Here is a 57,671-nt window from a genome sequence, read left to right as displayed (position 1 = left end):
GCGTAAGCCATACTTTTTCCCGTGAAAAACAATTGAGTGGCCAGCGTTGTTGCCACCTTGTGACCGAACGACCATCGTGGCGGTCTGGCAAAGGTAGTCAGTAATCTTACCCTTTCCTTCGTCACCCCATTGGCTACCAACAACTACTACAGATGCCATGTTTTTCCACCTCATTAATGACTAAGCGAAATTCTCACTCAGTTTTCTTTCAAATACGATCTAAAATTAAAGAGTGAGAAATCTGAATTTATCCCTACCCTTACACCGCAGCATGTTACTTAGGAACGATGGTCACAATCCGGCCGTTAAGCAAGCGGTGACCGCTCATAAGCACATACTTACTTAATTATCCTACCGAATCGCCTTGGATTTTTCAACTACTTTCTCGAACGTTTTTAAAGATAGCTTTTTCAAACGTTCAATTTTAATTGGGGAAATTGACTTCAAAAGGTTTTGAAAGCCCGCTTGGATCGCGATAAAAACGAACTTTTTTAAATCGTAAGGCCTTCCAATAAAATTTCCCCTAACCCTTCACTAATTTACAATTCCCGTTTCTTCAGTGAACATTCCCCACTGATTATCGCTACCTTCACGGTTGAATTCTCGGTTTAATGGAATTTGTTGAATTTAATTTGAGGAGGAATTAACTTGGTTGCGTCACGCCGAAAATTACTTTATCAGGGATTAATTGCCTTACCAGTCCTCTTAGCGACTGCCATGGTAACCAAAAGTGGTCTTAGTACCACCCACGGCCTTACCTTTGCCCTCCTTTGGCTAATTAAAAATGCTGGGAGCCTCTGGGTAATACTTTTTCCGATCCTGATTGGACATAATCAATCCACAACGCTAAGTTATGGACAAAAAGCAACTCTAACCGGCCTAAGTTTAGGTCTACTTCTGATTAACCAGGTCCTCCCTAGCTCACCAAGTGCCGAACACTTTGTGGTTGCCAATATTTTCCTAGCTTGGCTGTCAAATACCCTCCTAATCTGGTTTAAAACCCCGCTTCAAACTTGGCTTCATCAATTTTCATTTAAGCAACGGCGATGTTCCCTTTGGGGGATTAGTGGACTCTTAATTGGCTTAATGTTAGTTGGTCACACCACCTGGCTAGGATTTAGTCAGGGTACCAGTTGGCTGTGGTTTAGTTTCTTATTTGCCTGGGGAGACTATCTCGCCCAGGCCAAACTCAACTGGTGGCACAACCATCGTTTTATCCTTGGCTGCTTAGTAATCCTGAGCTTTTTGGGAATGAGCTTAGTCACCTGGATGAGTCAAAATCCGGTCGCTTATAGCCCACATCAAGGTCTAGTACTGACCTTTCATTATACCAACGCCCTCCCGATTTTTACCCCCCTTGCTTTAACCACCGCTTTTTTAATCAGCGTTAATCTCCCAACTCGATTTGAGCCATCCCCAACGTTTTTAATTAGTGGGAACCTCTTATTAACCTGGCTGGCCATCCCCAACCTCCTCTTCCTCTTTCATCGCTTACCGTTTATCTTACTAGTCGTTACTTACTATCTACTCTGGGTAAGCTTAAGTTGGTTAATCCTTCATTTTGGCAATCAGCTCAGGCGCCCAAAGTTCACTTTTAACTGGCTCAAGCACCTGCAACCGTGGATCATCCCAGCCCTTATTTTTGGCATTACCATTTGGGGGCTTACCATTATCTCCTTTGGTTTTCTTTGGGACTGGCGGTTACCAATGCTGCAATGGGTCGTCATTCATCAAGCCAAGTTAGTAACGATTAATTGTTTAATCGTCGGGGCCTTTGCTGGTCTCTTAATGGCCTTAACTAACCGATGGTGGTTATCAAGTGGCTTAACCATCCTCGTCTACGCGGGCTGGTTAGTAGCATCCGGACTAAAGATTACTGCCCGGCAAGAACCAATTTTGCCCACCGACTTGAGTACTTTATCCGCCCCCCAAGAAATGTTAAGCATGGTTAACCCCTTAATCCTCATCAGCGCCGGGATCATCATTATCGTGGTCCTAATTGGTCTGATTTGGCTCGAACGATACTGGGGTCCCACGCGACGGTTCAACTGGTTTACCCGTGTTCTTAGTCTCATCCTTGCTGGAGGCTATCTCCTGAGCTTTACCCACATCAATCATCCCAATTCCTTGAGCCATCATTATGTGGACCAAGCCGGCGACATCCCCTACTTTTACGCCCAACTCCGGGGGCTAAAGTTAACGGAACGCTCCTACAATTTATGAACAACGTTGACATTACGGTCATGGACAAACCGGCTGGTTATTCCAAGCACCAGATGGAAGTAATTGAAAATCGCTATTTAATTGCGGCCCAACAACTTAACCTACATCGTTCCCATCGACACCTTGGTAAGCAACGACTCGTCTTTATCCTCAGTGAAAGTTTCGCTAATCCCCGTCGGGTCCCAGGGCTAGAAGTCCATCCCAATCCCACCCCTTATCTTGATAAGTTAAAGGCTACTACCCCAAGTGGCCTTATGCTTAGTACCGGTTACGGTGGCGGGACGGCTAACATGGAATACCAAGCCTTAACCGGCCTTTCGGTGGTTAACTTTTCCCCGACCTTACCAACACCCTACTCACAACTAGTTCCTTTCCAACACCATCCGGTCACTATTAACCAACTCTTTACTTATAGCGCCGGGATTCATCCTTTCACGGCGAACCTTTACAACCGGAAAGAAGATTACCAAAAGTTTGGTTTTAACTCCTTTTACTACTTAGGAAGTCGTTATCACTTACGTTACCACCATCATTTAGGTACTAGCCCGCGGATTGATGATTGGTCAGCCTACCAACAAATTCTTTGGCAACTTCAAAAAAAGCATGGCAACCAGTTTATCCAGGTCGCAACCATGCAAAATCACATGCCATACAATAACTATTACCATCCCAATCATTTCCAAGTGTCTGGCTCGACTGCGCAAGGGGATGATCACACCGCAATTCAAACCTACACCCAAGGAGTTAACTATACGGACCAAGCTTTGCAAAAATTCATCGGGCGACTTCAAAAGAGTTCCCAACCGACAACTGTGGTCTGGTACGGGGACCACCTTCCGGGGATTTACCACCAGGTTTCAATGCAAAACCACGGCCTCGTAATGCACGAAACCGACTATTTCATTTACAGTAATCCAGCCGCGCAACACCTAAACCACTCTCGGGTAACGAAGACTAAGGTTGTTAGTCCAAATGAATTTCCAGCCATGGCCCTCGCTCAGATGGATATGCAAGTTACGCCTTACTACGCGCTTTTAACTAAAGTTCATGAGCAACTCCCCGCAATTACCTTGACCTTAAACCAAGTCAGTCATAGTAATCGGATCCACGAGAATACTGCTGAGTTAATTGACCAACATGGCCATCAAGTTCAGCACCTCTCAAAAGCCCAACGCCAACTTTATCACGACTATCAACTTGTCCAATACGACTTAACTGCCGGCCATCACTACCTTTTACACGACCGCTTTATTAAGACGATTCCACCGCGAGTGGGAAGGTGAAAAAGCTCCTTGACGGCCTGGTTAGGATAAGAAGGACGAAGATTGATTCATTAGAATCGACCTTTCGTTCGCACTTATCCGCTAAGGCCGTGATTTGGAGCGAACTAGCCAACTGGTTTGGCATTTGTGAGCCCATGCAAGGCAGAATCGGTTGGTGCGACCGTCAGGGAAGCAACGGCCATTCAGCTACTGCTTTGACCTTAGTTACTGAGTAACATTCGGGGATGAAAGAGGGGCTGGGAAGAAACGCACGTTTCTTCCCAGCCCCTCTTTGTTTTTTTCACCAAAATAAAAAAGCTCCTAATTAGGCTGCCCCCCTATAGCAGGAAAGGCCTAATTAGCAAGCTTTAAAATGAATCAATCTTAATCTACGGGAGCGTCCGTTCCGGTATCGTTAACTGGCGCACCCGTGGTACCAGTGGTATCCGTTGGTGCTTGAGTTGTACCACCCATACCAGCGCCACCTCCATTGCTATAACCATTGTAATTGTAGCCACCACCGTTACCTCTCGTACGGCTACTACTTCTAGTTGTGGCACTCGTATTATTACCACTTCGTGAACTGGTGCTCCCCTGGTTACTAGAGCTAGTATTCGAAGAACTAGCCGAACTTGAAGCTTGGGAACTGCTTGTATCGCTACTTGCTTCAGAAGATGAAGATGAGGATGAAGATGAAGAAGACGATTCATCCTTCTTACCTTGTAACTTGGCGATCACCCGGTCAATTGCTTCCAAATCATTTTGGTAGCTCTTCGCTAAAGCCTTCTTGGTGTAGCTAACTGTACTTAGCTTTTTACCGTCAGCGTCTTGTAAGGTCACCTTAACTTTGTTACCGCTAACTTCGCAAACAAAGGATTGAACATCATTGGTAATGGTGTACTTGTTTCCCTTGTGCTTTAAGGTTAACTTGTCCGCATCCTTCTTCAAATCCTTAGCCGAAATATCCCCAGTCTTCATGTAAGCCATTACCGCATATTCCGCTTTGGTGTATTGTTCCGTCATTTCACTACTAGTCGCTGAATCGGTACTTGATGAGCTACTAGTTTTCCCACAACCTACTAAGGCAATCCCGGCTAGGACGGTTGCTGATAGTAGTACTACTTTTTTCACAATTATTTCCTCCAGTTTTCAAACGAATTAATTATTTTTCGCTAAAAGAATTCACACTTATAAGGATACTACACTTCGACTAATTCACCAATTCTTACTAGGTAAAGATATTGTTTTAAAATTGGCCGGCCCGTCATTTGATGGAGTGCATCGGCATATAAATGCACCTGTCCTTGATAACGATCCTTGATTCCCTGAATTCCTTTTGACTTTAATTCATCCGTTTTGTAATCAAAAATAATAATTCCATCCGGGGTGGTTAAATAACCATCGATAATCCCGTGAATTAAAAGTTCCCCATCTTCGGGATGTAAATTAGTAAAAAGATTATGCCCATTTAACAACATCGAAAATGGCTTTTCCCGTTCAACGGCTGTTGGGTTTGCTAAGATCTGTTGTCCTAACTCGGTTTGATAAAAATTAACAATGCCATCTACATTAACATTTTCAGCAATTTGGGCACTTTCGATTAACCCACTTGTTACCAAATGTTTGATTAAGGTGGTGACCATGCCTTTAGTCACCTCACCCTTTGTCAGATCTAGTTGTTGGAAAACTAAGTGGGTTGCCGTCCCCACTAAGGTTGGACTCGGAGTGGTTGGTCCGGCACTGATAAAGTCTGGCTGACCAAACTCGCCCCGCAAATAACGACCTTCTTCTTTAGCAACCTGCTGGTTAAAGGTTACATGGCCCATCTTGGCCTCGTCCGGATCTTGGTTAGCAAAGACTTCCTTTACTGCCGAAACCGATTGATAGGCCGTCGTCCGGGTTGCCGTCTCATACGGATATACCATCGTCATCGTCTGATTAATAAAGTTCCGTTCTTCCCGGCTTAACGACGTCTTTTTCGTTGTTAAAGCTTGATCACTTCGCACAGCTTTAAGCGCATTTAATTCGGCTTCAACTTGATTAGCGGTATAGATTTTAAATTGTAATTTAGCTTTGGTTTTCAACCCTGGTAAAGTTGGCCATGCTTCATCACTATTAAATTGAGCTGGTGAAAGTAGTCCTGTCCGACAAAGGGTCATGCCTAACCAATCGAGCATCGAATGCGCTTTTAGCCGCACATTAGTCCCTAAAACAAGCTTTGGATCATTAGCTGCCGCTTTCCAATTTGTAATCAACTTTTCCGGATCCTGCTTAATTCCGGCCGTAATAATCAATCGTTGTTCCGCCCGGGTTAAAGCAACATACAGTAGCCGCATTTCTTCGGCTCGTTCCTGTTTAGTCAAGGATTGGAGAACCACCTCCCGTTGGGGAAGATCAAAGCGGTACCGGATCACCGGATCGCCTTGATAGGGCTCGCTAAATCGTAAACCGATCATCTCATCATGGGGATTAACAATGATGGGGGCGCTTTGGTTTTGGTGGTTAAACTGGTGGCTACTATTAACCAAGAAGACCACCGGGAACTGGAGCCCTTTACTCCCATGAATCGTCATAACGTTAACCGCATCCCCAACCACTTCAACCGGCGCTTGAGCAAGATCATCATTGCGTCGTTGCAAGCGTTCGATAAAATTAATGAATTGGTATAATCCCCGAAAGTTCCCTTGCTCATACTCATTTGCTCGTTGGTAAAAGGCGTGGAGGTTAGCTTGACGCTGACTACCACCAGGCATCGCCGCAACATAGTCTAAGTAGTCGGTCGTTTGGTAAATTTGCCATATTAAGTCAGCCAAAGCTTGTTGTTCCGCAACTTGCTGAAAATGGCCTAATTGCTTTAAAAAAGTAATTACTTTCCCAGCAAAGGTAGTAAAGTCAGTTGGCTTAGGACCAACTTCGGTTGGAGCTTCCATTTCCCAAGCTTTCCATTCCGCCTGTAACTTTGTTTTTTGCTCTGTTTCTACCAACATTCCCTTTACCTTGATCAAAGCTGCATAGAAATCATCATGCCGGTGATGGATCCGGATAAAGGCTAATTCTCGTTCCGTAAATCCATACATTGGCGAGCGTAAAACCGTTACTAATGGAATATCTTGGGCGGGATTATCAATGATCTTTAGTAAAGCCAGGACGGTTTGAACTTCAATAGCCTTGAAATAATTTTTAACATCATGGACAACGACCGGGATTTCCAACCGGGCAAATTGTTCCACAATTTGGTTATTCAAAGTTTTTGTCCGGGCTAAGATCGCAATATCTTGCGGTTGAATTGGCCGCATTTGATCCGTCTTTTGGTCATAAATTAATTCCTGACGGTCAAGCATCTGCCGAATTCGCATGCCAATTAACCAAACTTCCCCAGCATCGGCATCGTTAACTTGACGTTCCACGTAGTGTTCAACCGCCGGATCGGGGACTTCGTCTTTTTCCGTAGCATTGTACAATAACATTTCTGTCGCTGGTCGCGGTTCATCAGCAGCCTCGTAACGTTTAGCAGCGTACTTTAATTGGGCATCGTCATCATAGGCCATTTCGCCTAAGTTTTCGTCCATTAATTGTGTAAAGACCAAATTGACAAAGCTGGTCACACTTTCCATGGAACGGAAGTTTTCAGCCAATACAATTGCCTCGTTATCAGTAGCTGGTCCCGAATACTCCCGATAACGGTCTAAAAATAGGGTTGGGTCCGCCTGCCGGAAACGGTAAATTGATTGCTTAACATCCCCTACCATAAAGAGATGATTGAACTTTGGATCATGAAGTTGCTTAACCAACTCATCTTGAATGCCATTCGTATCTTGGTATTCATCAACCATAATTTCCCGATAGTGATGCCGAAGTTGGCCTTGAGCTTGCCGTCCTTCGGTTGAATCAGTTGTTAAAATCTGGTAAGTATAGTGTTCCAAGTCATTGAAATCAAGGAGGTGCTGCGCTTGCTTAACCCCTTGATACCGTTGCCGGAATTCTTGGGTAACAGCAACTAGTTGCTCTAAGTAAGTGGCGGCGATTTGGATTCTCTTTTCCATCACTGCCTCACTAGCAAGCAAGTACTTTGGCAAGCTAGCCTTAAATTGGTCCTTGAGAGCATCCCGTTGGGCTTTCAAATCATCAGCTAAGGCTTTATCAGCTTCGTCTAAGCCCTTAGTTCCCCAGGTTTTAAATTTTGGATTTTGCACTAGTTCGACCGCCGCATCCCAATTCCCCTGTTCTAATTGGTCAGCAATTGCTTCTACTTGATCACTATCTGCTTGAACCGCAATCAAAGCCCTTTCAAAGCCCGGATCATTTGGAATCGTATCAATTAAATCAGCTAAGGCGTGACGAAGTTGGTCTAGCTCCTGGAAGATCGCCTTTAAAACGTAAGCTTGAAAGAATGGACTTTCCATTAATGCGCCCGGCCGAACTTGATAAGCTACCATTAGTTGTTTGAGCCAGTCATTGGGATGGGCTTGGGCATTTGCAATCTCGTCTAAGCGAATTACAACATCAGCCAGACCTTCTCCCACATTACTCTTGGGATCCTGAAAAGCTTCTTTGAGCCGTTTAAATTCACCGTTCTTGGCCAGATATTCTTCTTGTAAATCATTCCAAACTTGATCCCGGAGAAGGTTTTCTTCAGTATCATCAGTAAGGAGACGATACTTGGGATCCAGACCGATAACATAATAATATTGCTTAATTACTTGCTCACAAAAAGCATGAATCGTACTAATATTTGCTAAAGGAAGACGACTTAACTGCTTTCTTAAAGTCGCATTATTTTCTGCCAATAAGCTACTACGAATCCGATCGCGCATGTTTTTAGCCGCTTCCTTAGTAAAGGTAACCAATAAAAATTGGTCGATATTAAGGTCCGGATGCGTTTTTAGGAGCTGGATGACCCGCCTAACAAGCACTGCAGTTTTCCCAGACCCAGCTGAAGCTGAAACTAAAATGTCTTTTCCTTGGTCGGTAATCACCTGTTTTTGTTTGGGAGTCGGATTAAAACCTGCCATAATCTATCCTTTCTTGTTATTTTTCATCGCTGATTTTTGATCTGCGTGCATTTGATTTAAGACATCCTTTTCCGTTAACGTGATATCTTTAAATTTATCCTGGTCCAGCACGTTATCAAAGGCAAAAATTGGTAAGAAGTCACTATTCTTTAAACCATTTTGCTCACCAAGCCGAAAAGGTGCCAAGGTTGTTATCCCAGCAAAAATATCGGTGGCAGCTTGCGTAATTAACTCTGTGTTCTTAGTTAACAACCAATCCAGTTCGGCCGGCGTTAAAATGGCGGAACCTGCATTAGCCTTGTAACTGGTGGTCTTCTTGATATACCGGGCATGTAAAAGTTTTCCTGCCTTTTCTTGGTCTAACCCCTGGTCAAGTTGCTTTAGTAAGTTAATATCAGCGAGCACTAACCCATTGTACAAGTGGTTATCTAACTGAATTTCAGTTAATGACTTCTTAAAGTCTTCGGGTTTTAAGATTTGGTTAGCTAAATGGAGGTAAAAAGCACCACCAATTTGACCACGTTTAAGATCTTGTTTTACGGCTGCTAAGTAGGTTAATAATTGTAAATCCAAACCAGTCGTTGCCCGTACTAAATCAAATTTCCGGTCACTTGATTTATAATCAATCACCATTTGATAAAGTTGATCTGCCGTTTGAACTTGATCTAGCCGGTCAATCCGCCCCCGAATTTCAACTTGGTGGCGTTGATCAGCCAGGCGCTGAGTGATTGGTCGGAAGGTTGCGTTGGCGCCACTCCCAAAGCTCTGTTCCGTATATTTTGGTCGCGCATGACTGACCTGAGCTTGCAGATAGACAACCCGGATCATCGCTTTAGCTAGCTGCTTTAGATGATCAAACTGGTAGGCAAACCGGAGTTGACCATCCTCCAATTCAGTTAATAAAGTTTGCGCTTGGGCAGCCTGAGTTAACGCCTGGTTAGTATAAGTCGTCAATTCAGTCGGCGTTAGCGTTGCTAGTTTCGTCCCCGTTGCGTGGACAAAAGCATCCATTACATTGTGATAGAAGGTTCCAGAGTCAGCGGGCGTAATTTCAAATTCTTCTCGCCGCTTCAAGTCTAAGCCATATTTCAAGAAATATTCATATGGATTTTGATAGTAAGTCTGTAATTGAGAAACCGATGCCTTTAACGTTGAGTGGCGTTTAAGGTCATCCAGGGGTGGTAATGGTTGCCCGGCCTTTTCCATTTCTGTCCGTTCAACAATCGTTTCCCGATCCAATTTTCCATATAATTGTTCCGCCAACGCCGGGGTTAGTGGCTGGGGATCATTTTGATACTGATACTTATTTAGGGTAACTTGACGACCATTCTTTTGAGCGTTGATAATCCGTGCAACTAATTTCCATGTATCGTTGGCGCTTAAATTTTGACCGTTATCTTGGGCAACTCGCCGCGCCCGGATAAAACTTGAACGGGTTGCTGGAATGGCTGAAATAAATGGCTTAATTTCCGCAAAGCTAGCTAGTGGTTGAGGGGTCCCCGGGAGATTATCGATCGGACGGTTAAAGTAAGCACTTAAACCCGTCAGATACGGAGAAAGTCCAGCTGGCTGGTCTTCACTACTTTGCAGTGGCGCAACCAAATATAACTGTTCCCGCCCCGTCATCATCGCTAAATAATTAACAAAAGGTTCGTTGGTTACTTTTGCCATCCCCGAAACCGGCAGATATTGATAGTCCTTGAGTCCACTAGCGAGCCGTCGCCGATCATCTTCCGTTAACAGTCCCGTTTCAACTTGCATAGCAGGCATGACATCATCAGTTGCCCCAATAATAAAAACAATTTTTCGGTGCTCAGTCTGGGTGATGCCACTTTCAGATACTAAAACTTGATCTAAGGTTGACGGAATTTGCGAATAAGTTGCCGTTTGAAAGCCGACTAACAAAAGATCTCGAAAAGCTGTTAAATTAAAGTTCGTTTGATCCCCCATCGTTAGAACATACTCATCTAAAAGCTGGCAGAATGAATTCCACACCTGTTCTGATTCTTGGGAAAGGGTTAAATTACCAGCGTCAGTCGCCGCCCTTTGCCACTTTGCTAATTGACCGGGTACATCTTGGTTGACTAAAAATTCAAACAGAAGTCTGGCTGCTTCCCGGCCACTCTTTGCTTGCCGTAAGGCTTCAATAAAAGGAACGATTTGCCGTTTTACATAGCGCCGTACTCGGTTTAACTGGGCGCTTTTCTTTTGTTCTTGTTGGTCACGGTAACTATCTTCTCTGGTAGCCTGATATCCTGGCGTGTATTGGAAATCCTTATTACCGAGCCAAGCATATCCCGTTTTGCCGTACTTTAGTGCCCAATTTTCTGTTAGGTATAAATCTTGCCGAAATTGAAAGGCGGTCAGCGGTTGCCCATCAACCTGCTCTTTCGGAATTAACAAGCCGGTTTTGAGGATCTGCATCAAGTCAGCCAACTGAAATTGTTTCCAAAGAAGTTGGAAAAGCCCCATTACTAAGGTCACCAAGGGATGATTCTTCATCGTCCGGTCATTATCATTAAAAAATGGTACTTGATGCGCCGTAAAAGTCGGTTCAAGCATCGTTTCATAAGCATCTAATCGCCGGGTAAGAATCAAGAAATCCCGGTAACGATAACCTTGATGGGTTACTAGCTGACGAATTTTGGCCGCCACAAAATTCAATTCAGCTAACCGCGTTGGCACCGTATTAAAATGGATGTTTTCTCCCTTAGTTTTGGCTTCTTGCGGCGTCACGAACTGGCTGTTAGCTGCTAGCCATTGTTCTACGTCCTTAAAGGCTGGTGCCACCCGCGGCACTTGTGCATAGGTTGTCGGTTGCAATTCAACCCCTGGGGTATTTAAAGCGAAATTAGCTAGCCGATGGTAGATTAATCCTGGCTGGTAAAACAAATCATGTTCATCTGGTAAGGTTGAACCTTGGTAAGGACGATCTAAAACCAGACTAACCGTGGTCGTTGCCCCATTTTTAATCATCGCTTCAACAATTTGTTCTTCCTTAGCTAAAAATTGGGCGTTGTAACGATCAAGGTAAAAATGGCAATCCTTAAAATCACCCTGATCTAGCTTTTCAATCAGTAAATCATAAATTGCTGGCGTTTCTAACTGTCCCCCCAAGGCTGCTGTGAATTTAGCATAAACCTTGAATAAAACGGCTAACTTATCATTGTAAGCTGCATCAACTTGGTGGTGACTTTTTGCCCAGGCGACACTTCTCGTTTTAATCTCTTCGTAGTCTTCTGGAGCAATATTGGCATTCCGGAGTTCGACTAACTGCTTCGTTAAATCTTGGATAAAGCCAGGTTGGTGAGCTTCCTTAGCGAATAATTTTAATTCTGCTGATGGCATTTCACGAATAACAGCGGCCGTTAACATCGTTAAACCCGTTGGTGAAATTCGTGGAGCATTAAATTCCGGCTGATTGCGCAATAAAAACCATGCTAACCGGCTAAAAGACAGGACCTGAACCTGACTTTGAGCATAAATTGGTCCCGTCTGCTTAGCTTTCAATTGACTTAAAACGTCAATTTCCGTTGAAAATTTAATATGATTTGGCACTAGATAGAAAAAACGATCTTGGGGGTGCTCGGCTAATTGAGTTGCTAATTGATCAACCATTGCTGCTTGATGATCAACCGTAGCAGTCCCCAAGATAAAGTTCAAACTCGATTTCACCATTGATCTTACCTTCCCATCCTCAGCAATTAAATAACCTTATTTTATCATATTAAAACTTTGTGAAAACAATTATCATTTTTGATATCTCCAAGGCCGGTTTATATTAATTCCTTGCAAAGATAGGCAATCTATGTTTTAATTAGTTTGTTACTTAGTGAACATACTCTGAGTACTCACGGAAGGAAGGTTTCCTCAAATCTCTCTATGTCTGGTTATTAATACCGTTTACTCACCTTCCTTTCGTTTCTGTCTGGTGAAAAAGAGGGGCTGGGAAGAAACGCACGTTTCTTCCCAGCCCCTCTTTCATCTCCGAATGTTACTCAGTAACTAAGGTCAAAAAGCACGGCCTTAGCGGATAAGTGCGAACGTAAGGTCGATTCTAATGAATCAACCTTCGTCCTTCTTATCCCAACCAGGCCGTCAAGGAGCTTTTTTCCCAACCTCTTTTTTTAGAAGCTACAAGATTGGCGACAACAATCTCGAGAAAGTTTGCTTAAAACGTATCCATGGCGGTTGGGCCGCAAACCGTTCTGGCGTCATTACTCGACTATTACGAATGTCTTCAACAAACAAGCGCTCTAACCGTTGAGCAATATCGGCATCATACATAAAACAGTTAATTTCAAAGTTTAATTTAAAACTCCGAAAATCCATATTGGCAGAACCAACCGAAGCCATTTCTCCATCAACCACCATTGTCTTAGCGTGTAAAAAACCTTTTTGATAGAAGTAAATCGTTACGCCATCTTCAGCTAAATTTCGCGCATAATATTGAGTTGCTCGGTAAACAAAGGCGTGGTCGGGCATCGATGGCACCATAATCCGGACGTCAACTCCAGAATGGGCTGCCACCTTCAAAGCATCAAGTACACTATCATCAGGAATTAGGTAAGGAGTTTGAATCCAAATATGATCTTGCGCCGCATTAATTAAGCGTAAGTAGCCAAGTTTAATTTCTTCCAAAGGTGAATCTGGACCACTGGAAACAATTTGGAGGGCGGTTGAGCCAAAAGTATTCTTAATCTTGGGAAAATATGACCGGTAGTGATCAATCCGGTGGGCTCGCTCTTTAGTTGAAGCGTTCCAGTCCCGAATAAAACGTTGTTGAAGGCTATATACACCCCCACCTTGGATTCGAAGGTGAGTATCGCGCCACGGTCCAAATTTTGGTGAACGCCCAAGATATTGGTCACCAACGTTAAAGCCCCCTACGTAACCAATTTCACCATCAATCACGACAATTTTTCGGTGATCCCGGTAGTTAAGTCGGAAATCAAAGAGGTTACTCCGGGTTAACAAGAACGGACCTGCATAGCCACCATTTTTCCGAAGACCATCATAAAAACTTGGCTTAACTCCCATTGAACCCCAGGAATCATACAGAACTCGAACTTCAACGCCTACGGCTGCCTTTTGTTCAAGGATCGTCCGTAATTGATTTCCAATTTGATCGTTGTAAATAGTATAGAACTCAATATGGATACTCTTTTTGGCCGCTTCAATATCAGCGAGTAGTTTTTCAAAAAGTTGATCTCCATTGTTAAACAATTCAACCATATTATGCTGACTCAAAAAGGCATTATCAATGCTTTGGAAAAGCATAATTGTCCGTAAATAAGTTCGTAAGGTTGGTTCTTCCGGTTGCGGGGTTAGCAAAAATTGCTCGCGTTGACGGTTAAAGGCTTCCGAAAGTTCTAATTGAGTTTCCGTTTGAATTCGCTCTAAACGCCGTTGAGGTAGTTTCCGTCCCAGAAACGAGTAAATAATAAAGCCAATCACCGGCAATAAGGTTAATACAAGCAGCCACGCCCATGTTGCCGCAATATCCCGTCTTTCTCGAAAAACCGTAATTAGGGCGGCAATCGCGTTGAAAAATACAATTAGCCATAAAATTAATTTCACAATATGCCACGTAATTAGCATGGTATCCCCCTCAACATCAAAACTATTCTTAGTGTAATCCAAATTACTCGCTTAACCAACTAAATTCAGTATAATTATTAACAAAACAAGAGGAAGAAGGTATCCATTGAATGTTTGCATCATTTTCCGGAGTTGGCCAAATTTGGCTTCTTCATCGCCTTTTTAACGCTAATCCCTTACTCGCAGTTTGTATTTTAGGATTAATTGTTGCCCTGGCTTGGCACTTTAATTCTCATCGTTAGGTTTCATGTGAAACAAACGATCCTGAATAATATTTATTGATATTAATTACCCCCAACTCATTGACAACGTTTTCAAAAACAACTAATCTTTAGTTAGTTGAATAATTAGTTCTTCGGGGCAGGGTGAAATTCCCGACCGGCGGTTTCAGTCCGCGACCCGCAATAATGCGGTTGAATCCCTTTGGGGTACCGATAGTGATAGTCTAGATGGAAGAAGAAACACGAGGTTAGCTAAGATTTTCCTTGCGGATTTTTTGGCTACCAAATTAACTCAAATTCTACAACCGTCCCGAAAAGGACGGTTTTTTATTTTCTGGAGGTGAAAAAATGAACCACGATCAAGCAATGATGCAACTAGCAATTAATGCTGCCAAAGAAGGCCGCTTTTTAACTTGGCAAAACCCGATGGTTGGGGCCGCTGTTGTTAAGGACGGCCACGTTTTAGCACTAGGCCACCATGTTAAGTACGGCGCCGTCCATGCTGAACGAAATGCGATCGAAAAACTCACCCCAGAACAATTATTCAATGCTACCCTTTACGTCACCCTCGAACCATGTAACCACCAAGGAAAACAGCCCCCTTGCTCCGAATTAATCATCCATAGCAAGATTAAACGGGTAGTAATTGGTCAAACTGATCCTCACGCCTTGGTTACTGGCAAAGGAATTGCCAGGCTAAAAACGGCTGGGATTGAGGTTATTACAGGCGTTTTAGCGGATCAAGCAACCGCTTTAAACCCCTTTTATACCTACTTTTTCCAGCATCACCAGCCTTGGATTACCTTAAAACAAGCAATTAGTCTTGATCATAAGTTGAGCTTACCCGGTCAGCGGATTACCTTAAGTTCATCAGCGGCCTTAAAGCAGGTCCACTTTGAAAGAGCTAATTACCAAGGCATTTTGATCGGTTCAGAAACGGCAATTATTGACGATCCATCGTTACTAACTACCGTTAAAAGTCCATTCCCCCCAATCCGCATGATAATTGATCGGCGGGGACGACTGCTCAACCATCCAAACTTAAAGTTGCTTACCGATGGGGCTGCTCCCACTTGGATTTTTACTCAGAATAATCAGCTCGGCAACCATCAATGGCCAGCGCATGTTAAAGTAATTTCCTTAGCTGACGGCCAATTAAGTAGTGTAATTGATTACTTAACTGACCAGGGCATTCAATCCCTGTACGTTGAAGGGGGGCGCCGACTTCACCAAGCTTTTTGCGACGCCGGATTAGGAAATGAGCTAATCACTTATTTAGCGCCCGTCACCCTCGGTAAAAATGGGGTCCCTGCTTACCAACCGAAGGCCGGCCAACTAATAAAGCCTAGTTATCAATTCTTTGGCAATACCATTCGTATTCAAGGAGGAATTCAAAATGTTTAGCGGACTTGTTTCTGGTGGTGCTCATATTAGCGAGCTTAAAATCAACCAACACACCATTAAAATGACAGTTACCACCTCAGCTAGCTTCTTAAAAGACGTTCAAACTGGGGACTCGATTGCCATTAATGGTTGTTGTTTAACGGTTGAAGCTTTTACCCCAACTACTTTTACGGTCACCATGATGCCACAAACCTTCAAGAAAACGAATTTTAAAAATGCCCAAGTTGGTGATGCCGTCAACGTTGAACGGGCAATGCTAGCAAGCGGTCGCTTTGAAGGACATATCGTAACTGGGCATATTGATGACACCATTTCTTTAGTTAGCCGCCAAGCAAACGAAAATGCCTTAGAACTCATCTTTGCGATTCCTAAACACTTAATTAATCAAATTGTGAGTCAAGGAAGTGTTGCTTTAAACGGGGTTAGTTTAACCGTAATGTGGGCTAAGGATAACCAATTTGCCGTTGGTTTAATTCCGCATACGCAAGCTGAAACTAACTTAGCTGGTCTTCAAGTTGGTGATGAAGTTAACCTTGAGACCGATATTCTCGCTAAATATGTTGCCTCAAATTTAAAGGGAGGGCCAAAATAATGGATGTTAAAAAAATTCAAGCTACTTTAGCTTGGCTAAAACAAGGTGGTCTTGCGATCATTGCCGACAATGAAGATCGGGAAGCCGAAGGTGACCTGGTCGGTTTTGGAGCTAGTGTTACCCCAGGAGCGATTAATTTTATGACAAAGCATGCACGGGGACTGCTTTGCACTTGTATTACTCCCACTATCGCCAAGCGTTTAGCCCTTCCTCAAATGACAGCTGATAATACCGATCCCTTTGGGACTGCCTTTGCCCTTAGCGTTGACCATAAAAGTACAACAACCGGAATTTCCGCTTATGATCGTTGCCGGACAATCAAAGCCTTAGCCAATCCAACCAGCCAACCAGATGATTTCTACAAACCCGGTCACTGTTTTCCATTGGTTGCTAAGGATGGCGGGGTTTTAGAACGCAACGGTCACACCGAAGCCGCAGTTACCTTAGCTAAGCTAGCCGGTGTAGAACCAGTCGCATATATTTGTGAAATTCTCCAGCAAGACGGTCATATGGCCCGGCGACCAGAACTCAAGTCCATTGCCGCTGAATACCATCTTCCTTTCTTAACGATTAAAGAAATTCAAGAATACGTGCAAAATCCGGTTAGCCAGCCAAGTCAATTTGTAAATTTCCCAACCGAATATGGTCACTTCCAGCTTTGCGACTTTGGTGATGGAAATTTAATTATCAAAAAGGGTGATCTTAGTGGTGATGAACCAGTTCTTCTCCGTTTACACTCAAAGTGTCAAACTGGTGATGCACTTGGCTCCCTTCGTTGTGACTGTGGGCCACAATTACACACCGCAATGCAAAAAATTGATGCCGCCGGACGCGGGGTTATCCTCTATCTTAATCAAGAAGGCCGCGGCATTGGTTTAACTAATAAAATTAAAGCCTACGCTCTTCAGGATCAAGGCCATGACACTTATGAAGCAAACACACTCCTAGGTTTCGAACCGGACGAGCGCCATTACGACGTTGCGGCTGAAATGCTAAAGAGTCTCGGAATTCATAAGGTTAAACTGTTAACCAATAATCCAGACAAATTAGAGCAACTGACCGAAGCCGGGATTGAGATTACCGATCGGGTTCCATTAGAAATTCCTGCCACTAAGTATAATCAAAAGTACCTACACACCAAGCGAGAAAAATTCCATCACTTACTTAAAAATGCTTAAAGGAGCGATTACAATGTCTACTTACCAAGGAAAATTTGAACACCTTACTGACAAAAAGATTGCTATCGTTGTTGGTAAATTCAACGAGATCGTTACCCAACACCTTGTTGACGGGGCCCTTAACACCCTACAACAATTTGGACTAAGGAAAGATAATATTGATGTTTTCTGGGTGCCAGGCGCCTTTGAAATTGGGTTTACTGGTCAACGCCTACTTAATAGCGATCGCTACGATGGCATTATGACCCTTGGAGCAGTAATTAAAGGCGAAACTGATCACTATGCTATGATCATTAACCAAGTAACAAGTGCGGTAATGCAACTTAATTTAGCTGCCAAGATCCCAGTTACCTTTGGCATCTTGACGACAGATAATATTGAACAAGCCTTACAGCGGGCTGGACTCAAAGCCGGTAATGAAGGTTCCATGACCGCGCAAAGCCTATTGGAAATGATTAACTTAAATAGCCATATTTAAAGTTGTTTCACATGAAACGAAAAAAGATCGGGTGGGAAGAAGTTCAAGTTTCTTCCCACCCGATCTTTTATCTTCGAATGTTACTCAGTAACTACGGTCGAGCAGTAACCAAGCGAACATTTTCTTTCAAGCGGCCCGATTCTATTTGGTCTTGCGGGGGTTCACGGACGACGCCAAACCAGTTGGCCAGTTCGCTCCCAACTTTTTTACTTAACTACCCTGATAGATTAAGCTGGAAGAATTACCAATTCACCATCTTTCATTTCCGCTTTCAAATGCTTAACATCGAGGTGGTCAAGGTAGAAGTCGGTAACCTTATCCCGAATTTGTTGTTCAACGACCCGCCGAAGTGGCCGCGCACCCATTGCCTTGTCATAACCTTGGTCAATCAAGTAATCCTTAGCTTCATCACTAACCGTGACGTCCATTTGCTTCTTAGCCAAGGTTTCGTTAACCCCAGCAATCATTAGGTCAACAATTTGCTTCAAATCATCCTTCGTTAAGGCCTTAAATTCAACAATTGCGTTGAACCGGTTTAAGAATTCTGGCCGGAAGTATGGGGTTAACTTCTTAACAAGCGTTTCATTCTTATCACTCTTAATGGCATCGTTAGAATAACCAGCGTTTGAAGTAGCGATGATAATAGTATTCTTAAAGTTAACCACATTTCCCTGACCATCTGTTAGGCGACCATCATCAAGGACTTGAAGTAACAAGGTAATTACTTGTGGATCAGCCTTTTCAATTTCATCAAGCAAAATAATGGAGTATGGATTCCGCCGCACCTTTTCCGTCAAAGTATTACCGTTGTCATCATAGCCAACGTAACCGGCAGTGGTACCAATCAACTTCGAAACGGCCGTCCGATCAGAGTATTCAGACATATCAAGCCGGATAATATCCTCCTTGGAGCCAAACATATCCAAGGCTAGTTGCTTAGCTAATTCTGTCTTACCAACCCCAGTTGGCCCAACGAAGAGGAAACTTCCAATTGGCCGGTTACCTTCGTCAAAGCCAGCCCGATTCCGCCGGATAGCCCGAGCCACGGCTTCAACGGCTTGGTCTTGGCCAATTACCTTTCCTTCGAGACGCTTACTTAAGCCCTTCAAGCGTTCAATATCGGAGGCGCCCATCTTAGCAACTGGAATCCCGGTTAGCCGTTCTACAGCTTGAGCAACATCATTTGGCGTTGCTGTTACTTGATCCGCTGAAGAATGGTCGGCTAATTGTTGCTTCAATTTAGCAACCTTTTCCTTATCTGCTTGAGCCGTCTTGAAGTCTTCCTTCTTAACGGCTTCAGCTTGGTCAGCCTCGGTAGCCTTAATTTCGGCTTCAATTGACTTAGCATCAGTTGCTGGATGTTGGGCAGCTAAGTGCGCGGCCGTTACATCGATTAGGTCAATCGCCTTGTCCGGCAAAGACCGTTGCGGAATGTATTGAACGGAGTAATCAACCGCAGCTTTCAAAACGTCATCTGGTAAGACGACATTGTGATGCTTTTCGTATAAATTCCGCAGACCTTGTAAGATCTTAAAAGTATCATCCTTGCTTGGAGCGTTAACCACCACTTCATTAAACCGCCGAGAAAGTGCGGCGTCCTTCATAATGGTGTTCCGGAATTCATCTTGGGTCGTTGCCCCAATTACCGTAATTTCACCCCGCGAAAGGGCTGGCTTTAAAATATCAGCCATGCCCTTAGAACCAGAAGCATCGCCAGCGTTCCCAGCTCCAATGATTTGGTGGATTTCATCAAAGAAGAGAACCACGTTTCCAGCCTTTTTTACTTCATCAACTAGTTTTTGAATATTCTCTTCAAAACTCCCCCGGTATTGGGTACCGGCTTCAAGGCTAGAAATATCAATGGAGATAATTTGCTTGTTCTTAATTGCATTTGGAACGTTACCATGCACAATTGCTTGGGCTAGACCTTCCACAACCGCCGTCTTCCCAACCCCAGCATCACCAACCAGGACTGGGTTATTCTTAGTCCGCCGACTTAAAATTTCAGCAGTTTCTTGAATTTCTTTATTCCGCCCAATTACCGGATCAAGCTTGCCAGCCTTGGCTTCCGCGGTTAGGTTCCGGCCTAACTTAGCTAACATGCCTTGCGGTTGCTTACCATTTGGTTGCCGGTTTTTAAGTTCATCATTAACTTCTGGTAAATGTCCTGTTTGCCGGTATTGAGCGTATTCTTCAGGGGTTACTTCCCGGCCATTGATTAAGTAGCGGCGATTTTCGGCGCTTAGGCCGTTCATGTTTCCCATTAATTGGTTAAAAAGATCATCCATGCTGTTAAATGGATCTACTGGAATTTGTGCCATCGTCAAAACCCCTTTCATTATTTACCTTCATAATTAATTTTGGGCGTACTCCACCCACTAAAGTTTTCCGTTAGACGAAGAAGAGGCCTATAGACAACGTCCTTTTGACCTCAACAACTACACGGATTCTACTCATCATCGTCCCTTAAATAATTTTCCTCCAGCTCCCGTAAGACTTCCCACATCGCTTCATGCTTGGCTTGCGACAAAGCATCCAAGTCACGTAAGTTTAGCGAGGTAGCCATACTCTGCTGCTTATTGAACGACTTGTGTAAAGTGGTGTAGCCGTAGCCGGAACGTTTTGCTACTTGGTAAATCGTCAAATGATTGGCGTCCAAGTAAGCTTTGATGTCGATCCGCATCTCGCTCACTTCCTTTACAATTCTTAGTATACCACTTTTGTGACATAAGACAAGTGTGAACTATATATTTTTTGACTTTTTTTGACCAAGCTGACAAATCAACGATTTAACCGGGATTATCAATTATGTTTTACGATTCTTTCTTGACTTTTCTTAAAATAAGATTAGAATTATTAGCAATTAATTAGCATGAGGTGTGCAAAATGATTTCTCAATGTTCTTTAAAAGTTAATCGCGCTTTTTATGCCTACTGGTTTAGCTTTATTAAGGCCTAGAAACCAGTGGTACTTTTGCAATGGCTTCTAGGATATAACAAACTTTTCCGGGAAGCCTTACCAAGATGGCTAATTTCAACCTAAGAAAAAATCCCGGTTTTACAAAAAAGTAAACCGGGATTTTTTCTTTACTAAATGGGTTATTACTTTTATTTCTCAGTTAATTGCTAAATAATGATCTTAGGCGAGACCGCTTTCAAATTTGAGGAGGAAATTACTATGCCAGAAATGAAACCAAATTTAACCGCTAATATGAACACTAACCTTGCCAAGGTCAAACCGGCTAATATCTTGGTTTTTGATAAAGAAATTAGCTCGGTTCCTGATATCGTCAAGTTAACAGTCGGGGAACCTGACTTTAACGTTCCTGATGTTGCCAAACAAGCAGCGATTAATGCCATTAACAACAACGACTCCCACTATGCTCCCGGTGCCGGTTCGGTTGCTTTGCGGCAAGCCATTAGTCACTTCATGCAGGACCGTTACGACTTAACTTACGACCCTGAAACCGAAATCGCCGTTACGATTGGGGCCACCGAAGCCATCTTTGCTTCCTTGTTCACCCTACTTAATCCCGGTGATGAAGTTTTAATCCCAACACCAACCTTCCCGCTTTACGCCACGATGGTTGAAATGCTTGGTGGCAAGGCAATTACGGTCCCAACAGCTGCCCCTAACTTTGCCCTTTCCCCAGCCCAATTAAAGGCTGCTATTAATGCCCACCCAGCAGCGAAGGCAATTGTCTTAAATTATCCATCAAACCCAACCGGGGTTACCTACTCAAGTGATGAATTAGCGGATCTGGCAGACATCTTAGCCCAAACCAACTTAGTTGTAATTTCAGATGAAATTTACTCCGAATTAGTCTATACCGGGCGCCATGTTTCAATTGCTAAGTTCTTACCTGGCCAAACTATCATCTTAAACGGGGCTTCTAAGGCTGGCGCAATGACTGGCTACCGGATTGGCTTCATTGCTGGACCAGCCGGCCTAATGCAACGGATTGGCGTTGCTCACTCAATCATGATTACCTCCCCATCTGACCCCGCAATGGCCGCTGCTGTGCCAATCTTTGGTAGTGAAGCTGGTCGGCAAGCAACTCTTGAAATGAAGGCCGCTTACCAAGAACGGCGCGACTACTTAACTAGTAAATTAACAAAGTTAGGCTTCTCGGTTGCCACCCCAACTGGTGCCTTCTACCTCTTTGTTAAACTTCCAGCTGATCAAGGCACCGACGACGTTGCTTTTGCAACCCGTTTGGCTAAGGAAGGCCAAGTTGCCACGATCCCGGGGAGCTTCTTCGGAGCTGGTGGTGAAGGCTACCTACGGCTCTCTTACGCAACGAGTATGGAAAACTTACAATTAGCAATTCAACGGATTACAAACTTCTTAAATCACTAGGAGGTCAATGATGACGAAAATTTTAATGACCAGTGTTCGAGACGACGAAAAACCAGCAATTAAGGCTTACGCCAGAGAACACCAAATTGAAATCGTAACCTCACCAAAGTTAATTCAAGATGCTCTCGATCAACTTGATGGCGTTGATGGCGTCGTGATCCAACAACGAGGAAAGGTTACTGATAATGTTTACCCTACCTTAAAGGAACACGGGATTAAACAACTCACTACCCGAACAGCAGGCTACGATACCATTAACCTTGAATTAGCCCATCAAAACGGTCTTGTAGTTACTAACGTCCCAGCTTACTCCCCACGGAGCGTGGCTGAATTTGCCTTAATGCAAATCTTCCGTTTACTCCGCCACACGCCTGTCGTTGACCACCGGGTGGCCAACGCTGATTTCCGCTGGAGCGGTTTGCAAGCAAAGGAAATCCATTCTGCCACCATCGGCATTATTGGAGTGGGGCGAATTGGGGGCACCTTAGCCAAGCTCCTTCACGCCTTGAACGCCACGGTGCTAGGTTACGATGTGAAGCCCCGGGAAGATTTGAAAGACATCGTTGAATACACCACCAAAGAAGACCTTCTACAACGGGCCGATGTTGTTTCCCTTCATGTTGATTTGAACCCAACTTCCGAAGGTTTATTGACCAAAAAAGACTTTGCTTTAATGCAACCGACGGCTGGTTTGGTAAACGCTAGCCGGGGGCCCGTTGTTAACACGGCCGATTTAATTGCGGCCTTGAAGAATGGCGAAATTGCCGCAGCCGCACTGGATACCGTTGAAGGGGAAGCTACCGTTTTTGCCCAAGACCATCAAGCCGACCAGCTTAAAGATGCTCCCCAAATCAAAGAACTGGTTGATTTACCAAATGTAATTTTAACCCCTCACATTGCCTTCTTTACCAACATCGCTGTCCAAAATATGGTCGACATTGCCTTAGATGACGTAATGGCCATCTTAAACGGTCAACCCGCAAAGCATGAAATTAAGTAACCATCTCAAGATGACCCAAGTAGAAAAATTCTGCTTAGGTCATGATTGACGAAGAGCAAAAAAAACAGACCGCGCTAACCGCTCTTGGTTAACTTGGCCTGTTTTTTGTTGTGGATAATTTAACTTTTAGTAGATACCATCATATGCCTTTTGGTAAAGAGCGATCACTTCTTCTTTCGTTCCCTTCCGTGGGTTAGAGAAAGCATTTCCGTCCTTCAAGGCATTTTCAGCCATCAATGCAAAGTCTTCTGGCTTTGCACCAATTTCCTTAATAGAAGCTGGAATTCCAACAGCCTTGCACATTTCCCGCATCCCTTCGATTGCCTTGTGAGCTGCTTCGAAGGTTGTCATGCCAGTCGTGTCATAACCCATGACTTCAGCTAATTCAGCAAACCGATCGGGACAAGCAATTAAGTTGTATTCTTCGACCGTTGTCAACAATAAAGCACAGCAAACCCCGTGAGGAGCGTCGTATTGACCACCCAATTGGTGTGCCATGGCGTGAACGTAACCCAAGTTAGCATTGTTAAAGGCCATTCCAGCAAGCATTTCAGCTTCAACCATCTTGGTCCGAGCTTCAACGTTTTGACCATTAGCAACCACCTTTGGTAAAGCATCTTGGATTAATTGGATGGCTTCCTTACATTGACTATCCGTAATTGGGTTGTGGTCAACAGAAACGTATGGTTCAATCGCTTGAACAAAGGCATCCATCCCCGTTGCAGCCGTGATGGATTGTGGAATTCCTAACATCAGCATTGGATCATTAAAGGATACCAACGGAATGTTCCGCCAAGAAACCACCACAAACTTCAAATGAGTTTCTTCATTACTAATTACGGCATGCCGAGTTAATTCAGAACCCGTCCCAGCCGTCGTATTAACGGCCATCAAAGGTGGTAATGGCTTATCAAGGGTTTCAATCCCAGCTAACTTCGTAATGTCATCACCGTTAGTTAGGATAATTCCAATTCCCTTCCCACAGTCATGTGAGGAACCCCCACCAACCGTAATAATGGAGTCACAATTTTCATCTAAATATTGCTTCTTCCCAGCCTTGATATTACGAATCTTGGGATTAGGTTCTACCCCATCAAAAATCGTGTAACCAACGCCTGCCTTTTCCAAAGAAGTTAATGTTTGTTCAACAGGACCATTTGGAATTTTCCGTAGACCCTTTTCAGTTACCACTAAAACCTTTTTCATGTTGAGCATCTTTGCCCGGTCACCAATTTTAGCAATGACCCCAGGACCAAAGAAGTTAACACTTGGCATTAAGAAATCAAATTGACGATCCATTTTTTAATCCTCCAAACTTTTAATCGCAAACGCTTACACATCTATTTTGTGACATTGTTCACTAAAATTCAAGAGACTTTTATTAATTTTACCCTACCAGATCATCAATTAGTTAATATTCTGTCATCTTAAACTATTTTAGCCTAATTGTTGAACGAGGCGCTTTTCCTATCCTCCTGTTGCTTGGCTTATTTGTGATATGGCAGGCCATTAATAATCGTAAAAGCCCGATAAATTTGCTCACTTAAGACCACGCGCATTAATTGGTGGGGTAAAGTAAACCGGCCAAAAGAGATTTGTTGGTCTGCCCGCTTTAGCACGGCTGGCGTTAAACCGAGTGAACCTCCGATTACAAAGGTAATGTCACTTTTGCCGTAAGTTGCCAGCTTATCAATTTCAGCCGCAAAATCTTCGGAAGTACGCTCCTTACCCTTAATCGCTAAAGCATAAACATATTCGCGATCCTTAATCTTAGCGAGGATCCGTTCCCCTTCTTTTGCCATCACTTCTGCCATTTGGGCTTCACTTAAGTTTTCAGGAGCTTTTTCATCTGGCACTTCAACAACTTCAAACTTGCAGTAACGTGAAAGGCGTTTCCCATATTCTGCAATTGCTGCCCGGTAGAACTTCTCCTTAATTTTTCCCACGCCAATAATCTTAATGTTCATAACTTTCTCCTTTTCAACAGGTTATCCACAAGTTTTCCACAGCTTTAGTGGAAAACTTACTTTTTCACCCTGCTTTTCTCCTTTAAATTCGTGAATCCGCTTCCGATTTATTTATAGTTATCCACACCAACAATTGTTCGCTCGTTCGAATTGTAAAACACTTTACATCAACGTTTTTGAATGATTCAATAATTTTATTTCCACTTTTCAACAGTTTCTCCACAGTCTTGTGGAAAACTTTGTACACAAGTAAATTCTTGAATTTACAGCTTTTTTTAGCCTGTGGATAAGTCTGGGGATAATTTTTCCACATTCACAAAAATACCATTTTTACCCTCCAAAATCAAAAAACGCATGGAAGATCGCCTCAATTCGCTTCCATGCGTAATATGTTCACCTTATTCAACTTTTGTTGTTACTGTTTTTAGCTGCCCATTTCGATAATAGGCAATCTTGATGGTGTCACCACTCTTTAACTTATATAGCTGGGTTTTTAATTCACCAATGTTATTCACTTTTTGGTCGTTAATCGCCGTAATAACATCATATTGTTTTAAGCCAACTTTAGCAGCTATGCCACCGCTCTCCGTTTCCATTACCACAACTCCTTTTGTAACGTTAGTTGGTAACTTTAAAACCGATTGTAATTGGCTTGGTTCAACCCGACTTAAACTAACGGCACTAATCCCTAACGATGGTCGCGAGATTTTGCCATTTTTAACCAGTTGATTAATCACATTTACGACTTCATTGCTTGGAATTGAGAAACCGATCCCTTCAACACTCGTTCCGGAACCATCTGACGAAAGTTTCATTGAATTGATCCCAATTACTTGCCCAGCCATATTAACTAATGGACCACCAGAGTTCCCTGAATTAATAGCGGCATCAGTTTGAATAACGGTGGTTGCTACCGCATCACTAGAGGCCTTAACGGTCCGTTTAGGAGCTGAAATAATCCCTTTAGTAACCGAATTAGCGTACTTTGTCCCCATTGGTGAACCAACTGCTAAGACATCTTGCCCGGCCTTAACTTGACTTGAATCCCCAAAGCTAGCCACTGTTGAAACATTGGCCGCATTGATCTTCAAGACGGCCAAATCCGTCGTCGCGTCTTTACCAACTAAGTTAGCACCAACTGACTTACCATTACTTAATAGCACCTTAATCTTCTTAGCACCAGAAACAACGTGATTGTTCGTTACAACGTAGGCAACATTCCCGCTCTTTTTGTAAATTACCCCAGAGCCTTCACTTGCCTTAGTGAGACTGTTGGTAGTGGTTGACTGACTACCTTGATTAAAAAGGTCAAAAGAATTACTATTATCCGTTGATTCATAAGTAATGATGGAAACAACCGCGTTTTGAACTTTGGCATACGCTTCAGTAGCTTGCGTACTTGCTGTCGCTGCATTCTTCTTTACCGTGGCACCACCACTCTTGTTGGAACCACTTGGAACTTTGGTACTCATACTTGTTTGCCAATTTTCCCAAGTATGGGCAACTCCAAGGGAGACACCACCCCCGATTAAACCGGCTACCAAACCGACTCCGGCAACCCTTAGCCAAAATTTATCAAATTTCAAATCCGAATCCTCCTCGTTTTTCTCCATTTTACCAACTTTATTAAGCTAGTGATTACGATGAAAAAATCTTATTAAAGGCTTAAAAGAGCGGTGGCTTCATCTTGTTCAGTATCTTTAAGGGCAAAATCATGATCCACTCCAAAATCTTGAGCAGTCAAGATTGATGCTACCGTCAAATGAGCTAATGACTTGGTATTATTTTCATGACTACGATGACCAAGATAAACCGTCTTTGTCCGGTTTCCAATCACACTCATTAAAGCATTGGCGCCATCTTCGTTGGAAAGGTGTCCTTCCGTCCCTAAAATCCGTTGTTTGAGTGGCCAAGAGTAACGTTGTCCAGCAAGCAGCATTTCAGGATCGTGGTTACACTCCATTACATAGCCATCCGCATTTTTAATTACGCCAGCAATTCGATCAGAGACATAACCAGTATCAGTCAAAATGCAAAAAGCCTGATTATCATGGTGCAGTTGATAAAATTGGGGTTCGGCCGCATCATGCGAAACAGCAAAACTTTCAACTTGCAAGTCACCAAAATCCTTTACTTTTCCCGGTTCCAACAAATGCTTTTGGGCTGGGTCAATTTTACCAATCTTATTTTGCATTGCTGCCCAAGTCCCTTGATTGGCATAAACTGCCATCCCGTAACGCCGTGCTAATACCCCAACGCCGCTTATATGATCACTATGTTCATGAGTTACAAAAATTGCCTCAACATCTTTAAGACTTCGATTAATTTTGGCCATCCGTAGTTCAAGTTGTTTACCACTTAATCCGGCATCAATTAAAATCCGGTGAGCAGGTGTCTCAATGTATGTTGAATTTCCCCGACTACCGCTTGCCAAAATACTGTACCGCAATCGATCGCTTTGTGCTGTCACCATTGTGCTTCCTTTCTATTCCTTGATTACTGCTTGCCGAAAAGCGTTTACTTTTACTAAGTGCTTCGTTCCAGTATTTTCATTTTTCAGTTCAGCCACCCAAGCTGGAACATATACATCTTGCTCCCCCTGACTAGCAAAACGGGTATAACCAAGCTTTACCCATTTAACCCTGGTATTATCCGGAATTAGATTATTTTTATAGAGCCAGATTATCGTAGCTTCCTGGCTAAATGTTGGTTGTCGGGACCGTAAGACCTTTGCCCTTACCAAATGTCCTTGGGTATATCCAGTAACCTTACCCGAATGATTTAAACGGATCCGTAACTCACCAGCTCCATTTAAAACCGGGCGTCCCTGAATTGTTTGGGTGTAGACAATCGTCCGCTTTGTCGACAATTCCGGTTGGTATAAATATTGGTTGCCATATAAAAGGAGCTTGTTTCGGGTCAAATATGGTGCAATCTGGGACGGCTTCAAGGCATGGTGACCAGTCGTTTTAACGGGTTGATCGTAAGTCATTGTTACTAAATCATTAGTATCTCGGACCGTCCCTCCCTTAAGATTCTGACTGGCGGTTAGTAAATTTTGGTCAACTTTTACCTGCATATAATAACCACTTTGTTGTTGATCACTAAGGGGTGGCAAACTAATTTGATTACCATGCATCTCCTTAATAACTGCTGCTTGATTATCTTGATTACTCCCAGTTGCAATAAATTGCGTTCCCCATAAATAGGAAACCAATAACAACAAATCCAAGATAAAGAAGGCTACAATGAAAATTAACTGAATTCGTTTAAAATTCATTGTTTTCCTCCTTCATGAACAAACGCTTGGTAATTTTCCCACTGGTTACCAATCTTAACATAGTAAGTTGGAACCAAGATGACTGAATTGGCGCGCCGATTTGTTTTCCATTGGTAACCGATCCGGATATTCTGAACATCCTTTAGCTCTCCATTTGCCCGTAAAGCATTGAAAACGACGGCCGTTGCCGGTAAAGTAACATCCCCAGTGGTTCTAGGCAATGGTGTCCCTAAACTAGCATCTGAAAACACCATTTCTTCAAGACCTTGTTGACTTTGTTGCATCTCAATTACCCCGTAATTATGCTCATTATAAACTGGGAAGCCTTCAACATAGGTCCGGTAAGTTATTTGCTTTTGATTCAACCGATAGCTGTCAAAGCGTAGTCCTTCTAAAACCAATCCTGTTCGCTGGAGACGGCGATAGAAGTGGCCATCAGCTTCTTGGTAAGTAAACTGTTTGGGTTTGTCCAAATAGTTTTCAAATTTTACTTCTCCATTTGCCCGATTATAAACAAGGCGTTTATTAGTTCCATTGTGATAAATCACCTGTTGACCATCTTTACGGCTCGCTAAATTACCACTCCGACTATTATTTAATAAGGCCTGAGTAAAGGTTTCAACGTTTTGATAATTAACCTTTGCCGCATAGATTGGCAAAGAAATTGCGTGCGGATAGGTAATTATCATTCGATTATTAATTTTTCGATATTCGACCGGACGTTGCTCCCCACCAGTTAAGGCTGCTCGTAATTTACTCAATTTTTCAGCCTTAACATTATAACGGTAAACCGTCCAATTTTGATCACTCATTAAATAAAGTTTTCCCGTCGCATTTAGCGGAATTAGAATGTGATTGACCGATTTTAGACCGGCTGTTGGTAATTTTTGATTAAACGTAGTGTTAAAAGCCTTTAGACTTACTGCACTTGGGTACGAAAGTAAAAGCGAATTACTTTGCCGAAGGTAATCACGATAAACATCAATTTTTCCCTTAGCAACCTGATGAGCTTGACTTAATTCCCATTTTTGCAGACTCTCTTGCGCAGTTAACACCACGTTTTGTGGTTGACCAAATAATAACTGCTGTTCACGATTGTTACCAGTCTTAATGACCGTTGTTGGAACGTATACCATCGCTTGTTGATTTGCAGTTGGGGTACTATGCGTTAAGTAAATTTCATTGATTCGATCATCGCGAAAGGGCATTACCCAAACTAATCCCGATAATCCAATACTAATGATAATTAGGATCGTTAGAGTTAAGATCCGCCACCTAGTCCGTAGCAGTTTGATCATCGCTCCAGTCATCTCCCTCATCGTAAGGTACGTATGGTAATGAGATATAGAAAGTTGAACCGCGGCCTTCAATACTATCGACCCAAATCTGTCCCCCTAATAGGTTAATGACTTCCTTTGAAATTGCCAATCCGAGGCCCGTCCCACCTTGCTTTCTAGAACGGGCTTTATCAACCCGGAAAAAGCGATCAAAGATATGACTAAGATCTTTGCGAGGAATTCCCAAACCTTGGTCAGAAATGCTTAAAATCACATGATTATGGGTTTCAAGTAATCGGGCGGTAATTACCCCACCATCCGGAGAGTACTTGATTGCATTATTTACAATATTATCGATCACTTGCGTAAATTTATCCGTATCAATTTCAACCCATAAATCTCGCTTGGTAAAGTGCCGCTCAATCGTATATTTTTTCTTGGTTGGATCATTGGCTTCTTTTTTAATGATCATGTCAAACCGATCGAGCAAGTAATTAAAGAGCTCGTTAATATTCACGTATTCGAGATTAAGCTTAACCGTTCCCGAATCCATTCGTGACAAACTAAGCAAATCATTAATCATTCGAATCATCCGCTCGGTTTCATCTTCAACTACTTTTAAAAATTCAGGAGCAACCTTTTCGTCTTTCCATGCCCCGTCAGCTAAAGCTTCGACATATGATTTGACACTTGTCAATGGTGTCCGGAGTTCATGGGAAACGTTTGAAACGAATTCTTTTTGTTCCCGCTCTTCTTTTTGCTGGCTAGTAACATCATGCAAGACACAAACTAGCCCGGAAACAAAGCCTGATTCACGCTGAATTGGTGAAAAGTAAACACTCAAAATTGGTGCATTCTGGTCATCTTGATTATCCAAAATCAAATGGTCGAGTTCACTATCAACCAATTGACGGACGGTATATTCCCGACGTAGTCCTAGTACATCAAGAATTGAAGCATTTAAGATATCTTCTTCCTTCTCAATCCCGAGTAGTTGAAGCGCCGTGTTATTTACAGTTACTAAATTTCCACGACGATCCGTTGCTAAAACTCCATCTGACATATGGGATAGAACACTATTTAATCGCCGTCGTTCAGCTTCCGAAGACTCCTGGCTCTCTTCAATTCGAACGGATAAATTATTAACCGCGCCAGCTAATTGACCTAGTTCATCATTGCCAACCACTTTTAAGCGGCCGGAATAATCTCCCCGAGCAATTTGTAAGGTTTTTTTCCGCATTTCTTCAATTGGTCGCGTAATTTCCCGGGAAATCAAAATTGCTAAGCCTAATCCAAAAATAATCGTCAATAACGCCGAAGCAAAGTAAATTAGCGAGATATTATTAATACTTGAGTAAACCCCTTCTAGGTTAGCCCGTAAGTAAACTACCCCGATTACTTCATTGCTATTATTTGCGCTAACTAACGGCACTACGTTAATAAAATAACGGTTATGATTGTCACTATCATAGATATTTTCAGTATGTGATCGATTAGATACTAAAGTATTCTTTACGATCTTATCGGTCATCCGTTGACCAACATCGCCTTGGGTATTTGCTAGACTTGTTCCCCGAACGACTCCTTTACTGTCAATCACTCGAATTTCAGTAATTGTACTGTTATTGATTGAGCCTAAAATCGACTTAATTTGTTTGTTAGCTTGCTTAGTGTTTGACTTTGTTAGTTGATTAGCTAAGGAATTATTGACATAAGTCGGTAAAACTACCTGCTGCTTAAAGGTCGTCATATTTTGGCGCTCTAACTGACGCACAAAAACCGCCCCAACAACTTCAAGCGTTAACATTAACATCAGCGCAAATACTAGGGCGATTTTAAATTGAATTGATTGATAAAACTTAATCTTGGAATTCACAAATGGGGGCCTCTATTCTTGGTTAGGGTTGGCCAAGTAGTAACCAACACCCCGCCGGGTTACTAACCATTCAGGGTGACTAGGGTTATCTTCAATTTTTTCCCGAAGACGGCGAACGGTAACATCAACCGTCCGCACATCACCAAAATAATCATATCCCCAAACAGTTTGGAGCAAATGTTCCCGGTTGATTACTTGACCAAGATGACGAGCAAGATAATGTAATAATTCGAATTCCCGACGGGTTAAATTAATATTTTCTCCTCGCTTGGTAACTGTGTAAGCATCTGGATGGATAATTAAATCACCAACTTTAATATCAGCGGTCCGGTTATCCGTTGCGGTCGTAACTGCTTCTTGACGCCGTAAGTTAGCCTTTACCCGCGCCACCAATTCTCGATTTGAAAACGGTTTAGTTACATAGTCATCGGCTCCTAATTCAAGCCCTAAGACCTTATCCAATTCTGAATCTTTTGCTGTAACCATGATAATTGGGGTACTATGCTTTGCCCGAACTCGCTTGGCAACTTCTAGACCATCAATCTTTGGTAACATCAAGTCCAAAATAATCAAGTCTGGTGAGTCATCTTCAACTTTTTCAAGTGCTTCTTCGCCGTCATAGGCGACAACTACTTCATATCCTTCTTTTTCAAGGTTGAATTTAATGATATCAGAGATCGGCTTTTCATCGTCGACCACTAAGACTTTTTTTGCCATCTAAGTTCACCTTCATATTTTAAAACTGTTATTCTTAATAGTTAGTTTGCAGCAACAATTTCTATTGGGACTACCAATTAACGATTTTGCTTTTGGTACTTTGCAAATTTATCTGCCGTCAATTATACCACATTCCAAAAACTGAAAATTAGGGAACTAATCCTTACTAGATCGAAAGGGCTTATCATTTTTGCTAACTCTTTTTCTTGAATTTTTCCAAAAAAACCTTGCTTTTAGTAAATTGTTTTGATAACATAATAAACGTCGTTAAGACATGGGCAGTTAGCTCAGCTGGCAGAGCAACGGACTCTTAATCCGTGGGTCCAGGGTTCGATCCCCTGACTGCCCATCAGAGGTTTACGAGGCTGGGAAGAAACGCGAGTTTCTTCCCAGCCTTTCTTTTATCTCCGAATGGCAGTTGCTTCTTGCTGGTGCTCTCCATCCATTACCAGGATAAGGTTTTCTCCCTATCTTTTTTGTTTTTTGGAGGATTTAAAATGAAAATTACCTGGATCTTACTTTTGACTATCGTCGTGATTAGCATCATTACTAGTAAACGAAAACATGAGCGATTTGCTTTTCTCAATGCCTTACTCTTACTCTTCTTGTTAGTAATTGTTAGCACCCTCTTTTTCATTATAATTGTAGCCATTGCCTACTTCTTCAGTAATTCGATCCCCCATTTAGCAATTGGTTCAATTTTCTTCCTGTATGGCTTAATTATTGTGATTGCCGGAATTTTGCTTTTCTTTAATTTGCAAATTCTCAATCATTTCCATCGGATCTCGGGGACAACCCTCACCTTGATCGAATACTATATTCAGTGGTCATTAATCTATGTCACCATTTATCAAATTCTCTTTGATAATCTCCTTAAAACCCTCAAAATTATCCGTGACGTATCCAGTTTTACCACTATTTCCTCCAATTTAATCTTAATCGCTGTCCTTTCATCCTTTATTGCCTCTTGGATCGGTGTTATTTTTTTCAAATTTACTTCTGAAGAAATTTGATTTTTTCAAAAAAGGCTTGCATTTATCGTTTAGACTTGTTATTATAATAGTCGTTGTTAAGACATGGGCAGTTAGCTCAGCTGGCAGAGCAACGGACTCTTAATCCGTGGGTCCAGGGTTCGATCCCCTGACTGCCCATACTAACCATCGCTATGGCGGTGGTTTTTTTATTACTATCGATGAAAGCGCTTAAATGTAGTACCATTAAGATAGTGATCTGATGATGAAAGTAGGGTGCAAAATGGTTAAACCAGCCAAACTTGATGATGTTGCTAAACTAGCCGGAGTTTCAAAAAATACGGCTTCCCGGGTGCTCAACCATCGGGGATACCTAAGCCAAAAAACCATTGATAAGGTCCACGCCGCCATGGCCGAACTCAATTATCGACCAAACGTCATTGCCCGCCAACTTTATCGACAACAAACCGGCCTGGTTGGGCTCGTTTTCCCAACTGTCAATAATCCTTTTTTTGCGGAACTCGAAGCAGCGTTAGAAAAGGCGCTCTATAATCACGGTTTCCGCGCCGTAATGGGCAATAGTGAAAATAATGCCAAAAAAGAGGAACAGTATCTGCAACTGTTACTTGATCATCAAATTGATGGATTAATTGTTGGTTCCCACAATACCAATATTCAGGGTTACCATTCGACGAATTTGCCTATTATTTCCATCGAACGGATTGTTAGTAATCAAATTCCCGTCGTGGCTTCAGATAATTATCAAGGGGGCCTCCTCGCAACTCAGCGTCTCTTAGATGCCGGATGTCAGCATATCATCCATACTAACTATCCCCAAACTTTCACTTCGCCAAATTACGATCGACAAGCCGCTTATGAAGACCAAATGCGCAAACATGGCCTTACCCCCATCACTTACTCAATCCCCTTTGATGAACCGGAATCTACAAAATTACAAAAAATTCGCCAAATTTTTATTGATCATCCTGAAATTGATGGTCTCTTTGCGGATAACGATACAAATGCCCGACTTACCATTACTGCAGCAGCAACCTTTGGTAAACATTGTCCGGCAGATTTGAAAGTGATCGGCTATGATGGGGCTACCATTACCCGCCTGCTCTTTCCTGAATTAACAACTATTCAGCAACCAATTTCGGAAATGGCCACTACCGCAGTCAATTTACTTATTCAAAGACTCAACGGTCATTCCGTTTCTTCGGCAACCCTTCCAGTTAAATTAATTTCTGGAACTACGGCTTAAAATAATTTCATTTGAGATCAAAGTTAACAGAAAATCGTAATTTCTGTTAACTTTTTTTATTTGCTCTTTTTTACTTTTATCATCGTCATGATCATATTACTTATTTTTTGCTAATCGAATGACAAAAGTGAATTTTTATTTCAACCGGTTGAAATATCAAATTAACCGCACTATGATAAAGCCGTAAAGTTTAGTAAGCGGTTACAAAAGCTACCAAACTTTACCTAGTTTTGTTTCTTGATCGATCAAATTTTAAAACGGAATTCTTAACTATCTGAGGCGATTTTTATGGCATTTAATAAGAGTCTAGCTGGTTATTATGACGATCTTGCCCATGTTGGTATTCCAACCGACGATCTTCCTAAAACTGAAAAGTTTTGGGCCGGGCTTGGTTTTAAAGAAATCGGCCGTTTCGATACCGATGACCAAGGACACGAAGTTATTTTCATGCAAGCTGGTCATTTAACCCTTGAAATTTGGAACAGTGATGGTGCTGTTCACAAAACTGGGGCCATTAATCACATCTCTTTAAACGTAACCGATGCCGATGGAGCTTATCAAGCTGCTAAAAAGGCTGGTTACCAATTAAAGGAAGATGAAGTCCAACACCTTGATTATTGGCAACACGGGATTAAGTACTTTAACATCGTTGGACCAAACGATGAAACAATTGAATTTTGTGAAATTGTAAAAGCTTAAAAACGAAACGATTAAAAGGAGAAACAAATCATGAAAGCATTAGTTATGACTGCTGTTAAGCATCTTGAAGTTCAAAATGATTACAAAAAGCCAACCCCAAAGCCAAATGAACTTTTAATTCACACGGCTTGGGCCGGAATTTGTGGGACTGACAAGGCCCTTTATAATGGGCTTCCCGGTTCCGCTGACGCTGTTCCTCCAATTGTTTTGGGTCACGAAAATTCAGGGGTCGTTGCTGCAGTTGGTGAGGACGTTGAAGGCTTTAAAGTTGGGGATCGAGTTTCGGTTGACCCGAACATCTACTGCCACAAGTGCTACTACTGCCGGACTTCGCGGCCAGAACTTTGTGAACATCTCGATGCCGTTGGGGTAACGCGGGACGGAGGGTTCGCTGAATTCTTCACAGCCCCAGCCGAAGTCGTTTACCACGTTCCAGACAACGTTTCCTTGGAAGCCGCTGCCGTAATTGAACCAATTTCTTGTGCAATGCACGGGGTTGACCTCCTTGAAACTCACCCTTACCAAAATGCCTTAATTATCGGTGATGGTTTTGAAGGTCAATTAATTGCTCAAATCTTAAAGGCCCGGGGTGTTCGGGAAGTTACCCTTGCTGGGACGGTTGACGAAAAGCTTGCAAACAACCAAAAGCACTTTGGCTTTAAGGTTGTTAATAACTTGAAGCACCCTGAAGAAATTGCTAAGGATGGTTATGACATTGTTGTTGAAGCTGTTGGTTTACCAGCAACCCAAGAACAAGCAGTTGAAGCTGCCCGGCGGGGTGGCCAAGTCTTGATGTTTGGTGTTGGCAACCCTGACTCAACCTTTAAGGTTAACACCTACAAGGTTTACCAAAAGCAACTTCACATTCAAGGTTCCTTCATTAATCCTTACACCTTCGAAGACTCAATTGCCCTTCTTCAATCTGGCGACGTTGATCCCCTCCCATTAATCTCAAATATCCTTGACTTTGCCCACGTTGAAGACTTTGTCTCTGGAAAGTTAGGTAACATTTCAAAGGCAATTGTTAAGGTTGCTGGAGAAGATGCCTAATGACGGCGCCGGTAAATTCAAAGCGGACCATTTCCTTAGCTCAATCCCTTGGCTACTTTACCATTTCCTTGGTTATTAACTCACTAGGAAATGTCTTAACTTTAATTTCAAGTGACCACGTCCATCCTTCTTTTTTAGGCTCAGCCTACTGGACGGCTGCTGATGCTGACTTAGGACATGCCTTTCTTGGCAATAATGCTTGGGTTTTATTCTGGGCGTTCTTCGGTTTAGGCGTTTTTATTTCCTTTCTAAACGCCCTTTTGTTAAAAAAACTAGATTGGAAACGAATTGGTGGGAATATTGCCTTTATGTTGCCATTTTTACTCTTCATCCAGTGGTTTGCAAACCTATTTGAAAGCCTTCCCCAAGCAACTAGTTGGGTGGGAAACATTCTCTATGTACTTTTAAACTTCTTTGGGGTCTTCTTGATTGGGACGGCAATCTCAATCTACCAACGTGTTAATTTAGTTCTACACTCGCAAGATGACCTTTTTCAAATTATTCGGTTTAAATACGTCCATGGGAACGCTACAGTTGCGATGTGGCTCTCCTATCTCCCGCCAACAGTTTTTGGTTTAATTGCCTTTTTAGTAACCGGGCGAATTGATAATATCGGAATTGGGACGATTTTCGCCTTTCTTTTCCAAGGTTCCTTTACTGGTTGGGCTGACAAGCATGTCTTCCCTAAACTTAAGCACCAAGCCTTGGACATGGGAAATTAGTTTTAGTTACCTCGCAAAAGTAAAAAGTCCATCGTGATCAAAATTGCTTGATCACGATGGACTTTTTTAAGCTAACCTCATTTATGGAATCACACGCTAGATAAGAATATGACCATGAAAAATAGCTAAAGCCAGCTTTCACGAGCATTTCGTTTTTATCATCGTCCTATCTCTGGGTGATTTTTATGGTTCATAATCTGGGTCGATAATTAACACTGGCTTAATCGTCTTGCCGGAAACTGAATCGGCATTGGCTTGGTTAATTTCGTCAAATTGATAGAACTTTTCCGTCTTATCAAAGTCAAACATTCCTTGCCGATAGAATTCAATCAACCGCGGAATATCAATTTGCGGAACTGAGTCGCCCATATTAACCCCAACGATGGTCTTATCGGCAGGGCAAAGGTCATCCCAAGTATTAATGTCAATGTGATTAGCCGTAACGGCAATCGGTGCCAAAACCCCACCTTGGGCCAAAGCCTTAATGGCTGCTTCTTCAATGGCGGTTACCCCAGTGGTATCAACAATATAATCGGCCCCTTTACCGTCAGTTAAGGCTTGGACGGCTTCGACCAGGTCTTGTTCATTGGTATTAATTGTGTCCGTTGCGCCTAATTCTTTAGCTAAAGCAAGCCGTTCTGGAACCCGATCAATCGCGATCACCTTTAAGCATCCGCTAATCTTCCCGGCCATCATGGCAGCTAACCCAACGGCCCCAGTCCCAGTTACAGCAATCGTTGAACCGGGTTCCGGCTTCAAAGTATTAAAGACCGTTCCAGAGCCAGTGACGTATCCACAACCAAGTGGTCCTAACTTCCGTAAATCAAGATCCTTGGGTACTTTAACCGCATTCCGTTCCCGTACAACGGTGGTTGTCGTAAAGGAAGATTGGTCAAACATATCAGCGACCTTTTCACCATTTGCGGTAAAGTGGGCACTTCCATCTGGCCGCACCCCTGAAAGATTATTAGCAGCGTAGTTCAAGCATTTCGTTGGTTCACCCTTTAAACAGTTAATACAGTTCCCACAACCATAGAAGGAGAGTACAACGTGGTCGCCTGGTTTAAAGTTCTTAACTTCTGGACCAACTTTCTCAACAATTCCGGCCCCTTCATGGCCTAAAATAATTGGATAGTCAATCACGGCATCCCCTTTGCGGAGGGCTTCGTCTGAGTGACAAATCCCGGAAGCAACCATATGCACTTGGATATCGTCCGCTTGCATTTCAGCTAATTCAATATCATCTTTGATTTCAAAATTAGCCCCTTTTTCAGCGACAACTGCTGCTTTAATCTTCATTGTGATTCAGCTCCTTTTATAATTTAAGCGCTTACATAGTGCCTGTAAGGATATTTTATCACAATTAATTTTAATTTCACAATTTTTGTTATTAAGTTGTTTTCATACCTCTAAGATTTTTAAGTTGATAATTAAAATGTATATCTTTAAATTAGTTCAAAAAATACAAATTTTCTTAATTAAGAATTAAAAAGGGATAATCAGCTTTCAGATGAAAGTTGATTATCCCTTTTTTGTCTGGACTAAATCTGTTTTTTTCGGGATTACCTTAGCAAACTTTAGCTTACTATTCTTATTCTCACGCCCATCATTAGCAATAAATTCGTCAACCGCCCCACAATTTAAACAGGCAACTACAATTTGGTAACGTTGGGAATGATCATTATTCGTCGCCATCCAATTGCGTTCGGCAATGATCAATTTCTTTGCCTGACACTTAGCGCATGAAATTGCCAAGATTTGATCTTCCCGAAAAGGGTCACCAACTTGGCCGACTAACCCCCATTTATCTTCACCATGAACATGATCATAGTTGTTGTAAAACATTTTGTATCCCTTCTAATAATGAATTACCTGTGATTGCCGATGATGAGTTACCACCGTAACCACTATCGTTACTAATAGCCCAACGCCCATACAAATTTCAAACAAGGGGAGGTAGCTTAACTGTTCAATTACCATTCCGCCAGCTAAAGGACCAATCGCTTTGCCAACCGCAATTAGGGCATTTAAAATTCCTTGGTATCGCCCCTTCTCATTTAAGGGCGTCAATTGGTTTACAATTGCTGGAATCATTGGAAAGGCCGTTGTTTCACCAAGTGTTAGAATAATCATTCCCAAAACAAACCACCAGTAATTATCCGCAATTAGAAGGATCCCAAACGAAAGGGCAATCGTCGTCAGCCCAAAGTAAACATAGTGATAGTCATTTTTGATCCAACGATTCAGCCAATTAATCACCAACTGAAAGGAGATCACCAATAAACCATTCAGCGTCCACAAGAGACTGTATAAGGACATTGAAATCCCTTTTCCAGTAATATAAACCGACATATTACTAGACCATTGAACATAAACCAGCCAAGTAATCATTAAAGCTAAGCACAAGGTCCAGATGACTTCTACATTAGCCTTTGGTAGTCGACTTGGAGCTTGATGATGGCTAATTTTTTCAGTATTAACTTTTGGTAGTTGATAGTATCGTAAAACCACACCCAAGAATAAGGCATATAAGACCGCCGTAATTACAAATAATGGGCCCACGTGATGATGAGCAAATTCATAAATTGGTCCTACAATCGTTGTCCCAAATACCATCCCCAAATTATTGAAGAAGTACAACATATTGAAAATAAACCGCCCATCGTGCCCTCGCAACCGGGTCCCAAATGAGTTTAACAAAGTCAATAACCAACCATTAAAAAAACCCACTAAGGTTAATAGAAAGGGGTAAGCTGGCCAACCATTCTGAAAGGTCATTGCGATCATTGTAATGATTGCCGCTACCAAACCACCTGCCATCAATCTTCGCGGCCGAAACCGATCAAAAAAGCTCCCGGCTAACACACTTCCTAAGACATTTGCGCCCGAGAAAAACATTAATACTAATCCAGAAACCGTCAAGGATTGATGGAGTTGATCATGAATGTAAACCGTTGTTAAAGGCCAAACGAAACTATTGCCAAAGCTAGTTAAAAAAGCCCCTAATAATAACCATTGTAGCTTCAATTCTCTTCTCTTCACTATCGATGCCTCCTCCCTAAATATTTTTTGCAAAAGGAAGGGAGCGGGATCTTTAAATTTCCCACTCCCTATAATATTGATTAACTGAAACACAGGAAAGGAGCTTTTTTCCCAACCTCTTTCAATCAATCCTTATTCTAAGCCTCATGTTCATAATCAATTGAGGCAAATTTATTATACGTTTTATTGAAAAGTAACCGGACCGTTCCCCGTGGACCTGACCGATTTTTTTCAATAATCACTTCAACTTCACTCAGACTTGGAACATCGTCTTCTTGACCACCTTCTGGTGCATTAGTTGGTGGTTGTGGCGCTGGTCCCGCTTGTTGTTCCTGTCCTTCTTCCCGGGTATAGTAATCATCCCGATACAAGAAACTAACAATATCAGCATCCTGTTCGATTGATCCGGATTCCCGAATATCTGAAAGGACTGGTCGCTTATCTTGTCGTTGTTCAACTCCCCGAGATAATTGTGACAGGGCAATTACCGGACAAGATAATTCCTTAGCTAACTTCTTTAGTTGTCGAGAAATTTCGGAAACTTCTTGTTGCCGACTTTCGGCATTGCCACCTTCAATTAATTGTAAGTAATCAATTACGATTAAACCTAAATGACCCGTTTTCTTTGCTAAACGCCGACACTTAGCCCGAATTTCTGGGACCCGAATTCCCGGCGTATCATCGATATAAATATCCGCATCAGAAAGCGTCTTTGAAGCCATCCAAAAGCTATCCCATTCATCAGTACTTAATTTTCCAGTCCGTAGGTGGTTAGCATTAATACTACCTTCAGCACAAATCATCCGGTTAACTAATGATTCTGCTCCCATTTCCAGACTAAAAATTGCTACCGTTGTGTTCGTTTTAACCGCCACATTTTGAGCAATATTTAAAGCGAAGGCTGTTTTCCCCATGGCTGGCCGGGCAGCAAGAATCACCAACTCATCCGCATGCAGTCCCGTTGTCATCCGGTCTAGCTGGGGATACCCCATGGCTAACCCAGTTACATCGGTCTTTTGTTTTGACAACTCATAAATATGATTAGCCGAAACCCCTAAAAGGTCCCGCATCCGTTGCATTTCGGAATTGTTATTGCTTTCCGCCACATTTAAGATTGACCGTTCAGCATCATCCAAGAGGTTTGTTAAGTCTTCACTGTCTTCGTACCCCTTGGCAGCAATGCGGTCAGCAGTTTCAATTAAACGCCGGGCAACCGCCTTATCCTTGACTAACTTAGCGTATGAACCAACGTCCGCTGCGGTCGGGGGCGCTGCTGCCAATTTAGCGAGATACTCAATTCCCCCGATATTAGCCGTTTGTTTTTCTTTATCCAGTTCATTTTTCATTGAAACGACATCGATCGGAACATCTTGGTCGTTCAATTTAACCATCGCTGCAAAGATAATCTGGTGAGCACGAGTGTAAAAATCTTCTGGTTGGACATATTCCATCGCAGTAACAATGGCATCCTTTGCTAAAAAGATCGCCCCCAAAACCGCCCGTTCGGCTTCAAGGTCACGCGGTGGTGTCCGTGTAATTGATGCATTATCCATCAATCCGACCCCCGCTTAAAACCTTACTTTTCAACAACGTGAACCCGCATCTTAGCTTCAACATCATGGTGAAGCTTAACCGTTACCGTAACGTAGCCCAACGCCTTAATTGGTGCAGCTAGTTCAAGCTTGCGCTTATTAACCTTAACGTTGTATTGACTTTCCAGTGCTGTTGCGATTTGCTTCGTTGAAATTGATCCAAACATCCGACCATCACTTCCGGCCTTACCTTTCAATTCAACTACCGTATCATCAGCTTCTAAGATAGTCTTAATGCGTTTTGCTTCTGCTAATTCTTCAGCAGCATGCTTTTCTTTTGAACGTTCTTGACCAGCTAATTCACTCATAGCCTTCTTCGTTGCTTGCTTAGCTAAGCCCCGCGGAATTAAGTAGTTTTGAGCGTACCCATCCGGAACATTCTTCACTTCGCCCCGCTTACCACGTCCACGTACATCTTCAACAAAAATTACCTTCATCCTTGTTCACTCCTTTTGTGCGTCAACCGTCTTTTGTGGTTGCACAATTGCTTTTAATTGATCAGCGACCGCCTCGGTGGTTTGACCCTTAATCTGGACTGCTGCATTGTCCAAGTGGCCACCACCACCCATTTTTTCCATTATTAATTGAACATTAAAGCTTCCAGTTGAGCGAGCTGAAATCCCAACCACTTCACTATTCCGCCGGGAAATAACAAAGGAAGCTTCAATCCCTTCAACACTTAACAGCATATCTGCTGCCTGGGCTGCTGTGACTGGGTCATAAAAGCGATCGTCTTCACCGATACACATCGCTATTTTATCATCAATGAAGCTAGCATTTGAAATTAAGTGATTACGCTCCATGAAATTCGTTAAGTTCTCTTTCATGAAGGCCTGAATCAAAGTCCCATCGGCCCCTGCCGATCGGAGATAAGAAGCAGCATCATAGGTCCGCGTCCCTGCATTGTGGGTAAAGGACTTAGTATCAATTTGAATCCCCGTGAGCATAACTGTCGCTTCAAGTTTATTCAGAGCCTTACTTTCTCGTGGTTGATACTCAAACATTTCAGTAATCAATTCACAAGTTGAGGAAGCGTACGGTTCAATATAAACCAAAAGCGGATTTTCTGGAAATTCTTCGCCCCGCCGGTGGTGATCAATAATCACTGTCCGATTCTTCAAACGGTCATATAACTTGGGGGCCATCGACATTGACACTTTTGAATGATCAACCATCACCAACAAGCTTTGATCGGTTGCCATTTCTTGGGCCCGTTCCGGAGTAATTATGTGTTCGGCAATACTCTGGTAATTATGAACTTGTGCCATTAACCGTTCAATATCAGTATGCAAATTCTCTTGATCAAGCACTACGTAGCATTGCTTATCATTCATTTCGCTAATACGGCGAATTCCTAAACAAGCTCCCATTGAATCCATATCTGGCTTAAGGTGACCAACCACAAATACCTGATCGGCCCCTAACATTAATTCTTGAAGGGCTTGAGAAATCATCCGCGCCCGAACTCGGGTCCGCTTTTCCATCGGATTAGTCTTACCACCGTAAAAACGAGCTGGTTGATCTTGGGCTCTTACTACGACTTGATCGCCACCCCGTCCCAGCGCAAGGTCGAGGTTGCTCTGCGCCGTATCTGCTAATTTAATTAGATTTGCATTACCATCCGCAATCCCCACACTTAAGGTAACTGGCGAATTCATCTTAGACGTATTTTCCCGAATCGTATCAAGCACCTTGAACTTCTCTTTTTCAAGTTCAACTAATGATCGTTGATGCCCTAGCAAAAGATAATTATCATCATCGATTACTTTTAGTAACAATTCGTGCTTGGCCGCCCATTTACTGAGCTCTGAAGTTACATAATTATGCAAATTTGAAACCGCCGGATCACTCATTCCCTGGGTTAATTCAATATAATTATCCAAGTAGATATTTCCAATGAATAATTGTTCATCATGATACCGTTGGTTTATTTGTTCATAACGAGTTACATTAAGCAAGTAGAGCGTATGATAGCGCGTTTGATACAGAAATTCAAACTTTTGATCTTGCCAAGTAACAACAACTGGTACTTTGGCATCTTTATTTTTTTCAACTAGTTCAGCCAATGCCGCATCTACTTCTGCTAACGGTTGGCCAACCACTAACCGAAGCAAGAAATACTTTGCCATGTATGGATTAATCCATTTAACGATACCTTGCTCATCTAGCATGACCAACCCTATCGGCATTTCCAAGAGGGCTTCTTGCTGGCCCCGCTGAATTTGATAGGATAAATCATTAACGTAGCTTTCTGTATCCGCAATGAGGTCCCGTAATTGAACTAGACTAATCAAAAAGGCGCTACCTGCCAAAATAAGGGCAACAATCCCCCACCGCCAATTAACTGTAAAAGCACTCGCAACCCCAAGAAAAACAAGCACAATTAAGGCACCAAAAGTCCAGCCGACCCGGCGATGGCGAATTATTTTTGTTAGTTGCATTGCTTTTATCCAGCGCAAACGATCACCTCCCTTAACCGAAAACTATTACTACTATCTTACCATCAATAAAAGCGACGTGAAATGCAAAAAGAGGTTGAGGTTGGGAAAAAAGCTCCTTGACGGCCTGGTTGGGATAAGAAGGACGAAGGTTGATTCATCAGAATCGGCCTTTCGTTCGCACTTATCCGCTAAGGCCGTGCTTTTTGACCTTAGTTACTGAGTAACATTCGGAGATAAAAAAGGGGCTAGGAAGAAACATGAGTTTCTTCCCAGCCCCAACCTCTGTCGTGTTTCTGAATATTCTTCAGAAACTTAGGTTAAAACTCCGGCCTGTTTATGATGACCAAGCCTTTGAAAAGTTTTTCCCCAATTTAATTAACGCAGATTAGTCTTCTGCTACGAATGGTAACAAGCCCATAATCCGAGCCCGCTTGATTGCAATCGTAAGCCGACGTTGGTTCTTAGCGCTCGTCCCAGTTACCCGACGTGGTAAAATCTTACCCCGTTCAGAGATAAAGCGACGCAATAAATCAGTATCTTTGTAGTCGATGTATTCAATGTGGTTTGCGGCGATGAAGTCAACCTTACGGCGACGACGGCCACCACGACGTTGTTGAGCCATGAAATTTACCTCCCTTATTAATATTAATTAGAATGGAACATCATCGATTGAAGGATGATCACCTTGATCATCTTGATCGGATGACGGCTTTTTTTGGTCCGTGCTCATTGCACTCTGATCGTCGATATTCACTTGACCACTATCAGCATCAGAATCATCGTTGCCAAATGGTAAGGAACCGAGATCAACCGAATTATTTTGATCAAAAACCCCGCCGTTGTTTCCGCCAAAGGCGTTATTATTTGCGGGTTGTTGAGGAGCTCCAAAACCATTGTTGCCACCAAAAGCATTTTGGTTGTTAAAACCTTGGTTACCAAAACCGCCATTATTATTTTGGTTAAAGTTACCTTGATTTCCTTGGCTAGCATTTCGTGGTTCTAAGAGCGCGAAGTTGTCAACGGTAACTTCGGTCACATATACCCGTTGACCTTGATTATTTTCGTAATTTCGCGTTGAAAGCCGGCCGTCAATCCCGACCATTGCTCCCTTGTGCGTGAAATTAGCGAAATTTTCCGCTGACTTCCGCCAGATGACACAGTTAATAAAGTCCGCTTCTCGGTTACCTTGTTGATTCCGAAATTGCCGGTCAACTGCAACCGTAAATGAACAAACTGCCGTGCCGCTTCCAGTGTACCGCAACTCTGGATCCCGAGTAAGTCGTCCAGTTAATACTACACGATTTAACATGGGTTATCGCACTCCTCTCATTTTTAACGATTGGTTAAGCCTAGCGCTTAACAATCATGTGACGCAGAATGTCGTCGCTAAACTTAGCCAAACGGCTGAATTCATTCAAAGCTTCATCTGAGTCAGCTTCAACGTTTACCACGTGGTAAGTACCTTCAGTGTACTTAGCGATTGGGTAAGCAAAACGCCGCGTATCCCAGTCCTTTGAATCAACGACCGTAGCACCATTGTCCGCCAAAATCTTGTCGAAGCGAGCAACTAATTCTGCCTTAGCTGATTCTTCGATATCAGGACGAATGATGTAAGTAATTTCATATTTGCGTGTTTCCATGAATGTTACACCTCCTTATGGACTCTGGTTCCTCCCCTACAAATTTAGAAGGAACAAGGAGAGTAGACGAATTACGTATACTCACAAGCAAATATGTTAGCATAAATCTCAAAAAATCACAAGTTTCAAAAACAATTGACTTTCGTGATCTAGGGTTGCGGTCCCTATTATATATATACGTAATTTTTTGCAATTTACATTTTTTATCTTATTTTTTTTGCCAAATTAATTGATCACCGTATTCATTAGCTAAAAAATCATGGATTAAAGTTACCATTTTTTGCGTTGCCGGTGCTTTTTCTTGGGTTCGATTGGCAACTAGTGCTAAGTGCCGTTGAAATTCTTTTTCGAAGCGATAGATCTTAACCGGCCCTGTTAATTTTTGTAAAGCTAACTTAGGTAACACCCCAAAACCTAATTTTGCTTCAACCATGGCTAAAATTGATTGGTCATCGATCGAAAAAGTTAAAGAATTTTGGGTCACTCGGTAATAATCTAGGACAAGTTTGGTATCCCGATCATAGTCAATTTGTTGCAAAATAAACTTTTGCCCAGCTACATCTTTTTCTGTAATTGTGGCTCCATTAGCCGGCGTAAAATCAGCGGGAGTTACACAATAGATTGGATCATTAATTAATGGGTAAACCGTTACTTTTTCCGAAACCGGCATGGCGGTAAACCCCAGATCGAGTTCGCCTAATTGGGTCTGATGAGCGATCTCATTAAAGTCACCTTGAATGATCTTAACTTCAATGGCTGGATATTGCTCCTTAAATTGCTGAATAATTTTAGGTAACCAACTAACGCAAATACTACTGAAGGCACCAATTCGAATTTGACCAGCGTTAACTCCCCGAATCTGTTCGACTCGTTGGGATAGATTCATTTCCAAGCTTAAAATTTCTTCAATGTAGGGTAATAATTGGGCCCCATCTGCCGTTAGGGTTACTCCAGCCCGCGCTCGATAAAAGATCGGAAAGCCAAATTCCCGCTCTAACTGACTTACTGCATGACTAACTGCACTTGGCGTAACATTTAACTTTGCGGCCGCCTTAGCAAAGCTCCCCGTTTCAACTACGGTCGCAAAAATCTGATATGGAAATTGGGCCATTTCCTTCTCCTTTCCGTAAGTTATATTCATCTTAAACCAAAAACGATGAATTTTATAATTGTCAATATTTTATCATATCAAAAAAGACGTCCGGTAAGAATTCTCCTACCTAACGTCTCATTTTAATTATTAATCTTTCGGCTTTTCGGTTACTGCTTCCGTTACTGACTCTGATGATTCATCTTCATCAGTTTCATCATCCTCTTTATCAACAGTCGCCATTGTGGCCACCTTCGAGTCATCAGTCATCTTAATTAACCGGACACCCATTGTAGAACGGCCAGTTTCCGAAACTGTTTCGACTCCAAAGCGAATGATAACTCCTTTATCAGTTACTAACATGATATCTTTATCTTCGTTAACGGTGGTTAAACCAACCAAAGGACCATTCTTTGCGGTAACATTGACGGTCTTAATCCCCATGGTACCACGACCCTTAATTGGATATTCGCTTGCCGGTGTTTGTTTACCATATCCATTTTCACAGATAACTAAAACATGACTATTAGCATTTAATGGGGCCGCTCCAATCAAGTAGTCGCCTTCTCGAAGCCGGGCTCCACGAACCCCGGCAGCTGACCGCCCCATCGACCGCACCGCTGAGGCTGGAAAACTAACTGCATAACCAAGATGGGTTCCTAAAATCATATTTTGATCGTGATCAATAATATCGACCGCAATCAATTCGTCGGCTTCATGTAAGTTCAAGGCCTTCAAACCGTTACTCCGGATATTTGCAAACTCATTAACCGCTGTCCGTTTTACAACCCCTTGCTTCGTTGCAAAGAACAGATCTTGTTCGCCATGGTCCTCATTCCGTTCCACATTGATCACAGCAGTAATTTTTTCATCCCCGTCAATTCCCAATAAGTTAATTACTGGAATTCCTTGGGCTGAGCGACCATATTCTGGTACCTCATATCCCTTCATTGCAAAGACTTTCCCAGTATTCGTGAAGAAGAGTAGCTTATCATGAGTTGAACTAGTGATGAGTTGTTCAATGAAATCATCATTATGAACCCCCATTCCCTTAACACCACGACCACCACGGTGTTGGGACTTAAATTCATCAACCGGCAACCGCTTAATATAGCCATTATGGGTTAAGGTAACCACAATCCCTTCTTCTTCGATCAAGTCTTCATCTTCTAAGTTAGTAATATCGCCAACTTGAAGTTCTGTCCGCCGAGGATCCCCAAACCGCTTTTGAATTTCTAATAATTCATCGTAAATAATGGCATGAATCCGTTCAGCATGGGCCAAAATGTCCTTGTAATCAGCGATAGCGTCCACTAGCTTCTTGTACTCAGCTTCGATTTTTTCTCGTTCCAAACCGGTTAACCGAACTAACCGCATATCAAGAATGGCTTGAGCTTGCCGATCTGAAAGACCATAGTTATTCATCAATTGCTCTTTGGCTAACTCACTAGTTTCTGATTGCCGAATAATCTTGATGATTTCATCAATGTGATCAAGGGCAATTCGCAGCCCTTCGACAATGTGCAACCGACTCTGGGCTTTCTTTAAGTCGAACTCGGTCCGCCGCCGAACCACTTCTTCTTGGTGAGCTAAGTAGTATTGCAAGATTTCCTTTAAGCTCAGGATCTTTGGTGCCCCATTAACGATTGCTAACATGTTAAAGTTGAAGGTCGTTTGCATCAAGGTCATCTTGTAAAGGTTATTTAAAATGACCTCCGCACTAGCATCACGCCGCACATCAATAACAATTCGCATCCCTTCCCGGTCAGTTTCATCATTGACGTCGGTGATCCCATCGATTTCTTTTTCCCGAGCTAAACTAGCAATCCGCTCGATTAACTTGGCCTTATTAACCATGTACGGAATTTCATGAACCACGATCCGTTGACGGCCATTCTTGGCTTCTTCAATTTCAACCTTGGCTCGTACGACGATTGATCCTTGCCCGGTTTCGTAAGCTTTCCGAATTCCGGCCTTGCCCATTACAACCCCACCAGTTGGAAAGTCTGGACCTGGCAAGACTTTCATCAAGTCTTCAGTCGTAGCATTAGGATTATCCATTAAAACGTGTAAAGCACTAATGACTTCCCCTAAATTATGGGTTGGAATATTGGTCGCCATCCCAACCGCAATTCCAGAAGCCCCATTTACTAAAAGGTTTGGAAAGCGAGAAGGTAAGACTTGTGGTTCTTTTTCCGTTCCATCATAGTTATCTTGAAAATCAACCGTATCCTTATTGATATCCCGCAACATTTCAACGGCGATTTTACTCATCTTAGCTTCGGTATACCGCATGGCAGCTGCTCCGTCACCATCAACAGAACCAAAGTTACCATGCCCGTCAACTAGCATGTAACGGTAGGAAAAATCTTGGGCCATCCGGACAAGTCCTTCATAAATCGAAGAATCACCGTGAGGGTGGAATTTCCCCATGACATCCCCAACAATCCGGGCTGACTTCTTATATGGCTTATCAGGAGTTACCCCAAGTTCATTCATTCCGTATAGGATCCGCCGTTGTACAGGCTTTAACCCATCCCGAACATCTGGTAAAGCCCGGGAAACAATCACGCTCATTGCGTAATCCAAAAAGGAATTCCGCATCTGGCTCGTTAGATTGACGTCAGTAATCCGGTTTGGCAAATCTTCTTGTGCCACTATTCATCCTCCTCTTCTCGTTGCTTACAGGTCTAAGTTCTTAACAAAGGTGGCGTTTTTTTCGATGAATTCCCGCCGCGGACCAACTTTGGTTCCCATCAGCATTTGGAAAATTTCATCGGCTGCTTTGGCATCATCAAGCTTAACTCGTAATAATCGCCGTTTTTCTGGGTCCATCGTCGTTTCCCAAAGTTGTTCAGCGTCCATTTCACCAAGCCCCTTGTAGCGTTGGATAACAGGTTTTGGACTTGGCTGAAGCGAATTTACAACCTGCTCTAATTCTTCATCCGAATCAATGTACTTCACAAACTTACCTTGCCGAACTTGGTATAGCGGTGGTTGAGCTATATAAACGTATCCATTTTCAATCATTGGCCGCATAAACCGATAGAAGAGGGTTAGTAAAAGGGTCCGAATGTGTGCCCCATCGACATCGGCATCCGTCATAATAATCAACTTGTGGTAGTTAGCCTTTGAAACATCAAAGTCTTCCCCGAAGCCCGTTCCAAGGGCCGTAAAGAGGGACCGAATTTCATCATTAGCAAGCACCCGGTTTAAGCTAGCCTTTTCGACGTTTAAAATCTTCCCCCGAATTGGCAAAATTGCTTGAGTTAACCGGGAACGCCCCTGCTTAGCACTCCCACCAGCAGAGTCCCCTTCGACAATAAATAATTCCGAGATATTGGGATCTTTACTAGTGTTGTCCGCAAGTTTCCCCGGTAAGTTAGAGATTTCCAACCCACTCTTTTTCCGGGTAACTTCTCGAGCCCGCTTAGCTGCTACCCGGGCTTTAGAAGCTAGCAACCCTTTATCAACAATCTTGTGAGCAACTTCCGGATTTTCCATCATAAACCGGGTCATAGTTTCACTAAAAATTCGATCGGTTGCCGTCCTTGCATCCGAGTTACTTAACTTGGTCTTGGTTTGTCCTTCAAATTGCGGGTTTGGATGCTTAATTGAAACAACCGCCGTCAAACCTTCTCGAACATCATCCCCAGAAAGAGTGGCGTTATTTCCCTTCAGCTGACCAGACTTTTTCCCATAGTCGTTAATCACCCGCGTTAAAGCGGTCTTAAAACCAGTTTCGTGGCTCCCACCTTCATAGGTATGGATATTGTTAGTAAAGGTCAGGAGATTATTTCGGTAATCATCGGTGTATTGCAAGGAAACTTCAACCGTGATCCCATTGCTAGTTCCTTCAACGTAAATTGGAGGATCAAAAAGGACATCATGGCCTTCATCCAAATATTCAACATAATGTCGAATTCCACCTTCATAGTGAAATTCATCCTTCGTTGATTCAGCTGGCCGCTTATCCTCAATCGTGATCTTCAGGCCCTTATTCAAAAAGGCAAGTTCCCGAATCCGATCTGTTAAGGTTTTAATATTATAAACAGTTGTTTCCTTGAAAACGTCCGGATCTGGCTTAAAGTGAACTACCGTCCCATGCTCGGTTTCCGGAAGGCCTTCTGCCACTATCTTCATTGGATGGTTAACATGGCCCCGCTTAAAGTCCATTTGGTACCGTTTACCCTGCCGGGTAACCGTAACGTCAAGTTCCGTTGAAAGGGCATTAACAACTGAAGCCCCAACCCCGTGGAGACCCCCAGAAACCTTATAACCACCGTTACCAAACTTACCGCCAGCATGAAGAACCGTAAAGACGGTTTCAAGAGCGGGTTTCCCCGTTTCCTTTTGAATATCAACCGGAATTCCTCGACCATTATCAGCTACGGTAATGCTATTATCAGGTTCAACGATGACATTAATTTCATCACAAAAGCCAGCCAAGGCTTCATCGATTCCATTATCGACAATTTCCCAAACAAGATGATGCAAACCCTGAACTGTCGTTGATCCAATATACATCCCCGGCCGTTTTCGAACAGCTTCTAGTCCCTTCAGAACTTGAATTTGACTAGCATCATATTCACTTGCTAATTCGGCCTTTTTTTCTGCTAATTCTTCTTGACTCACGCTGTTTCCTCCCTATCCATGCACTAATTTGCAACTGTAGACAATTGACCATGATGAATTTGATAAATCGTTGGCGCTTTAATTAATTGTCGCGCAACCCCACTCAAACTCGTTGTCGTTAAAAATGTCTGAACCTTATCTTGAATTGCCGTTAATAAATGAGTCTGCCGATCATTATCTAATTCCGAAAGAACGTCATCCAGAAGCAAAAGGGGATATTCGCCGGTCTGTTCCTGCATTAAGTCAATTTCGGCTAATTTAACCGCTAGTGCCGTTGTTCTTTGTTGTCCTTGGGAACCAAAATGTTGAACGTTATTGTCGTTAACTAAAAAATGCAGATCATCACGTTGAGGACCAACTAAGGTAGTTCCAGCGGCAATCTCCTTTTCAATGTTTATTCGCAATAATGTTTGGAGTTGCTCTTGTAAGTCTGCAACCTCACTTTGATCGTCAATCATTAATGAACTAACATATTTCAGCTGTAATTTTTCTTTTTGTTGCGAGATTTCTTCGTGAAGCGGTTGGGCCCACTGTTCTAATCGCTTCACCAATCGATAACGAATTGCAGTTACTTCACTACCAAAAGTCGCCAACTGGTCGGACAAAACTTCTAAAAGAATCCGGTCGGTAGCTTGCCGACTTCTCAATTGCTTTAAATACTGATTTCGTTGATAAAGAGCATCGTTAAAGTGGCTTAAGTTATATAAATAACGACTACTTATCTGGCCAAACTCGACATTCATAAATTGTCGTCGCAAGGCTGGCGCCCCTTTTACTAAAGCCAAATCTTCAGGAGCAAATAAGACGACGTTTAAATTTCCGATATAAGTTGAAAGCCGGCTTTGGGGAAGATGATTTACTTTAACCTGTTTTCCCCCTTTACCAAGCTGAATTTCAAGGGGAATCGTCCCCGTTTGCCGCTCAACTTTGCCCTTAAGAATTGCATTTTGAGCGTGCCACTCTACCAATTCTTTATCCTTATTTGTCCGATGGCTTCGGACTAACGCTAAATAGTGAATTGCTTCTAAAAGGTTGGTCTTACCCTGAGCGTTTTCACCAATTAAGACATTTACTCCAGGGGTAAAGGTCACTTCCAAATGATCATAATTTCGGAAGTGCCGAAGTTCCATTTCCTTTAGTAGCATTGCTAACCCAAAATTATAATTTTTCTAATCCCAGTTACTATAACTTCGTCCTCAGGATATAACTTTTTCCCCCGCCGGTCTTCCGGTTGACCATTCACAGTAACTGTCTGCTCTTTTAAAAACCATTTTGCTGCACCGCCCGTTGGGATAATCCCCTCTTCCTTAAGCAGTTGACCAAGGGTAATAAATGGACGATCAATCTTAAATGTTACTTCTTTTTCCAATCTTTTCACCTACACTTTAAACACCTTTACATTATAGCCGTTTTAAGGGGCAAATACAAATATATGACCGTTTTAAGCGCTTCTCAGCTATTTTTTGGTGGTTGAATGATTTTTGCCTTTAGTGATGTAAAACGGCCGTAGCTACATTTAAAATCGTTTGATGAAAAAGGGGGAGGCTGGGAAAAAACTCCTAGTCCAAAGTAAAAACCGGATGATGAATTTCTTAAACAATTCATCATCCGGTTTTTATGTACACAGGAAGTTGCTCCTGATATGATGTAATTATCACGAAAACAAACAAAAAGGAGCGATTTCCATGTATCAAAATTATACCATAGGGCAAACCGAATTCGTACTAAACTATAACTATGATTTACCAAAGAACCATATTGCGCGACTAATTAGTGCATTTGTCGACTCAATTCCACAGGAGGTTCTATTGGAAGAGTCGGTGGCGGCTACTGGCCGCCCTGCATCGCATCCAGCAATTATGCTTAAGATCCTCTTGTTTGCCTACTCGCGTCAAACCTATTCTGGAAGAAAGATTGAAATGATGTTGGATGAGAGTCTACCAATGCGTTGGTTAGCCCATGACTATACTTATAGTTACCACACCATCAATAACTTTCGGAGCAGTCAGCACGCTAGTAATCTGATCAAGCGTGCTTTTGTCTACTTTACCATGGCTTTAACAGATCACGGCCTAATTCAAAATGATGCAGTTTTTATTGATGGAACCAAGGTCGAAGCTGATGCCAATAAATATTCATTTACTTGGCGTCGTGCAGTGGAAAAGTACCACGCTAAGTTAAGGGAAAAGACAAGTAAGATTTATGAGGAATTAGTGGAAAAACGAGTGGTGCAAGAAATGGCGCCAGAGCTGGTCACTTCTGCCGAAGGCATGAAAACAATGGAACAAGAACTCGGAGAGCAAATCACTAAATTAGATGAAGAGATTGAGCAAGAACCCAAAATCATCAAAGGTGGTTCAGTTAGGAAACGGCGTCGTCGTTTCCTAAAAAAACTTCGCCACCAGCTAAGCAACGACTTAATTCCTCGTGCCCAAAAGTATGAACATGCCGAAGATATCTTCCAAGGTCGCAATAGCTACTCCAAGACTGATCATGATGCGACTTTTATGTGTATGAAAGAAGATCCGATGATGAATCGGGAATTGAAACCTGGCTATAACTTACAAATTGCCACTCATAAGCAATTTGTTCTTGATTACGGATTATTTTCAAACCCAACTGATACAAGGACTTTAGTGCCATTTCTTAAGCAATTTCATGCCTTAGGCTTCTTTAAACATATCGTCGCTGATGCAGGTTATGGTAGTGAATACAATTACACAACGATTCTTGATCAGTTTGAAAAGCAACCTATTATTCCCTATACAACTTATCAAAAGGAACAGAAGCGCAAGTTTAAAAACGACCCAACTAACTCACAAAATTGGCAGTATAACGCCGAAGATGATTACTATATTGATCATTTAGGGGTTCGTTTTAGCTTTTATCGGTATAGTGAGCAAATCGATAAATATGGTTTCAAACGTGATTTTAAAATCTATCGGGCAGATAAGCACCAGCCGTCAGCGCAATTGGATAAATTAACGAAAACACCAGGTGGTCGGCAACGTTATATGAAGGTTAACCCGACCTGGAATTATTACAAAGCAAAAGTGAAAGCGACCCTCTCAAGTGACGAAGGTAAGGCGATTTATCGTCGACGGAAGTTCGACGTTGAGCCAGTCTTTGGTCACATGAAGAGGGATTTTGGCATACGCCGAACTCACTTGCGTGGTCAACGGGCTGTGGAAAATGACATTGGCCTGGCCCTGATGACATTAAACATAACGAAATTGGGACAATTAATTAACCGATGGAGGGCCAATTTCATAAATAATCGAAAATCCGGACTACAATTTTTGATCAAGGCAAAAATTATAGTCCGGATTTTAATGTTAGAGGGGCAAAAATTAATAGTTAATTCCCAGCCTCCCTCTTTCATCTCCGAAGGTTATTCAGCAACTACGACCTACCCTAATTTAGAATGTCCGAACTGGGGTAATTAATTGCACGAAGTTAACTTCATCATCTGCTGGAACCAAAGTAAATGGCCGAAGTGGTGAATTAAAAGCTAACTTAACTTTGATTCCACCAAATGACTTCAATGCATCTCCCATGTAATCTGGGTTAAATGAAATTGCCAGTTCATCACCATCGAGGCTTTCAAATGTTAATTCCTCTTCAACATTCCCAACATCAGCCGAGTCACCACTAATTTTAACTAATTTTTGTTCTGGATTTAGAGTGAGTTTTATCACATTATTCCGACCTTCATGAGAAAGTAAAGATGCCCGTGAAATAGCATTTAATAGCGTGGTGGCATCAATTTCAAGATCAGTGGTTGAAGTGTCTGGAATTAGCCGACTCGTTTCGGGATAATTCCCTTCTAATAGCCGTGAATAGAACAAAGTATGGCCAAATTTAAAAAGTACCATGTTTTCAGCGATTTGTAATTCAATGGCCTCATTTTGATCAACGATCATCCGTGCTAGTTCAGTCATACTAGTCCCTGGAACAACCACATCGGCTGGTACTTCAACCGTTTCTGGTAAGGTTACTTTGCGTTGAGCTAAACGGTGGCTATCTGTCGCAATTGCCGTTAATTGATTACTCGTAAGTAGAACATGGATTCCCGTTAAAATTGGTCTACTTTCTTGTTTAGAAACGGCAATCCGAGTTTGATCAATTACTTCGCGAAGTAAATCTGGTGCGATTTGGACGTTTTCATTGCTTTCCATTTCTGGTAAGTGTGGGTAGTTGTTAGCATCTTGGCCATTAACTGTAAATTCTGCGGATCCAGAAATAATATTAGCTTGAAAACCAGTTTTTACTTCTAACGTAACCTTACTATCAGGCAATTTTTTGATGATTTCGTTGAAGAAACGTGCAGGTAAAACAATGGCACCTGGTTCTTCGATTATTAATTCCAAAGCTCCATCGCTAGTTGAAAGAGTTGATTGGATTGTAATATCTGAGTTACTACCGGTTAGGATTAATTCATTATCCGTAGCAACTAACTTTAACCCGGTTAGAATTTGGATTGTTGTTTTTGATGAAATTGCACGTAAAACATTTGCTAGTTCATTAATAAATGCTGATCGCTTAATGGAAAATTTCATAGTTTCCTCCAAAGTATAAATAAATATTAATGTATATATATATATAGTTTAGTAGTAGTAGTAGGTCCTGTGGAGACTGTGGAAAAGTAAAAGAAACAGTTGAGAATATAGGATATTTAGCATGTGGATAATTTGTGGAAAAGCTGGGGATGAATTCAGAGTTTTCCACAACCAAGATATTTTAAGGGGTTAAAGCGGCCTTTAAGTTCTTAATATCATTTTGTAACTGGGAGTCAGCTTGCAATTGTTTTTCAATTTTATCAATTGCATGTAAAACCGTTGTGTGGTCTTTACCACCGAATTCTTTCCCAATTTTAGGGAGGGAATTATCAGTTAACTCACGAGAAAGGTACATCGCAATTTGGCGCGGAATAACAATGGTTTTAACCCGTTTTTTACCAGTAATATCGGCTTGCGTAATACCGTAGAAATTAGCTACTTTTTTCTGGATTAAATCGATTGTTAAGGCGGTTGTTGGGGCATCACCAATTCCTTGTAAGGCTTCGGCAGCAATTGCCGTAGTAATTGGGGTGTTGTGTAATTGGGCATATACTCGTACCCGCATTAAAGCTCCTTCGAGCTCTCGCACATTGGTATTGATCTTAGTTGCAATGTAGTTGAGGACTTCACTAGGTACGCCTTGGATATTTTCTTCTTCTGCTTTGCGGTTAAGAATGGCAATCCGGGTTTCTAGTCCCGGGGAAGTAATTTCAACAGTTAGTCCCCAAACAAAGCGGGATACCAACCGTTCTGTTAAATTTGGAATTTCTTTCGGGTTTTGATCGGCAGTTAAAACAATTTGTTTACTATTATCGTGCAAAACATTGAAAGTATTGAAAAATTCTAATTCAGTTTCGTTTTTTGAAGCTAAAAATTGCACATCATCAACTAAAAGGGCATCTAAGTCACGATATTCGCGCCGGAATTCTTCTTGGGTCCGGTTTTTAATTGAATTAATATAGTCATTCATAAAGTTTTCGCTAGTAACATATTTGATCTTCGCGTTTGGATTATGAATCAACATATTGTTAGCAATTGCTTGCATTAAGTGGGTTTTTCCTAGACCAACTCCTCCATAGATTAAAAGGGGATTGTAAAGGCCACCCGGTTGTTCGGAAGCAGCGTAAGCCGATGCATAGGCAAATTGATTACTCCGCCCTTCAACAAAAGTTTCGAAAGTATACTCAGGATTGAGTGGGGTTTGTTCTTGAAACGTTGGGGTAGCGGCGGTCGTTGATGTAGTCGTTGACTTGTTAATTAAGTTTTTAGTTAAGACGTACCGCGGTTCGATATCTTGGCCAGTTTGTTCCCGCAAAATGTGCTTAAGCTGCGTATTTAAGCTCCGTTGCCACCAATCAAGGTGATATTCCGTTGGTACAACAACGGTTAATTGGTGGTTAGAGAGAGAATCAGCTTTTGCCGGAGCAACAACGTTTTCATAAGTTGGACCAGTAATGGTCTGCTTAAACGTGTTCTGGACCGCTTCCCAAAGAGATTCAAGAGAAGAGAGCTCAGTCAA

At 42.4% G+C, this 57,671-nt stretch carries 46 protein-coding genes, 2 tRNA genes and 1 riboswitch (1 of these 49 running past the window's edge); of the genes, 17 read left to right on the top strand and 31 right to left on the bottom strand.

Going from position 1 to position 57,671, the window contains the following annotated elements; genetic code table 11:
• A protein-coding gene (locus GTO83_RS00235; RefSeq protein WP_180871162.1) for an adenylosuccinate synthase crosses the window boundary here: on the bottom strand, positions 1-159 show its 5' end (the start). It extends 1,131 nt beyond the left edge of the window; only the first 159 of its 1,290 coding nucleotides appear in the window; its start codon is at positions 157-159; its stop codon lies off the left edge, out of view.
• Positions 160-648: 489 nt separating this feature from the next.
• Here GTO83_RS00235 and GTO83_RS00230 point away from each other — a divergent pair, with 489 nt between their 5' ends.
• Both GTO83_RS00230 and GTO83_RS00225 read left to right on the top strand, forming a co-directional pair.
• The gene (locus GTO83_RS00230) at positions 649-2,223 is read left to right on the top strand and encodes a hypothetical protein (protein ID WP_180871160.1); all 1,575 of its coding nucleotides are present in this window, start codon (positions 649-651) and stop codon (positions 2,221-2,223) included.
• Positions 2,220-3,506 (top strand): LTA synthase family protein, encoded by a 1,287-nt coding sequence (locus GTO83_RS00225; RefSeq protein ID WP_180871158.1) that lies wholly within the window; start codon positions 2,220-2,222, stop codon positions 3,504-3,506. The genes GTO83_RS00230 and GTO83_RS00225 overlap by 4 nt, the downstream gene beginning before the upstream one ends.
• 363 nt (positions 3,507-3,869) lie before the next feature.
• Here GTO83_RS00225 and GTO83_RS00220 read toward each other — a convergent pair whose 3' ends face one another.
• The 4 genes from GTO83_RS00220 to cls form a co-directional block, all read right to left on the bottom strand.
• The gene (locus GTO83_RS00220; RefSeq protein ID WP_180871156.1) at positions 3,870-4,616 is read right to left on the bottom strand and encodes a hypothetical protein; all 747 of its coding nucleotides are present in this window, start codon (positions 4,614-4,616) and stop codon (positions 3,870-3,872) included.
• A gap of 68 nt (positions 4,617-4,684) precedes the next feature.
• Entirely contained in the window at positions 4,685-8,497 is a 3,813-nt protein-coding gene (gene addA, locus GTO83_RS00215) for a helicase-exonuclease AddAB subunit AddA (RefSeq protein WP_180871154.1), read from the bottom strand.
• A gap of 3 nt (positions 8,498-8,500) precedes the next feature.
• On the bottom strand, positions 8,501-12,175 hold the full coding sequence (locus tag GTO83_RS00210) for a PD-(D/E)XK nuclease family protein (protein WP_180871153.1): 3,675 nt from the start codon (positions 12,173-12,175) through the stop codon (positions 8,501-8,503).
• A 456-nt stretch (positions 12,176-12,631) separates the two neighbouring features.
• The gene (gene cls, locus GTO83_RS00205) at positions 12,632-14,098 is read right to left on the bottom strand and encodes a cardiolipin synthase (protein ID WP_180871151.1); all 1,467 of its coding nucleotides are present in this window, start codon (positions 14,096-14,098) and stop codon (positions 12,632-12,634) included.
• Between the two features lie 110 nt (positions 14,099-14,208).
• Here cls and GTO83_RS10880 point away from each other — a divergent pair, with 110 nt between their 5' ends.
• From GTO83_RS10880 to ribH, 5 genes are all read left to right on the top strand, one after another.
• Positions 14,209-14,340, top strand: coding sequence for a hypothetical protein (locus tag GTO83_RS10880; protein ID WP_255463129.1), 132 nt, complete (start codon positions 14,209-14,211; stop codon positions 14,338-14,340).
• Positions 14,341-14,445: 105 nt separating this feature from the next.
• Positions 14,446-14,563, top strand: a riboswitch (FMN riboswitch).
• Between the two features lie 104 nt (positions 14,564-14,667).
• Complete coding sequence (gene ribD, locus GTO83_RS00200) at positions 14,668-15,723, top strand: bifunctional diaminohydroxyphosphoribosylaminopyrimidine deaminase/5-amino-6-(5-phosphoribosylamino)uracil reductase RibD (protein WP_180871149.1); 1,056 nt, start codon at positions 14,668-14,670, stop codon at positions 15,721-15,723.
• Positions 15,716-16,315 carry a riboflavin synthase gene (locus tag GTO83_RS00195; RefSeq protein WP_180871148.1) on the top strand — a complete coding sequence of 200 codons (600 nt, stop codon included), beginning with the start codon at positions 15,716-15,718 and terminating at the stop codon, positions 16,313-16,315. The genes ribD and GTO83_RS00195 overlap by 8 nt, the downstream gene beginning before the upstream one ends.
• Positions 16,315-17,493 carry a GTP cyclohydrolase II gene (gene ribA, locus GTO83_RS00190; RefSeq protein WP_180871146.1) on the top strand — a complete coding sequence of 393 codons (1,179 nt, stop codon included), beginning with the start codon at positions 16,315-16,317 and terminating at the stop codon, positions 17,491-17,493. The genes GTO83_RS00195 and ribA overlap by 1 nt, the downstream gene beginning before the upstream one ends.
• 13 nt (positions 17,494-17,506) lie before the next feature.
• Positions 17,507-17,971: a 6,7-dimethyl-8-ribityllumazine synthase gene (gene ribH / locus GTO83_RS00185; RefSeq protein ID WP_180871144.1), complete on the top strand. Its 465-nt coding sequence runs from the start codon at positions 17,507-17,509 to the stop codon at positions 17,969-17,971.
• 227 nt (positions 17,972-18,198) lie between these two features.
• Here ribH and GTO83_RS00180 read toward each other — a convergent pair whose 3' ends face one another.
• Both GTO83_RS00180 and GTO83_RS00175 read right to left on the bottom strand, forming a co-directional pair.
• Positions 18,199-20,292 carry an ATP-dependent Clp protease ATP-binding subunit gene (locus tag GTO83_RS00180; protein WP_180871143.1) on the bottom strand — a complete coding sequence of 698 codons (2,094 nt, stop codon included), beginning with the start codon at positions 20,290-20,292 and terminating at the stop codon, positions 18,199-18,201.
• Between the two features lie 128 nt (positions 20,293-20,420).
• Complete coding sequence (locus GTO83_RS00175; RefSeq protein ID WP_180871141.1) at positions 20,421-20,654, bottom strand: transcriptional regulator; 234 nt, start codon at positions 20,652-20,654, stop codon at positions 20,421-20,423.
• A gap of 494 nt (positions 20,655-21,148) precedes the next feature.
• Between GTO83_RS00175 and GTO83_RS00170 the strand changes: the two genes are divergently transcribed.
• Both GTO83_RS00170 and GTO83_RS00165 read left to right on the top strand, forming a co-directional pair.
• A complete protein-coding gene (locus GTO83_RS00170) occupies positions 21,149-22,330 on the top strand; it encodes an aminotransferase class I/II-fold pyridoxal phosphate-dependent enzyme (RefSeq protein ID WP_180871140.1) in 1,182 nt (393 codons plus the stop codon).
• 10 nt (positions 22,331-22,340) lie between these two features.
• Positions 22,341-23,330 carry a D-2-hydroxyacid dehydrogenase gene (locus GTO83_RS00165; RefSeq protein ID WP_180871138.1) on the top strand — a complete coding sequence of 330 codons (990 nt, stop codon included), beginning with the start codon at positions 22,341-22,343 and terminating at the stop codon, positions 23,328-23,330.
• Between the two features lie 126 nt (positions 23,331-23,456).
• On the opposite strand, the gene GTO83_RS00160 is transcribed toward GTO83_RS00165, so the two are convergent.
• The 8 genes from GTO83_RS00160 to yycF form a co-directional block, all read right to left on the bottom strand.
• Complete coding sequence (locus GTO83_RS00160; protein ID WP_180871136.1) at positions 23,457-24,629, bottom strand: iron-containing alcohol dehydrogenase; 1,173 nt, start codon at positions 24,627-24,629, stop codon at positions 23,457-23,459.
• A 188-nt stretch (positions 24,630-24,817) separates the two neighbouring features.
• Positions 24,818-25,297, bottom strand: a complete 480-nt coding sequence (rlmH, locus tag GTO83_RS00155) for a 23S rRNA (pseudouridine(1915)-N(3))-methyltransferase RlmH (protein WP_180871134.1) — start codon at positions 25,295-25,297, stop codon at positions 24,818-24,820.
• Between the two features lie 398 nt (positions 25,298-25,695).
• Positions 25,696-26,910, bottom strand: coding sequence for a S1C family serine protease (locus tag GTO83_RS00150; RefSeq protein ID WP_180871133.1), 1,215 nt, complete (start codon positions 26,908-26,910; stop codon positions 25,696-25,698).
• A 44-nt stretch (positions 26,911-26,954) separates the two neighbouring features.
• A complete protein-coding gene (locus GTO83_RS00145; RefSeq protein WP_180871131.1) occupies positions 26,955-27,770 on the bottom strand; it encodes an MBL fold metallo-hydrolase in 816 nt (271 codons plus the stop codon).
• Positions 27,771-27,782: 12 nt separating this feature from the next.
• The gene (locus GTO83_RS00140; RefSeq protein WP_180871129.1) at positions 27,783-28,577 is read right to left on the bottom strand and encodes a two-component system regulatory protein YycI; all 795 of its coding nucleotides are present in this window, start codon (positions 28,575-28,577) and stop codon (positions 27,783-27,785) included.
• Positions 28,574-29,875 carry a two-component system activity regulator YycH gene (gene yycH / locus GTO83_RS00135; RefSeq protein ID WP_180871128.1) on the bottom strand — a complete coding sequence of 434 codons (1,302 nt, stop codon included), beginning with the start codon at positions 29,873-29,875 and terminating at the stop codon, positions 28,574-28,576. The genes GTO83_RS00140 and yycH overlap by 4 nt, the downstream gene beginning before the upstream one ends.
• A complete protein-coding gene (gene walK / locus GTO83_RS00130) occupies positions 29,853-31,730 on the bottom strand; it encodes a cell wall metabolism sensor histidine kinase WalK (protein ID WP_180871126.1) in 1,878 nt (625 codons plus the stop codon). Before walK ends, yycH begins: the two co-directional genes overlap by 23 nt.
• A 12-nt stretch (positions 31,731-31,742) precedes the next feature.
• The gene (yycF, locus tag GTO83_RS00125) at positions 31,743-32,447 is read right to left on the bottom strand and encodes a response regulator YycF (protein ID WP_180871124.1); all 705 of its coding nucleotides are present in this window, start codon (positions 32,445-32,447) and stop codon (positions 31,743-31,745) included.
• A 276-nt stretch (positions 32,448-32,723) separates the two neighbouring features.
• Here yycF and GTO83_RS00120 point away from each other — a divergent pair.
• From GTO83_RS00120 to GTO83_RS00090, 7 genes are all read left to right on the top strand, one after another.
• Positions 32,724-32,796 (top strand) — tRNA-Lys (locus GTO83_RS00120).
• A 148-nt stretch (positions 32,797-32,944) separates the two neighbouring features.
• Positions 32,945-33,460, top strand: coding sequence for a hypothetical protein (locus tag GTO83_RS00115; protein WP_180871123.1), 516 nt, complete (start codon positions 32,945-32,947; stop codon positions 33,458-33,460).
• A 65-nt stretch (positions 33,461-33,525) separates the two neighbouring features.
• Positions 33,526-33,598 (top strand) — tRNA-Lys (locus tag GTO83_RS00110).
• A gap of 103 nt (positions 33,599-33,701) precedes the next feature.
• Positions 33,702-34,682 (top strand): LacI family DNA-binding transcriptional regulator, encoded by a 981-nt coding sequence (locus tag GTO83_RS00105; protein WP_180871121.1) that lies wholly within the window; start codon positions 33,702-33,704, stop codon positions 34,680-34,682.
• 288 nt (positions 34,683-34,970) lie between these two features.
• A complete protein-coding gene (locus GTO83_RS00100) occupies positions 34,971-35,381 on the top strand; it encodes a VOC family protein (protein ID WP_180871119.1) in 411 nt (136 codons plus the stop codon).
• A gap of 30 nt (positions 35,382-35,411) precedes the next feature.
• Positions 35,412-36,431, top strand: coding sequence for a zinc-dependent alcohol dehydrogenase family protein (locus tag GTO83_RS00095; RefSeq protein WP_180871117.1), 1,020 nt, complete (start codon positions 35,412-35,414; stop codon positions 36,429-36,431).
• Entirely contained in the window at positions 36,431-37,153 is a 723-nt protein-coding gene (locus tag GTO83_RS00090) for a fructose permease (protein WP_180871115.1), read from the top strand. The genes GTO83_RS00095 and GTO83_RS00090 overlap by 1 nt, the downstream gene beginning before the upstream one ends.
• 183 nt (positions 37,154-37,336) lie before the next feature.
• On the opposite strand, the gene GTO83_RS00085 is transcribed toward GTO83_RS00090, so the two are convergent.
• From GTO83_RS00085 to yaaA, 14 genes are all read right to left on the bottom strand, one after another.
• A complete protein-coding gene (locus GTO83_RS00085) occupies positions 37,337-38,452 on the bottom strand; it encodes an NAD(P)-dependent alcohol dehydrogenase (protein ID WP_180871113.1) in 1,116 nt (371 codons plus the stop codon).
• A 222-nt stretch (positions 38,453-38,674) separates the two neighbouring features.
• The gene (locus GTO83_RS00080; protein ID WP_180871111.1) at positions 38,675-38,998 is read right to left on the bottom strand and encodes a hypothetical protein; all 324 of its coding nucleotides are present in this window, start codon (positions 38,996-38,998) and stop codon (positions 38,675-38,677) included.
• 12 nt (positions 38,999-39,010) lie between these two features.
• Positions 39,011-40,195: an MFS transporter gene (locus GTO83_RS00075; protein WP_180871110.1), complete on the bottom strand. Its 1,185-nt coding sequence runs from the start codon at positions 40,193-40,195 to the stop codon at positions 39,011-39,013.
• A 137-nt stretch (positions 40,196-40,332) separates the two neighbouring features.
• A complete protein-coding gene (gene dnaB, locus GTO83_RS00070) occupies positions 40,333-41,748 on the bottom strand; it encodes a replicative DNA helicase (RefSeq protein ID WP_180871108.1) in 1,416 nt (471 codons plus the stop codon).
• 23 nt (positions 41,749-41,771) lie between these two features.
• Complete coding sequence (gene rplI, locus GTO83_RS00065) at positions 41,772-42,224, bottom strand: 50S ribosomal protein L9 (RefSeq protein WP_180871106.1); 453 nt, start codon at positions 42,222-42,224, stop codon at positions 41,772-41,774.
• A 6-nt stretch (positions 42,225-42,230) separates the two neighbouring features.
• On the bottom strand, positions 42,231-44,228 hold the full coding sequence (locus GTO83_RS00060; RefSeq protein WP_180872072.1) for a DHH family phosphoesterase: 1,998 nt from the start codon (positions 44,226-44,228) through the stop codon (positions 42,231-42,233).
• A gap of 385 nt (positions 44,229-44,613) precedes the next feature.
• Complete coding sequence (rpsR, locus tag GTO83_RS00055; protein ID WP_003682305.1) at positions 44,614-44,850, bottom strand: 30S ribosomal protein S18; 237 nt, start codon at positions 44,848-44,850, stop codon at positions 44,614-44,616.
• Between the two features lie 27 nt (positions 44,851-44,877).
• Positions 44,878-45,537: a single-stranded DNA-binding protein gene (gene ssb / locus GTO83_RS00050; protein ID WP_180871104.1), complete on the bottom strand. Its 660-nt coding sequence runs from the start codon at positions 45,535-45,537 to the stop codon at positions 44,878-44,880.
• Positions 45,538-45,577: 40 nt separating this feature from the next.
• Positions 45,578-45,868: a 30S ribosomal protein S6 gene (gene rpsF / locus GTO83_RS00045; RefSeq protein ID WP_180871102.1), complete on the bottom strand. Its 291-nt coding sequence runs from the start codon at positions 45,866-45,868 to the stop codon at positions 45,578-45,580.
• Positions 45,869-46,076: 208 nt separating this feature from the next.
• Complete coding sequence (locus GTO83_RS00040) at positions 46,077-46,979, bottom strand: LysR family transcriptional regulator (RefSeq protein ID WP_180871100.1); 903 nt, start codon at positions 46,977-46,979, stop codon at positions 46,077-46,079.
• 129 nt (positions 46,980-47,108) lie between these two features.
• Complete coding sequence (gene gyrA / locus GTO83_RS00035) at positions 47,109-49,616, bottom strand: DNA gyrase subunit A (protein WP_180871099.1); 2,508 nt, start codon at positions 49,614-49,616, stop codon at positions 47,109-47,111.
• A gap of 24 nt (positions 49,617-49,640) precedes the next feature.
• On the bottom strand, positions 49,641-51,593 hold the full coding sequence (gyrB, locus tag GTO83_RS00030; protein ID WP_180871097.1) for a DNA topoisomerase (ATP-hydrolyzing) subunit B: 1,953 nt from the start codon (positions 51,591-51,593) through the stop codon (positions 49,641-49,643).
• Between the two features lie 23 nt (positions 51,594-51,616).
• Complete coding sequence (gene recF, locus GTO83_RS00025) at positions 51,617-52,738, bottom strand: DNA replication/repair protein RecF (protein WP_180871095.1); 1,122 nt, start codon at positions 52,736-52,738, stop codon at positions 51,617-51,619.
• 2 nt (positions 52,739-52,740) lie between these two features.
• Positions 52,741-52,962, bottom strand: coding sequence for a S4 domain-containing protein YaaA (yaaA, locus tag GTO83_RS00020; protein ID WP_180871094.1), 222 nt, complete (start codon positions 52,960-52,962; stop codon positions 52,741-52,743).
• Between the two features lie 316 nt (positions 52,963-53,278).
• Here yaaA and GTO83_RS00015 point away from each other — a divergent pair, with 316 nt between their 5' ends.
• Positions 53,279-55,039: an IS1182 family transposase gene (locus GTO83_RS00015; protein ID WP_255463128.1), complete on the top strand. Its 1,761-nt coding sequence runs from the start codon at positions 53,279-53,281 to the stop codon at positions 55,037-55,039.
• On the opposite strand, the gene dnaN is transcribed toward GTO83_RS00015, so the two are convergent.
• Together dnaN and dnaA are read right to left on the bottom strand one after the other, a co-directional pair.
• Positions 55,013-56,152 carry a DNA polymerase III subunit beta gene (gene dnaN / locus GTO83_RS00010; RefSeq protein ID WP_180871092.1) on the bottom strand — a complete coding sequence of 380 codons (1,140 nt, stop codon included), beginning with the start codon at positions 56,150-56,152 and terminating at the stop codon, positions 55,013-55,015. The two genes, GTO83_RS00015 and dnaN, sit on opposite strands and share 27 nt — an antisense overlap.
• 181 nt (positions 56,153-56,333) lie before the next feature.
• Positions 56,334-57,671: a chromosomal replication initiator protein DnaA gene (dnaA, locus tag GTO83_RS00005; RefSeq protein ID WP_180871090.1), complete on the bottom strand. Its 1,338-nt coding sequence runs from the start codon at positions 57,669-57,671 to the stop codon at positions 56,334-56,336.

It is taken from the genome of Lactobacillus sp. 3B(2020) (assembly GCF_013487845.1).
Classification (GTDB): Bacteria; Bacillota; Bacilli; order Lactobacillales; family Lactobacillaceae; genus Limosilactobacillus; species Limosilactobacillus alvi.
This window is presented reverse-complemented; position numbering and strand designations above follow the sequence as displayed.

What these genes read in the sequence shown, in the direction of transcription:
- GTO83_RS00225 (WP_180871158.1), top strand. Translation starts at nt 2,220, where the DNA reads ATGAACAACGTTGACATTACGGTCATGGACAAACCGGCTGGTTATTCC.
- addA (WP_180871154.1), bottom strand. Translation starts at nt 8,497, where the DNA reads ATGGCAGGTTTTAATCCGACTCCCAAACAAAAACAGGTGATTACCGAC.
- GTO83_RS00210 (WP_180871153.1), bottom strand. Translation starts at nt 12,175, where the DNA reads ATGGTGAAATCGAGTTTGAACTTTATCTTGGGGACTGCTACGGTTGAT.
- cls (WP_180871151.1), bottom strand. Translation starts at nt 14,098, where the DNA reads ATGCTAATTACGTGGCATATTGTGAAATTAATTTTATGGCTAATTGTA.
- GTO83_RS10880 (WP_255463129.1), top strand. Translation starts at nt 14,209, where the DNA reads ATGTTTGCATCATTTTCCGGAGTTGGCCAAATTTGGCTTCTTCATCGC.
- ribD (WP_180871149.1), top strand. Translation starts at nt 14,668, where the DNA reads ATGAACCACGATCAAGCAATGATGCAACTAGCAATTAATGCTGCCAAA.
- GTO83_RS00195 (WP_180871148.1), top strand. Translation starts at nt 15,716, where the DNA reads ATGTTTAGCGGACTTGTTTCTGGTGGTGCTCATATTAGCGAGCTTAAA.
- ribA (WP_180871146.1), top strand. Translation starts at nt 16,315, where the DNA reads ATGGATGTTAAAAAAATTCAAGCTACTTTAGCTTGGCTAAAACAAGGT.
- ribH (WP_180871144.1), top strand. Translation starts at nt 17,507, where the DNA reads ATGTCTACTTACCAAGGAAAATTTGAACACCTTACTGACAAAAAGATT.
- GTO83_RS00180 (WP_180871143.1), bottom strand. Translation starts at nt 20,292, where the DNA reads ATGGCACAAATTCCAGTAGATCCATTTAACAGCATGGATGATCTTTTT.
- GTO83_RS00175 (WP_180871141.1), bottom strand. Translation starts at nt 20,654, where the DNA reads ATGCGGATCGACATCAAAGCTTACTTGGACGCCAATCATTTGACGATT.
- GTO83_RS00170 (WP_180871140.1), top strand. Translation starts at nt 21,149, where the DNA reads ATGCCAGAAATGAAACCAAATTTAACCGCTAATATGAACACTAACCTT.
- GTO83_RS00165 (WP_180871138.1), top strand. Translation starts at nt 22,341, where the DNA reads ATGACGAAAATTTTAATGACCAGTGTTCGAGACGACGAAAAACCAGCA.
- GTO83_RS00160 (WP_180871136.1), bottom strand. Translation starts at nt 24,629, where the DNA reads ATGGATCGTCAATTTGATTTCTTAATGCCAAGTGTTAACTTCTTTGGT.
- rlmH (WP_180871134.1), bottom strand. Translation starts at nt 25,297, where the DNA reads ATGAACATTAAGATTATTGGCGTGGGAAAAATTAAGGAGAAGTTCTAC.
- GTO83_RS00150 (WP_180871133.1), bottom strand. Translation starts at nt 26,910, where the DNA reads ATGGAGAAAAACGAGGAGGATTCGGATTTGAAATTTGATAAATTTTGG.
- GTO83_RS00145 (WP_180871131.1), bottom strand. Translation starts at nt 27,770, where the DNA reads ATGGTGACAGCACAAAGCGATCGATTGCGGTACAGTATTTTGGCAAGC.
- GTO83_RS00140 (WP_180871129.1), bottom strand. Translation starts at nt 28,577, where the DNA reads ATGAATTTTAAACGAATTCAGTTAATTTTCATTGTAGCCTTCTTTATC.
- yycH (WP_180871128.1), bottom strand. Translation starts at nt 29,875, where the DNA reads ATGATCAAACTGCTACGGACTAGGTGGCGGATCTTAACTCTAACGATC.
- yycF (WP_180871124.1), bottom strand. Translation starts at nt 32,447, where the DNA reads ATGGCAAAAAAAGTCTTAGTGGTCGACGATGAAAAGCCGATCTCTGAT.
- GTO83_RS00115 (WP_180871123.1), top strand. Translation starts at nt 32,945, where the DNA reads ATGAAAATTACCTGGATCTTACTTTTGACTATCGTCGTGATTAGCATC.
- GTO83_RS00105 (WP_180871121.1), top strand. Translation starts at nt 33,702, where the DNA reads ATGGTTAAACCAGCCAAACTTGATGATGTTGCTAAACTAGCCGGAGTT.
- GTO83_RS00100 (WP_180871119.1), top strand. Translation starts at nt 34,971, where the DNA reads ATGGCATTTAATAAGAGTCTAGCTGGTTATTATGACGATCTTGCCCAT.
- GTO83_RS00095 (WP_180871117.1), top strand. Translation starts at nt 35,412, where the DNA reads ATGAAAGCATTAGTTATGACTGCTGTTAAGCATCTTGAAGTTCAAAAT.
- GTO83_RS00090 (WP_180871115.1), top strand. Translation starts at nt 36,431, where the DNA reads ATGACGGCGCCGGTAAATTCAAAGCGGACCATTTCCTTAGCTCAATCC.
- GTO83_RS00085 (WP_180871113.1), bottom strand. Translation starts at nt 38,452, where the DNA reads ATGAAGATTAAAGCAGCAGTTGTCGCTGAAAAAGGGGCTAATTTTGAA.
- GTO83_RS00080 (WP_180871111.1), bottom strand. Translation starts at nt 38,998, where the DNA reads ATGTTTTACAACAACTATGATCATGTTCATGGTGAAGATAAATGGGGG.
- dnaB (WP_180871108.1), bottom strand. Translation starts at nt 41,748, where the DNA reads ATGGATAATGCATCAATTACACGGACACCACCGCGTGACCTTGAAGCC.
- rplI (WP_180871106.1), bottom strand. Translation starts at nt 42,224, where the DNA reads ATGAAGGTAATTTTTGTTGAAGATGTACGTGGACGTGGTAAGCGGGGC.
- GTO83_RS00060 (WP_180872072.1), bottom strand. Translation starts at nt 44,228, where the DNA reads ATGCAACTAACAAAAATAATTCGCCATCGCCGGGTCGGCTGGACTTTT.
- rpsR (WP_003682305.1), bottom strand. Translation starts at nt 44,850, where the DNA reads ATGGCTCAACAACGTCGTGGTGGCCGTCGTCGCCGTAAGGTTGACTTC.
- ssb (WP_180871104.1), bottom strand. Translation starts at nt 45,537, where the DNA reads ATGTTAAATCGTGTAGTATTAACTGGACGACTTACTCGGGATCCAGAG.
- rpsF (WP_180871102.1), bottom strand. Translation starts at nt 45,868, where the DNA reads ATGGAAACACGCAAATATGAAATTACTTACATCATTCGTCCTGATATC.
- GTO83_RS00040 (WP_180871100.1), bottom strand. Translation starts at nt 46,979, where the DNA reads ATGGCCCAATTTCCATATCAGATTTTTGCGACCGTAGTTGAAACGGGG.
- recF (WP_180871095.1), bottom strand. Translation starts at nt 52,738, where the DNA reads ATGCTACTAAAGGAAATGGAACTTCGGCACTTCCGAAATTATGATCAT.
- GTO83_RS00015 (WP_255463128.1), top strand. Translation starts at nt 53,279, where the DNA reads ATGTATCAAAATTATACCATAGGGCAAACCGAATTCGTACTAAACTAT.
- dnaN (WP_180871092.1), bottom strand. Translation starts at nt 56,152, where the DNA reads ATGAAATTTTCCATTAAGCGATCAGCATTTATTAATGAACTAGCAAAT.